The 55,769-nt window shown below is 65.1% G+C and carries 53 protein-coding genes and 1 tRNA gene (2 of these 54 cut by a window edge); 27 read left to right on the top strand and 27 right to left on the bottom strand.

The window, feature by feature from the left end; all coding sequences use genetic code 11:
* Positions 1 to 807: the 3' portion of an SDR family NAD(P)-dependent oxidoreductase gene (locus CO669_RS01520; RefSeq protein ID WP_097657433.1), read on the top strand. The gene continues 39 nt to the left of window position 1, outside the view; 807 of the gene's 846 nt are visible here — the last part of the coding sequence; the start codon falls outside the window, past its left edge; the stop codon is at positions 805 to 807.
* 237 nt (positions 808 to 1,044) lie between these two features.
* On the opposite strand, the gene CO669_RS01515 is transcribed toward CO669_RS01520, so the two are convergent.
* The 3 genes from CO669_RS01515 to CO669_RS01505 all read right to left on the bottom strand — a co-directional run bounded on the left by CO669_RS01515 (position 1,045) and on the right by CO669_RS01505 (position 2,394).
* Complete coding sequence (locus CO669_RS01515) at positions 1,045 to 1,251, bottom strand: hypothetical protein (RefSeq protein WP_097657432.1); 207 nt, start codon at positions 1,249 to 1,251, stop codon at positions 1,045 to 1,047.
* A gap of 131 nt (positions 1,252 to 1,382) precedes the next feature.
* Positions 1,383 to 1,658 carry a YiaA/YiaB family inner membrane protein gene (locus CO669_RS01510; RefSeq protein ID WP_097657431.1) on the bottom strand — a complete coding sequence of 92 codons (276 nt, stop codon included), beginning with the start codon at positions 1,656 to 1,658 and terminating at the stop codon, positions 1,383 to 1,385.
* Positions 1,659 to 1,698: 40 nt separating this feature from the next.
* Complete coding sequence (locus CO669_RS01505; RefSeq protein WP_097657430.1) at positions 1,699 to 2,394, bottom strand: PspA/IM30 family protein; 696 nt, start codon at positions 2,392 to 2,394, stop codon at positions 1,699 to 1,701.
* 102 nt (positions 2,395 to 2,496) lie between these two features.
* Between CO669_RS01505 and CO669_RS01500 the strand changes: the two genes are divergently transcribed.
* The 3 genes from CO669_RS01500 (at position 2,497) to CO669_RS01490 (ending at position 6,307) form a co-directional block, all read left to right on the top strand.
* Positions 2,497 to 3,129, top strand: a complete 633-nt coding sequence (locus CO669_RS01500) for a TetR/AcrR family transcriptional regulator (protein WP_097657429.1) — start codon at positions 2,497 to 2,499, stop codon at positions 3,127 to 3,129.
* 140 nt (positions 3,130 to 3,269) lie between these two features.
* A complete protein-coding gene (locus tag CO669_RS01495; protein WP_097657428.1) occupies positions 3,270 to 4,541 on the top strand; it encodes a DUF892 family protein in 1,272 nt (423 codons plus the stop codon).
* 146 nt (positions 4,542 to 4,687) lie between these two features.
* Positions 4,688 to 6,307: an ABC transporter substrate-binding protein gene (locus CO669_RS01490; protein ID WP_097657427.1), complete on the top strand. Its 1,620-nt coding sequence runs from the start codon at positions 4,688 to 4,690 to the stop codon at positions 6,305 to 6,307.
* On the opposite strand, the gene CO669_RS01485 is transcribed toward CO669_RS01490, so the two are convergent.
* Positions 6,246 to 7,643 (bottom strand): glycoside hydrolase family 3 N-terminal domain-containing protein, encoded by a 1,398-nt coding sequence (locus CO669_RS01485; protein WP_097657426.1) that lies wholly within the window; start codon positions 7,641 to 7,643, stop codon positions 6,246 to 6,248. The genes CO669_RS01490 and CO669_RS01485 overlap by 62 nt on opposite strands.
* Positions 7,644 to 7,834: 191 nt before the next feature.
* Between CO669_RS01485 and CO669_RS01480 the strand changes: the two genes are divergently transcribed.
* From CO669_RS01480 to CO669_RS01470, 3 genes are read left to right on the top strand one after another with little or no spacing between them, the layout of a single operon-like run.
* Positions 7,835 to 9,364 (top strand): DUF4153 domain-containing protein, encoded by a 1,530-nt coding sequence (locus tag CO669_RS01480; RefSeq protein WP_097657425.1) that lies wholly within the window; start codon positions 7,835 to 7,837, stop codon positions 9,362 to 9,364.
* A gap of 12 nt (positions 9,365 to 9,376) precedes the next feature.
* Positions 9,377 to 10,081, top strand: a complete 705-nt coding sequence (locus CO669_RS01475; RefSeq protein ID WP_097657424.1) for a response regulator — start codon at positions 9,377 to 9,379, stop codon at positions 10,079 to 10,081.
* Entirely contained in the window at positions 10,078 to 11,664 is a 1,587-nt protein-coding gene (locus CO669_RS01470; RefSeq protein ID WP_097657423.1) for an ATP-binding protein, read from the top strand. Before CO669_RS01475 ends, CO669_RS01470 begins: the two co-directional genes overlap by 4 nt.
* On the opposite strand, the gene CO669_RS35815 is transcribed toward CO669_RS01470, so the two are convergent.
* Positions 11,661 to 11,801, bottom strand: coding sequence for a hypothetical protein (locus tag CO669_RS35815; protein WP_164718835.1), 141 nt, complete (start codon positions 11,799 to 11,801; stop codon positions 11,661 to 11,663). The genes CO669_RS01470 and CO669_RS35815 overlap by 4 nt on opposite strands.
* Before the next feature lie 79 nt (positions 11,802 to 11,880).
* On the opposite strand from CO669_RS35815, the gene CO669_RS01465 reads away from it, so the two are divergent.
* Both CO669_RS01465 and CO669_RS01460 read left to right on the top strand, forming a co-directional pair.
* The gene (locus tag CO669_RS01465; RefSeq protein WP_097657422.1) at positions 11,881 to 12,450 is read left to right on the top strand and encodes an alpha-ketoglutarate-dependent dioxygenase AlkB; all 570 of its coding nucleotides are present in this window, start codon (positions 11,881 to 11,883) and stop codon (positions 12,448 to 12,450) included.
* Positions 12,451 to 12,751: 301 nt separating this feature from the next.
* Complete coding sequence (locus tag CO669_RS01460) at positions 12,752 to 13,171, top strand: DUF3606 domain-containing protein (RefSeq protein ID WP_097657421.1); 420 nt, start codon at positions 12,752 to 12,754, stop codon at positions 13,169 to 13,171.
* Positions 13,172 to 13,332: 161 nt separating this feature from the next.
* Here the strand turns inward: CO669_RS01460 and CO669_RS34860 are convergent, their stop codons facing one another.
* Positions 13,333 to 13,656, bottom strand: coding sequence for a hypothetical protein (locus CO669_RS34860; RefSeq protein ID WP_143278599.1), 324 nt, complete (start codon positions 13,654 to 13,656; stop codon positions 13,333 to 13,335).
* Between the two features lie 411 nt (positions 13,657 to 14,067).
* On the opposite strand from CO669_RS34860, the gene CO669_RS01450 reads away from it, so the two are divergent.
* Positions 14,068 to 14,997 (top strand): alpha/beta hydrolase, encoded by a 930-nt coding sequence (locus CO669_RS01450; RefSeq protein WP_097657419.1) that lies wholly within the window; start codon positions 14,068 to 14,070, stop codon positions 14,995 to 14,997.
* Positions 14,998 to 15,021: 24 nt separating this feature from the next.
* Here the strand turns inward: CO669_RS01450 and CO669_RS01445 are convergent, their stop codons facing one another.
* Entirely contained in the window at positions 15,022 to 16,170 is a 1,149-nt protein-coding gene (locus CO669_RS01445; protein ID WP_245444131.1) for a DUF3047 domain-containing protein, read from the bottom strand.
* 246 nt (positions 16,171 to 16,416) lie between these two features.
* On the opposite strand from CO669_RS01445, the gene CO669_RS01440 reads away from it, so the two are divergent.
* Both CO669_RS01440 and CO669_RS01435 read left to right on the top strand, forming a co-directional pair.
* Positions 16,417 to 17,385, top strand: a complete 969-nt coding sequence (locus tag CO669_RS01440) for an AraC family transcriptional regulator (protein WP_245444129.1) — start codon at positions 16,417 to 16,419, stop codon at positions 17,383 to 17,385.
* Positions 17,386 to 17,514: 129 nt separating this feature from the next.
* On the top strand, positions 17,515 to 18,738 hold the full coding sequence (locus tag CO669_RS01435; RefSeq protein ID WP_097657911.1) for an ABC transporter substrate-binding protein: 1,224 nt from the start codon (positions 17,515 to 17,517) through the stop codon (positions 18,736 to 18,738).
* 37 nt (positions 18,739 to 18,775) lie between these two features.
* Here CO669_RS01435 and CO669_RS01430 read toward each other — a convergent pair whose 3' ends face one another.
* Complete coding sequence (locus CO669_RS01430) at positions 18,776 to 20,338, bottom strand: adenylate/guanylate cyclase domain-containing protein (protein ID WP_097657416.1); 1,563 nt, start codon at positions 20,336 to 20,338, stop codon at positions 18,776 to 18,778.
* A 189-nt stretch (positions 20,339 to 20,527) separates the two neighbouring features.
* Between CO669_RS01430 and CO669_RS01425 the strand changes: the two genes are divergently transcribed.
* The gene (locus CO669_RS01425) at positions 20,528 to 21,619 is read left to right on the top strand and encodes an enolase C-terminal domain-like protein (protein WP_097657415.1); all 1,092 of its coding nucleotides are present in this window, start codon (positions 20,528 to 20,530) and stop codon (positions 21,617 to 21,619) included.
* Between the two features lie 110 nt (positions 21,620 to 21,729).
* Here the strand turns inward: CO669_RS01425 and CO669_RS01420 are convergent, their stop codons facing one another.
* On the bottom strand, positions 21,730 to 22,152 hold the full coding sequence (locus CO669_RS01420; protein ID WP_097657414.1) for a RidA family protein: 423 nt from the start codon (positions 22,150 to 22,152) through the stop codon (positions 21,730 to 21,732).
* A gap of 200 nt (positions 22,153 to 22,352) precedes the next feature.
* Here CO669_RS01420 and CO669_RS01415 point away from each other — a divergent pair, with 200 nt between their 5' ends.
* On the top strand, positions 22,353 to 22,820 hold the full coding sequence (locus CO669_RS01415) for an NUDIX hydrolase (protein WP_097657413.1): 468 nt from the start codon (positions 22,353 to 22,355) through the stop codon (positions 22,818 to 22,820).
* Positions 22,821 to 22,831: 11 nt separating this feature from the next.
* On the opposite strand, the gene CO669_RS01410 is transcribed toward CO669_RS01415, so the two are convergent.
* The 4 genes from CO669_RS01410 to cpdR all read right to left on the bottom strand — a co-directional run bounded on the left by CO669_RS01410 (position 22,832) and on the right by cpdR (position 24,361).
* Positions 22,832 to 23,077 carry a hypothetical protein gene (locus CO669_RS01410; protein WP_097657909.1) on the bottom strand — a complete coding sequence of 82 codons (246 nt, stop codon included), beginning with the start codon at positions 23,075 to 23,077 and terminating at the stop codon, positions 22,832 to 22,834.
* 5 nt (positions 23,078 to 23,082) lie between these two features.
* Positions 23,083 to 23,568 carry an L-2-amino-thiazoline-4-carboxylic acid hydrolase gene (locus tag CO669_RS01405; RefSeq protein ID WP_097657412.1) on the bottom strand — a complete coding sequence of 162 codons (486 nt, stop codon included), beginning with the start codon at positions 23,566 to 23,568 and terminating at the stop codon, positions 23,083 to 23,085.
* Between the two features lie 283 nt (positions 23,569 to 23,851).
* Positions 23,852 to 23,926: transfer RNA gene (locus CO669_RS01400), tRNA-Val, on the bottom strand.
* A 75-nt stretch (positions 23,927 to 24,001) separates the two neighbouring features.
* Complete coding sequence (gene cpdR / locus CO669_RS01395; protein WP_007597092.1) at positions 24,002 to 24,361, bottom strand: cell cycle two-component system response regulator CpdR; 360 nt, start codon at positions 24,359 to 24,361, stop codon at positions 24,002 to 24,004.
* A 330-nt stretch (positions 24,362 to 24,691) separates the two neighbouring features.
* On the opposite strand from cpdR, the gene CO669_RS01385 reads away from it, so the two are divergent.
* Positions 24,692 to 25,582, top strand: a complete 891-nt coding sequence (locus CO669_RS01385; RefSeq protein ID WP_097657410.1) for an N-formylglutamate amidohydrolase — start codon at positions 24,692 to 24,694, stop codon at positions 25,580 to 25,582.
* A gap of 280 nt (positions 25,583 to 25,862) precedes the next feature.
* Here CO669_RS01385 and CO669_RS34855 read toward each other — a convergent pair whose 3' ends face one another.
* Complete coding sequence (locus CO669_RS34855; protein ID WP_143278598.1) at positions 25,863 to 26,075, bottom strand: hypothetical protein; 213 nt, start codon at positions 26,073 to 26,075, stop codon at positions 25,863 to 25,865.
* A 25-nt stretch (positions 26,076 to 26,100) separates the two neighbouring features.
* On the opposite strand from CO669_RS34855, the gene hisN reads away from it, so the two are divergent.
* Together hisN and CO669_RS01375 are read left to right on the top strand one after the other, a co-directional pair.
* Positions 26,101 to 26,883, top strand: a complete 783-nt coding sequence (gene hisN / locus CO669_RS01380) for a histidinol-phosphatase (RefSeq protein WP_097657409.1) — start codon at positions 26,101 to 26,103, stop codon at positions 26,881 to 26,883.
* A gap of 22 nt (positions 26,884 to 26,905) precedes the next feature.
* Positions 26,906 to 27,883: a Bug family tripartite tricarboxylate transporter substrate binding protein gene (locus tag CO669_RS01375; RefSeq protein WP_097657408.1), complete on the top strand. Its 978-nt coding sequence runs from the start codon at positions 26,906 to 26,908 to the stop codon at positions 27,881 to 27,883.
* Positions 27,884 to 27,915: 32 nt separating this feature from the next.
* On the opposite strand, the gene CO669_RS01370 is transcribed toward CO669_RS01375, so the two are convergent.
* Positions 27,916 to 28,806 carry a LysR substrate-binding domain-containing protein gene (locus CO669_RS01370; RefSeq protein ID WP_097657407.1) on the bottom strand — a complete coding sequence of 297 codons (891 nt, stop codon included), beginning with the start codon at positions 28,804 to 28,806 and terminating at the stop codon, positions 27,916 to 27,918.
* A 95-nt stretch (positions 28,807 to 28,901) separates the two neighbouring features.
* Here CO669_RS01370 and CO669_RS01365 point away from each other — a divergent pair, with 95 nt between their 5' ends.
* A complete protein-coding gene (locus CO669_RS01365) occupies positions 28,902 to 29,654 on the top strand; it encodes a sulfite exporter TauE/SafE family protein (RefSeq protein ID WP_097657406.1) in 753 nt (250 codons plus the stop codon).
* On the opposite strand, the gene CO669_RS01360 is transcribed toward CO669_RS01365, so the two are convergent.
* Both CO669_RS01360 and CO669_RS01355 read right to left on the bottom strand, forming a co-directional pair.
* Complete coding sequence (locus tag CO669_RS01360; RefSeq protein WP_097657405.1) at positions 29,651 to 30,061, bottom strand: GFA family protein; 411 nt, start codon at positions 30,059 to 30,061, stop codon at positions 29,651 to 29,653. The two genes, CO669_RS01365 and CO669_RS01360, sit on opposite strands and share 4 nt — an antisense overlap.
* A gap of 65 nt (positions 30,062 to 30,126) precedes the next feature.
* A complete protein-coding gene (locus CO669_RS01355; RefSeq protein WP_097657404.1) occupies positions 30,127 to 30,759 on the bottom strand; it encodes a LysE family translocator in 633 nt (210 codons plus the stop codon).
* 236 nt (positions 30,760 to 30,995) lie between these two features.
* On the opposite strand from CO669_RS01355, the gene CO669_RS01350 reads away from it, so the two are divergent.
* A complete protein-coding gene (locus tag CO669_RS01350; protein ID WP_198963758.1) occupies positions 30,996 to 32,792 on the top strand; it encodes an adenylate/guanylate cyclase domain-containing protein in 1,797 nt (598 codons plus the stop codon).
* 197 nt (positions 32,793 to 32,989) lie between these two features.
* On the top strand, positions 32,990 to 35,749 hold the full coding sequence (locus CO669_RS01345) for a di-heme-cytochrome C peroxidase (RefSeq protein WP_097657402.1): 2,760 nt from the start codon (positions 32,990 to 32,992) through the stop codon (positions 35,747 to 35,749).
* Positions 35,750 to 35,998: 249 nt separating this feature from the next.
* Here CO669_RS01345 and CO669_RS01340 read toward each other — a convergent pair whose 3' ends face one another.
* A complete protein-coding gene (locus tag CO669_RS01340) occupies positions 35,999 to 36,946 on the bottom strand; it encodes an alpha/beta hydrolase (protein ID WP_097657401.1) in 948 nt (315 codons plus the stop codon).
* A 207-nt stretch (positions 36,947 to 37,153) separates the two neighbouring features.
* Here CO669_RS01340 and CO669_RS01335 point away from each other — a divergent pair, with 207 nt between their 5' ends.
* Positions 37,154 to 37,627, top strand: coding sequence for an Hsp20 family protein (locus tag CO669_RS01335; RefSeq protein WP_198963757.1), 474 nt, complete (start codon positions 37,154 to 37,156; stop codon positions 37,625 to 37,627).
* A gap of 230 nt (positions 37,628 to 37,857) precedes the next feature.
* A complete protein-coding gene (locus tag CO669_RS01330) occupies positions 37,858 to 38,628 on the top strand; it encodes an alpha/beta fold hydrolase (protein WP_097657399.1) in 771 nt (256 codons plus the stop codon).
* Between the two features lie 153 nt (positions 38,629 to 38,781).
* Here CO669_RS01330 and CO669_RS01325 read toward each other — a convergent pair whose 3' ends face one another.
* Positions 38,782 to 39,585 carry a hypothetical protein gene (locus tag CO669_RS01325; protein ID WP_097657398.1) on the bottom strand — a complete coding sequence of 268 codons (804 nt, stop codon included), beginning with the start codon at positions 39,583 to 39,585 and terminating at the stop codon, positions 38,782 to 38,784.
* Positions 39,586 to 40,077: 492 nt separating this feature from the next.
* Between CO669_RS01325 and gltB the strand changes: the two genes are divergently transcribed.
* Entirely contained in the window at positions 40,078 to 44,811 is a 4,734-nt protein-coding gene (gltB, locus tag CO669_RS01320) for a glutamate synthase large subunit (RefSeq protein ID WP_097657397.1), read from the top strand.
* A gap of 143 nt (positions 44,812 to 44,954) precedes the next feature.
* Positions 44,955 to 46,406, top strand: coding sequence for a glutamate synthase subunit beta (locus CO669_RS01315; RefSeq protein ID WP_097657396.1), 1,452 nt, complete (start codon positions 44,955 to 44,957; stop codon positions 46,404 to 46,406).
* Between the two features lie 145 nt (positions 46,407 to 46,551).
* Here the strand turns inward: CO669_RS01315 and CO669_RS01310 are convergent, their stop codons facing one another.
* Positions 46,552 to 48,309 (bottom strand): outer membrane beta-barrel protein, encoded by a 1,758-nt coding sequence (locus tag CO669_RS01310; RefSeq protein ID WP_097657395.1) that lies wholly within the window; start codon positions 48,307 to 48,309, stop codon positions 46,552 to 46,554.
* Positions 48,310 to 48,501: 192 nt separating this feature from the next.
* Between CO669_RS01310 and CO669_RS01305 the strand changes: the two genes are divergently transcribed.
* On the top strand, positions 48,502 to 49,509 hold the full coding sequence (locus CO669_RS01305; RefSeq protein ID WP_097657394.1) for a KpsF/GutQ family sugar-phosphate isomerase: 1,008 nt from the start codon (positions 48,502 to 48,504) through the stop codon (positions 49,507 to 49,509).
* 49 nt (positions 49,510 to 49,558) lie between these two features.
* Here CO669_RS01305 and CO669_RS01300 read toward each other — a convergent pair whose 3' ends face one another.
* Positions 49,559 to 50,116: a carboxymuconolactone decarboxylase family protein gene (locus tag CO669_RS01300; protein ID WP_097657393.1), complete on the bottom strand. Its 558-nt coding sequence runs from the start codon at positions 50,114 to 50,116 to the stop codon at positions 49,559 to 49,561.
* Positions 50,117 to 50,188: 72 nt separating this feature from the next.
* On the opposite strand from CO669_RS01300, the gene CO669_RS01295 reads away from it, so the two are divergent.
* A complete protein-coding gene (locus CO669_RS01295) occupies positions 50,189 to 50,578 on the top strand; it encodes a winged helix-turn-helix transcriptional regulator (RefSeq protein ID WP_097657392.1) in 390 nt (129 codons plus the stop codon).
* A gap of 91 nt (positions 50,579 to 50,669) precedes the next feature.
* Here the strand turns inward: CO669_RS01295 and CO669_RS01290 are convergent, their stop codons facing one another.
* The 5 genes from CO669_RS01290 to hemH form a co-directional block, all read right to left on the bottom strand.
* Positions 50,670 to 51,113, bottom strand: coding sequence for an NfeD family protein (locus CO669_RS01290; protein WP_097657391.1), 444 nt, complete (start codon positions 51,111 to 51,113; stop codon positions 50,670 to 50,672).
* Positions 51,114 to 51,168: 55 nt separating this feature from the next.
* On the bottom strand, positions 51,169 to 52,173 hold the full coding sequence (locus CO669_RS01285; protein ID WP_097657390.1) for an SPFH domain-containing protein: 1,005 nt from the start codon (positions 52,171 to 52,173) through the stop codon (positions 51,169 to 51,171).
* Between the two features lie 236 nt (positions 52,174 to 52,409).
* Complete coding sequence (locus CO669_RS01280; protein ID WP_097657389.1) at positions 52,410 to 53,033, bottom strand: 2-hydroxychromene-2-carboxylate isomerase; 624 nt, start codon at positions 53,031 to 53,033, stop codon at positions 52,410 to 52,412.
* A gap of 83 nt (positions 53,034 to 53,116) precedes the next feature.
* Complete coding sequence (locus tag CO669_RS01275; RefSeq protein ID WP_198963756.1) at positions 53,117 to 54,085, bottom strand: ABC transporter substrate-binding protein; 969 nt, start codon at positions 54,083 to 54,085, stop codon at positions 53,117 to 53,119.
* Positions 54,086 to 54,089: 4 nt separating this feature from the next.
* Entirely contained in the window at positions 54,090 to 55,127 is a 1,038-nt protein-coding gene (gene hemH / locus CO669_RS01270; RefSeq protein WP_097657387.1) for a ferrochelatase, read from the bottom strand.
* A gap of 82 nt (positions 55,128 to 55,209) precedes the next feature.
* On the opposite strand from hemH, the gene CO669_RS01265 reads away from it, so the two are divergent.
* Positions 55,210 to 55,608, top strand: coding sequence for an MAPEG family protein (locus tag CO669_RS01265; RefSeq protein WP_097657386.1), 399 nt, complete (start codon positions 55,210 to 55,212; stop codon positions 55,606 to 55,608).
* A gap of 106 nt (positions 55,609 to 55,714) precedes the next feature.
* Here CO669_RS01265 and CO669_RS01260 read toward each other — a convergent pair whose 3' ends face one another.
* Positions 55,715 to 55,769 carry the end of a nickel/cobalt transporter gene (locus CO669_RS01260; protein ID WP_097657385.1) on the bottom strand. 1,076 nt of this gene lie beyond the right edge of the window, so the window shows 55 of its 1,131 coding nt (coding positions 1,077-1,131); its start codon lies off the right edge, out of view; its stop codon occupies positions 55,715 to 55,717.

Raw genomic sequence — 55,769 nt, 5'->3', positions numbered from 1 at the left:
ATCACCGGCGGTGCATCCGGCATCGGACTGGCGGCTGCCGCGTCCTTCGCGCGCGCCGGCATGAAGGTGTGCATCGCTGACGTGGATCAGGCTCGCCTTGCCGAAGCTGCGACAAAACTGTCATCCGTCACGTCTGCCGCAAATGTGATGACCTCATTCGCAGATGTCGGCAAGGTCGAGGATGTCACGGAACTGGAGCGCGCCGTGCGCGAGCGGTTCGGCGGCACCGACGTCCTCATGAACAATGCCGGCATCCAGCCCGGCAGTTCGCTGTTCGGCGAGCCCGATCATTGGCAGCGAATCATCGGCGTCAATATGTGGGGCATCATCAACGGCTCGCGAATCTTCGCACCCAACATGATCGCGCGCGGCAGGTCCGGCCTCATCATCAATACCGGATCGAAACAGGGTATCACCACGCCGCCCGGCGACCCCGCCTACAATGTCTCCAAGGCCGGCGTGAAAGCCTTCACCGAGGCGCTCCAGCACGAGCTGCGCAACACGAAGGATTGTCGCATCACCGCGCATCTCTTGATCCCCGGCTTCGTCTTCACCGGTCTCACCGCGAAGGGCCGCACCGAGAAGCCGGCCGGCGCATGGACGCCGGAGCAGACGGTGGATTTCATGCTGGCGCGGTTGGAGGCCGGCGATTTCTACATCCTGTGCCCCGACAACGACGTGCCGCGGGCGCTCGACGAGAAGCGCATGCTGTGGGCGGCGGGTGATATCGTCGAGAACCGTCCGCCGCTGTCACGCTGGCATCCGGACTATGCCGATGCGTTCAGGAGATTTGTGGAGGGGAAGTAGGCTTGCACCGCCCTATCACATGGAATCGATTTCAGCTGTAGCCATCCTTCGAGACGCCCGCCATGGGCGGGCCCTCAGGATGAGGACCGAGTGCGTTGCGCCAGCTTCACGAGGCGCCGATGCGGCTAAGCCTCATCCTGAGGAGACCGCCACCGGGTCCGCGCAAAGCGCGGACCGATGACAGGCTCCGCGGTCGCCTCGAAGGACGTGGCGTGCGCTCAGTTCGCGCAAAGCGCGCTACAGCGTTTCCTGCTTGTGCCCGCAATTCTTGCAGGCGAATTTGACGCGGGTCTGGCCTTTCTCCGCCTGAACCCGGTTCGGCGCGCCGCACTTGCCGCAGACGGCCTCGATGCGGGTCGAGCCCTGCTTGACGACGATGGACTTCTTTTCCATCGATTCGCGGATCAGGCGCTCGGCCTCCTCACGCAGCGATTGTTTCGACAAAGCTCGTCTCCGCCTCTGGAAAGCGCGCGAGCCATATCGCACCTGGGGTCGAAGCACAATGCGGGATGCGCGAGAGCCGCGGCGCACTGCACCGCGGCTCTCTTGCCCAAGGACCGGATCGGGCGCGTTTCTCACGCGGCCTTGGACACCTCCATCAGCAGGCGCTCGGCCTTGGCGTCCTCGATGCGGTTCACCAGCCGGCTGCTCTCGTGATTGTCGCGCACCGTCTTGGTCAGGGTGATGCAGGTCTGGACCAGCATGACGATACCCATGGTGAGATAGCCCTTCATCCAGACGTCGATGGGCAGGAAGAAAACGCCGATGGCGACGAGGAAGGCGGAGGCTGCGAAGGAGGCGTAAGTGAAGGTCACCCAGGCGCTGCTGTGGGGCTGGCCGTTCTGGTTCATGATGGTCTCCTGTTGGTGCGAATGATGTTTGGATCTGGAATCAAATCGTGGACGTGCGCTTGGACTTCAGCCGCGCGAGCACGTCGTCCGCGGTTGTCTTCAGCCGCGGGCCAAAGCCCTGCTCGGCCAGCCTCTCGGCGGTGGCGAGGGGACCGGTCGCGACATCGAGCTCGACCAGCGCATCGTCGGCCGCCTGGGCTTCCATCTGCCGGTCGCGCAGACGCCTCAGGGTGCTCTCCGCCTCCGGCAGGGTGGATTCGTAAGGACGCGCGGCCTCGATGCCGCTGCGGCGGAGCGAGCGCACCGCTTCGGAAGCGCGGGCCAGACGGCGGCCCCGATCGAGCTCGTTGATGCGGGCCTGTGCGCTCGCCACGTGTCTCTTCAACCGGGCGATCTCGGTCGCGAACAGCGCGCGTGCGGTCATCGCGGCATCGCGATCGGCCTCCAGGCCCGCAATGGCTTCGGCGGCCTCCCTGGCGAGATCCTCACGGCCGCCCTCGAGCGCCGCAACCGCGCGGGTCTCGAGATCGGCGATGCGGGCGATGGTCGCCTCGAGCTTGCGTCCCTCCTGCTGGTCCTGCGCGATCGCCAGCGCCAGCGTTCGCTTGCTGCGCTCGACGGCAGCGGCCGCATCGCGCATCTGCTGGTCGAGAATGAGGAGGGCGGTTCGATCCTCCAGCTCCTCGCCGGCGGCGGCCACGCTGCCCCGGAAAAGTGTCACGACGGTCTTGAACATCTGCAGCTCCCTGTTATGAGCGTTGCTCACAAATTCTTTGTAGCAACAACCATGAACATTGTTCAAGAGAAATTTGAGCAACGCTCAAAAATTTGGCCAGATATGCCTAAGGCATTGGAACGACGACAGAAACTTCGATCCGACCTGATTTTCGCGGCGGAGCGGATGATCGCTGACCGTGGATTGTCGGGACTGAAGACCCGCGATCTCGCCCGCGAGATCGGCTGCGCCAATGGCGCGGTCTATAATCTCGTGGAGGATATGGACGAACTGATCCTGCGCGTAGGCTCGCGCACGCTGCACCGCCTCGACGAGGCGCTGAGCGCGGCAGAACGCGCGGGTGAGCCATCGCCGCAGGAGACGCTGGTCCGGATCGCCCTCGCCTATTGCGACTTCGCGGCCAAAAATCTCCAGCTCTGGCGCGCGTTGTTCGAGCACCGCATGGAGGCCGACAAGACCGTCCCCGACTGGTCGATCGACGACCAGATGCAATTGTTCCGGCACATCTACGTACCGCTGGCCACGCTGTTTCCGAAGCGAGGTGCGGACGAGCTCGGCATCACCGCGCGCAGCCTGTTCTCCGCGGTGCATGGCATGGTGGCGCTGGGGTTGGAGCAGAAGCTGGTCGCGGTGCCGCTGCCGGCATTGCGCGAGGAAATCGCAGGCCTCGTGCGCGCGATGATCGACGGGCTTATCGCGCGGGCCGAGCGGAGCCACGCAGCGGCGGCACCGTAGAGGCCTCGCCGGCATTCACGAACGTGCAGATGCGCTCCGCTTTTTCTTCGCAGCACCGGATCTGAATCTCGACGAAGTAGGAACGAACGTTCCGAGGGCCGGTTGACGCGCATAGTCTCCCCAACAGCGCGAGCCCTCCCATGTATCACCACGTCAAAAAACTGATGTTCACCGTGCGTGTCGACGAACCCGATCCCCGCTTTGGCAATATGCTTCTCGAGCAGTTCGGCGGCGCCAATGGGGAACTCGCGGCTGCCATGCAATATTCGATTCAAGGTTTGAATTGCGAGGATCCCGACCGCAAGGATCTCCTGATGGATATCGGCACCGAAGAGCTCAGCCATCTCGAAGTCGTCGGTTGTCTTGCGCGCATGCATCTTGCGCCTTCAAAGAACGACCGCCAGGCGGCAGAGGCCGATCCGCTGATTGCGATCGCCGGTGGCGGCGGCGTCAATCTGTTCAATTCACAAGGCAATCCCTGGACCGCCGACTATCTGAAGATCACCGGCGAGCTCGACGTCGACCTCCGCAGCAACATCGCCGCCGAGGCGCGCGCGAAGATCGTCTATGAACGGCTGATCAATTTCTGCGACGATTCGGGCAGCAAGGACGCGCTCCAGTTCCTGATGACGCGGGAGATCACTCATATGAAGGCTTTTGCGCGGGCGCTCGAAAGCCTGGAGAAGCCGGCCTTCAGCATCGGCAGGCTCGCGCCGACGCCCGGCCTCGTGAACCAGTACTTCAACGACTCCACCGGCAGCGGCGACCACGGCGAAATCGACACCCGCGGTCCCTGGAACGAGGGTGAGGACTGGGTGTTCACGGAATCGCCTGCCCTCCAGTCTTCGGATCCAGGCTCAGCCCCGTCGATCGTCGCGGAGAGTTCGTCGCCCGTCGACGAGTCCGGCCTGACCGAGCTTCTGCTTCACGAGCTGCGCGACATTCTCCATGCCGAGAAGCAGTTGACCAAGGCGCTTCCCAAGATGGCGCAGGCTGCCCGCTTCGACCAGCTGCGCGAATTGTTCGAGCAGCATCTGGCCGAGACCGAGAACCAGGTCGAGCGCATCAACGAATGCTTTGAGCTGCTCGGCGAGAACGCACGCGCCAAGCCCTGCAAGGGCATGATGGGCCTCATCGAGGAAGGCCAGGAGGTCATGAAGGAAGCCGAGGACAAGGAAGACGCGGCCGCCGACCTCTCGCTGATTTCTGCGGCTCAACGCGTCGAACATTACGAGATGTCCGGCTACACCACCGCGCGCAACCTGGCGCAGCAGCTCCGGCATAGCGCGGTGGTCGCCCTGCTCTCCAAATCCCTCGCCGAGGAAGAGAACGCCGATCTGTTGCTCAATCAGGTCGCGCGATCGCTGATGTCGGTTGCAAAGATGCCTGCCGCAGTGGAGCAGGCCGAATAAAAACAGCCGGCGAACGCACAGACGAACCGAACGAAGCCGCCTCGCGCCATCGCGCGGGGCGGCCGGCCATGGATATCGCACGATCGGTCGTGCCATTGGCACACACCTTGCCTCTCGATACCGGATAATGCCGGACAGGAGGCCCGATGAGCAGTTCACCGTTCCATATGAGCCGCCGCAGCCTGCTCGGCGGCGTGGGTGCCGCCGGCATCAGTGCCGTTGCTCCGCCGCTTGCTTGGGCGCAGGGACGTAGCGAGACTCTGCTGGTGGTGCAGGAGCTGGGTCCGAACTCGCTGGACATGCAAGGCGTCGGCTCCAACCAGACCGTGAACGGGCTCTCGTGGAATTGCTATGACCGCCTGCTTTCCTACGCCTCCAGGACGCTGCCGGACGGGACGCTGTCGTATGATCGCGAGAAGCTCGCGCCCGAACTGGCCGAGAGCTGGGAGGTTGCGGCCGACGGCATGTCCTGCACCTTCAGGCTTCGCAAGGACGCGAAATTCCATGACGGCACGCCTGTCACGGCCAAGGACGTCAAATGGTCGTTCGACCGCGCGGTGAAGGTCGGCGGCTTCCCGACATTCCAGATGTCCGCGGGATCGCTGGAAAAGCCCGAACAGTTCGTGGTCGTCGACGATCACACCTTCCGCATCGACTATGTCCGCAAGGACAAGATGCTGCTGTTCAACGTCGCCGTGGTCGTGCCCTTCATCATCAACTCGGAACTGGCGAAGAAGAATGCTAATCCTGACGACCCCTGGGCATTGACGTGGCTCAGGAACAACGAGGCTGGCGGCGGCGCCTACAGGATCGAGAGCTGGAAGCCCGGCAGCGAGACCGTGCTGGCGCGTTTCGATGACTGGAAGAGCGGACCCTTGCCGAAAATCAGGCGCGTGATCGCACGCGACGTTCCCTCCGGCGGGACCCGCCGCGCCATGCTGGAGCGAGGCGACGCCGACTTGTCGAGCGGCTTTGCGCCGCGCGATTTCGACCAGCTCATCAGGGAAGGCAAGGTCAAGGTGTCGGGCGTCCCGATCCCCAATGCGCTCTGGTACGTCGCTCTGAACACCGCAAAGCCGCCGTTCGACAATGTGAAGCTGCGCCAGGCCGTTGCCTGGGCGATGCCATATGAGCAGATCCAGAGCAGCGCGTTCTTCGGCCGTGCCGTTCCGATGTACGGAGGAGCGGCAGAAGTCTCAAAGCCGGTCTGGCCACAGCCGTTTCCCTATGCCACCGACCTGGACAAGGCCAAGGCCTTGATGAAGGAAGCAGGCTTCGAGTCAGGCCTGGAGACGACCTTGTCGCTCGACACGGGCACGGCGACCGTCGGCGAACCGACCGCGATCCTGATCCAGGAGAATCTTGCCAAGATCGGCATCAAGGCCGCTATCGAGAAGATTCCCGGCGCCAATTGGCGCACGACGTTGAACAAGAAGGAGCTGCCGCTCGCGCTCAACCGTTTCAGCGGCTGGCTCGACTATCCCGAATACTACTTCTACTGGAATTTCCACGGCAACAATTCGATCTTCAACATCTCCTCCTACCAGAACAAGGAGATGGACGCGCTGATCGACAAAGCCCGCTTCACCGCTGATACGGCCGAGTACGACAGGTGCGTGAAGGATTCCATCGCGCTCTGCATCCGCGACGTACCTGTCGTTCCGCTCAACCAGCCGATCCACGACGTCGCCATGCAGAAGAGCATCACCGGCTACGAGTTCTGGTTCCACCGCGAGCCGGACTACCGTCAATTTGCGAAGGGCTAGTGGCGACGAGGTGGACCGGGCCTGAGGCGGCCCGCACCTGTTCGATCGAAAAGCCTCGCGCGAGCCGCGCCTCGCTCGCATGCAGCATCGCCGCGTCCAGCATGCCTTTCCGCGAGCCTTCCAGGGCGCAGGCGAAGACGCGGTAGAACTGCGCGCCGTCATAGGCGACCAGCAGCATGTCGACACCGGCATTGATGGCCTCGACCACGGCCTTGCAGACGTCGTTCTGGTAGATCGCACCCATCACGAGATCGTCGGTCATCACCATGCCCTGATAGCCCCATTTCTCGCGGATGATCCCGTCGACGACGCGTTTCGAATGGGACGCGGCGCGATCCGGATCGACGGCAGTGAGCGTGACGTGCCCCACCATGAGCGCGCTGCGCGAATGCGACAGCACCTCGCGGAACGGGAGCCAGTCGGTCACCTCCAGCTCCCTCACCGGCGTGTCGAGATTGGCGCTGAAATGATGCGTGTCGGTGCGGACGCGGCCGATACCTGGAAAATGCTTGAGCGTCGCGCCGACGCCCGACTCCTCCAGACCGCGTACATAGGCGCTCGCGATCGTGCTGACGACGGCGGGATCGGTGGCGATCGCGCGCCGGCCGATCAGCGTGTGGAAATCGAGGCGGTTGCGCCGCGCCGGCGGCTTGAGGTCGAGCACCGGAGCGAGGTTGAGATTGACGCCGAGCCCCGCGAGCTCGCTTCCGTGGATGCGGCCGTACTCCTCCGCCTTCGCCCGCTGGTCGTCGGGCGCAAGCCCGGCAAGCGTCGCCAAGGCCGGCACTTTCGTCAGAGGTGGTGCGAGATGGCCGACGATGCCGCCCTCCTGGTCGGCGGCGACGACCAGCGGCGGCAGGCCGGCGGCGCGCCTGACGTCCTGGAGTGCTGCAAGCTCCGCGCGCAGCGCCTCGACGCCTCGGCCCCGAATGTTGTGCCGGGTCACGTAGACGCCGCCGATCAAGCCCTGCCCGGCGAGGCGCGCGACCTCGGAATAGGAGGAATAGCCGACCATGAAATGAGGCCCGAGCTGGCGCGCCTCGGCGGCACTGGCGGCCAGGACCTCTTGCTTGCGGAGCTCGAACTTGAGATGCGCGGCCGACATCAGGACCGGCGGCAGGCACCAGAGCACGATGAGCATCTTGCCGGCGATGCTGCGCCAGCGCCCGTGCCACAGCAGGACCGCGACGACCGCAAGGCTTGCGACGACAAGCGCGATGTTTCCGGCGCCGCGCAACGGGACCAGATAGGGATCGTTCTTGTTTGCGGCCGCGAAAGCGACGAGCGGCGCGGCCAGCCAGAGCAGGATGAGACCGATACGACGAAGGAATTGCATGATGTGCCAGATGCGATGAGGGACGAATGCTTCGCACCTATCAAAGCGATTTGCGCTCCGCGAGAGGCAAACGCGCGCCTGCACGAAATCTGCAAAAGACTCCTGAAGCCCTGCAGACGACGATCCCGCCTTCTGCACAAGCAGCGTTCAGACTTCGTGATGCCACCCCATCACGAAAGGTCTTTTCGGATATGACAAGCCTGGCTTCGACGATCGCAAGGGAAATAAAGCCGATCGGTCACGCCTCGATCCCCGCCAAGATCGGCCTCGCGCTGGTGCTGGCCGCACTCGCGGACTGGCTGTTCTACGGACAGCGGATCGGGCTGTCGCTGACGCTGTTTGCGATCGCGCTGGCCGCCGTGTCGGCGCTCTTCAATCGCGCGGCTCTCGACTTGCGCCGCGCCATGATCGGCTCGGCCATCCTCGTCGCCGGTCTCGTGCCTGCTATCGAGGAGCTCGACACGCTGTCGTTCCTGATCCTGATAGCGTCGCTGGCGATTGCGCTGCTGCTCGTGACCAATGCGGAGGCGACCGGGCTCGCCGACCGCGTCCGCGCGCTGCGCAATTTCGTCCTGCTCGGACCCTTCAGGTTCTTCCTCGATGCGCCCCAGGCGTTCAGCGCGTCGGCGCTGACCCGCGGCATCGCACAATGGCTGCTCCCAGCTGCACTCAGCGCTGTCTTCGTCGCGCTGTTCGCCGCGGCGAATCCGGTGATCGAGCAATGGGTATCCCTGCTCAATCCGAAGCTCGTCCTCCAATATGTCAGCGTCCCGCGCGTGCTGTTCTGGGCCTTGATGCTGGCGCTGGTCTGGCCCTTCATCCATGTGCGCTGGCGGCGCAGGACGATCGTCACGACAGCCATCGCGGAGGGACCTTTGCCGCCGCCGCTTCCGCCGCTCGTTTCGGCGGAGTTTCTTGGTCCCTCCACCATCCTGCGCTCGCTGATCCTGTTCAACCTGCTGTTTGCGGCGCAGTCCGTTCTCGACGGCATCTATCTCTGGGGCCATGTGGCGCTGCCCGACGATCTGACCTATGCGGGCTACGCCCATCGCGGCGCCTATCCGCTGATCGTGACCGCCCTGCTCGCCGCGGCCTTCGTGCTGGTGGCGATGCGCCCGGGCGGGCCGGCGGAGAGGTCGTCGGTGATCCGGCCGCTGGTCTATCTCTGGGTGGGGCAGAACGTGCTGCTCGTCGCCTCCTCGATCCTGCGCCTCGATCTCTATGTGGACGTCTACATGCTGACCTACTGGCGCATCGCGGCCTTCATCTGGATGGGGCTGGTCGCGCTCGGACTGGTCCTGATCGTGACCCGCATCGCCCTCAGCCGGTCCAACCAATGGCTCGTGGGCGTCAATCTGACCGTGCTTGCGATCGTGCTCTATGGCTGCTCGCTGGTGAACTTCGATGCCTTCATTGCCGACTATAATGTGGCTCACAGCAAGGAGGCTTCGGGCAAAGGCGTGCAGCTCGACACCAATTATCTCCTCTCGCTCGGACCGCAGGCACTACCGGCGATCGACAAGGCGATCGAACTCCTGGCCAACGCCAAAGGGAGCGATCTTTCGGCGCGAGGCTACTGCCTTGTGTCGCGCCGCGACCGCCTTGTAGAACAGCAGCATCAGGATCTGGCCTGGCGGAGCTGGAGTTTTCGGAGCTGGCGGCTCCAGCGCAGGCTGGACGCGCAGGCAAGAGATCCGTCCGGCAGCCGGCCGGCAGGGTGAGCGGAGAGTTCCTTGGCGCATCGCATTCTCATCGTCGACGACGAGGGCCACATCCGCGAGGTCATCCGCGTCGCCCTGAAGAAGGCCGGCATGGACGTGATCGAAGCGCGCGACGGCAAGGAGGCGCTTCTCCGCGTTGCCGCCGACAAGCCCGACCTGATCGTGCTCGACATCGGCATGCCGGAATTCGACGGTCTCGACGTCTGCCGCGAGGTCCGCAAGACGTCCGACGTGCCGATCCTGTTCCTGTCCGCCCGCGACGAGGAGATCGACCGCATCCTCGGCCTCGAGATCGGCGGCGACGATTACGTGACGAAGCCGTTCAGCCCGCGCGAGCTGGTCGCGCGGGTCAACGTCATCCTGCGCCGGCTCAGCCCGCGCAATGGCGAGATCAAGGCCGGCCCGGCAACGCTCGCGCAAGGCGGCCTGCTGATCGATCCCGAGCAGCACGTCGCGTCCTTTGCCGGCACGCCGCTGAAACTGACCGCGATCGAGTTCGGCATCCTGCGCGCGTTCCTGACCCGGCCGACCTCGGTGTTCAATCGCGAGCAGCTGATGCGAGCGGCCTATCAGCTCAACATCCAGGTCTCCGACCGCACCATCGACAGCCACATCCGCAACATCCGCGCCAAGCTCGCGGCACAAGCTTGCGAGAACGTGATCGAGACCATCCACGGCGTCGGCTTCAAGCTCGGCCGCTGCGAGAAAGAGGCATGAGCGCGGCGCCCGACAAATGGCGGCCCTCGCTCGCCCTCGTGATCTTCACGGTGCTGGCGACGGTCGCGATCCTGCCGCTGGTCGGCCTGTTCTTCTTCCGCCTCTACGACAACCAGCTGATCCGCCAGACCCAGGCCGAGCTGATCGCGCAGAGCCGCGTGCTGGCGACAATCTATGCGCAGGAAGTCACCGCGCGGCTCGACAGCGGGCTGACGCTCGGGGCCGAGGTGCCGCCGAACGTGCTGCCCGATCCCGGCGACCAGGTCACGCCGATCCGCCCGGCGCTCGATCTCACCGCCAACGATCTCTTGCGGCGGCGGCCCGATGCGCAGGCCGCGGCCCAGCCGGCGCAGGCGACCTATGTCGAGATCGGCGCAAGGCTGACGCCGATCATCCGCGAGACCCAGAAGGTGACTCTGGCGGGCTTTCGCATCCTCGACCCGCAGGGCGTCGTCATTGCCGGACGGCAGGAGGTCGGGCAGTCGCTCGCCCATATCGATGAGGTCGCGGACGCGCTGCACGGGCAGTACCGCGCCACCTTGCGCAACCGCGTGCCGGACAAGCCGCCGCCGCCGATCTATTCCTTTAGCCGCGGCCTCGGCGTGCACGTGTTCTCGGCCATGCCCGTCATCGTCAACAACCGCGTGGCCGGCGTGATCTACACGACGCGGACGCCGAGCAACATCTTCGACCATCTCTACCAGGAGCGGGCCAAGTTCGTGCTGGCCGGGCTCGCCGTGATCCTCGGCACCGTCGCCATCGGCCTCGTGTTCTCCCGCACCATCACCCTGCCGATGCGCGAGCTGATCGATCGTGCCGCCAGAATCGGCCGCGGCGACCGCGAGGCGTTCCAGCCGCTCCGGCATTACGGCACGCGCGAATTCGCCCAGCTCTCGCACAGCTTCCTCGGCATGGCCGAGCAACTGGCGCGGCGCTCGGACTATATCGCGACGTTCTCGGCCCACCTCACCCACGAGCTCAAGTCGCCGCTGACCTCGATCATGGGCGCCGCCGAGCTGCTGCAGGATTCCTATCAGGGCAAGGCCGAAGGCCTGACGCCGGCGGAACAGAAGACGTTCATCGCCAACATCCTGTCCGACACCAGGCGGCTGGAAGCGATGGCGCAGCGGCTGCGCGAGCTGGCACGCGCCGAAAGCCTGCCGCAGAACGAGCGCACGGAGCTGGCCCCCGTGATCACCGAGCTCAGGAGCCGGTTTCCCGCAAGCGATATCGCGGCCAGCGGCAGCCTGGATCGACCGATCGGCATGTCCGGCGAGAAAGCGCTGATCGTGCTGTCGCATCTCGCCGACAACGCGGTGCGGCACAAGGCTGGGACGATCAGGCTTGAGGCGACCTTCGAACGCACGACCTTGCGTCTGACGGTGAGCAATGACGGCGAGCCGATCTCGGCGCCGAACCGCGACAGGATCTTCGATGCGTTCTTCACCACGCGCCGCGACCAGGGCGGCACCGGGATGGGACTGGCGATCGCGCGCGCGGTGATGGCAAGCCATGGCGGCTCGATCATGCTCAAGCCGACCGACGCGGGCGCGGCCTTCGAGCTTCGGTTTCCCGCAGCCTAGATGGCAAATACCCAGGCGGCGACGATGGTGCCGATGGTGACCAGGCCGGCAATGGTCCAGCCGGCGGCGTATTCCAGCTCAGGATGACCGGTCGCCCGCATGATCTCTGCCGGATCGGCGGTATGCTTCTGTGCCATGACAGCCTCGCACGTTACTCCCCGCGTCATATGTAAGTCGCATCAGCCGCCAATAGGTTCCATCACGGAAATGCGAGCAATGACGCAGCTTGGCTTGTTCGCCGAACCGGAGGCCGGTCCGACCGGCCTTCGCTACACGGATAATTTCATCGAGCCTGCCACCGAGCAGGCGCTGATCGGCCGCATCGCAGCATTGCCGCTGCAGCGTTTCCAGTTCGGGGCGTTCGAGGGCAACCGCCGGGTGGCCTCCTTCGGCTACCGCTATGACTACACACTGCAGCGGCTGACCGATGCCGAGCCGATGCCGGACTGGCTCGCGCCGATCGCGCGTCGGGCCGAGGCATGGGCCGGCCTGCCGGAGGGAAGCGTCCGGCAGGTGCTCTGCACCGAATATGAGGTTGGCGTCGGCATCGGCTGGCACCGCGACAAGCCGCATTTCCGGGAGATCCTCGGCCTGTCGCTCGGCTCGGCCTGCAAGTTCCGCTTCCGCCGCCGCAGCGGCGACAAATGGCAGCGCCACACGCTCGAGGCACAGCCTCGCTCGCTCTACATGATGGAGGGCGAGGCACGCTCGCAATGGGAGCACAGCATCCCGCCGGTCGAGTCACGCCGTTACTCCATCACGTTCCGGACGATGAAGCCGGTGTGACAGCCCTCCAAACCAAAACTGCGAAAACAACCCCATGCACAGTAGAAGCCGCCCTCCGGCATGAGACGAGGCCGCGACACGCAACGGTTTGACTCATCGGTGCAAAACGGCCGTCCGGCGCAGCCGGCGCACGGCTCGCGCCTTGCCTTCCGAATCCGGTTGCATGCTAAAGCGCGATGAGATCTGGATGAACCATCATCGCGCTTTAGGTTGTTGTTTGCGCATGATCTTTCCGGAAAACCGCTTCGCACTTTTCCGGATCATGCTTTAGAGTGGACCCATTCCACGGCAGGAGGAAAGCATGGCCGACAGCAAGGCAAAGCGGGGCGGAGCCGATCGGGCGCTGATCGCGCTCACCGAAAAATACGAAGTCGCCTACTGGTCGAAGAAGTTCAAGGTGACGCCGGCCAAGCTGAAATACGCCGTCAAGAAGGTCGGCCGTTCCGCCAGGAAGGTCGGGGAATATATTCAGCTCCAGAAGCACCGCGCCGCCGACAAGAGCCGGATCGCGCTGAGCGAACCCTACGAGGTCCGCTACTGGTCAAAGAAGTTCAAGATCACCCCGGCAAGGCTGAAGCTGGTGGTCGGGGTGGCCGGCCATTCCTCCAAGAAGGTCGAAGCCTATCTCGCCGCCCAGAAGGCCGCGAAGAAGAAGACCGTCAAGAAGAAGACCGCCAAGAAGACGGTGAAGAAGGCCGCCAAGCGCAAGAAGGCCGCCTGAGGAGCTCGCTCCCGGCGGCTTCCCTCTGGCACACGCAGCGGCCGCGGCGATATGCGCGCCGCAGCCCCTCGCCATTCACGCCGCGCGGATATTCGAAAGGACCTTGCCGACTTCCGTCCTGGGCCGATTGCTCTCGGGCGACTGCGCCGAGGCTCGCATCGTCATCTCTCGGGCGAAGACGGTCGTCGACCATGATCGGCAGGCGAACCGAACTTGAGAAGCAGCAATTTCAGCTGCGCGATGTCCAGAAGGCGCTGGGTGAGTTCGATCCGCTCGGCGAACAGCTGGCGCATCTTGGGATCGTCAATTCGCGGTTCGATGACGCGCGCGTGCTGGATGGCGAGTTCAAACTGACCGGTCAGCAGATTGAGCGCGTCCCGCGCGCTCGCGCATAGTGCGGCGGTGAGATGGGTGGAGGACTGGCCGGCTTCTTTCCGAGATTCCGTGGCGCCAGGCCCCGCGTCAAACTCAAGGACATTCGTCATGCTGCATTCCCGTAGCGGAAGATCCGCCGACAGGGACGCTATTATCCGAGTCGCGTTATCAGTGTGTTTGACCGATCCACGACACTCTGGCCGGATTCTGTCACGCGGATTAAGCGGACACTGACGTTTGACGGTAACGCGGGGCGCTTCTCTAAAGCAGCGCTAAGATCACTATCGAAAATCGGCAATCGCCTGGACGTTGGCGGGCGTGCCCGCCGCTGAACGGCACGATCGATTGAGCCCAGGCGCAAGAGCGCCGCAGCCGCGTTACATGTCGGGCGGGCGTCCGGACCACGTGGTAAGGTGGAGGGGACGCCGCGAAATTGCCTCAAGCCGACCCAACTATGAAGGCGAATTGGAAAGACACGCCAAACGTGCCAGCCAATATGAGGGCGCAAGGCTAGCAGCAAGATGAAGAATTACCTCGCAATTCTCCTGGTCCTCACCGTGACGGCCGCCTCCGCTCGCGGACCCTTGCCGGCCCGGCTGTCGATGCCGTCCGATGTCCTGCGAGTGGGCCTCACCGATTCCGACACCACCGCCGGCGGCACCGCTCGGCTGTGCGAGCAGGTCACCTTCTCGCGCGGCCTTCGCTACGGCGACAGCGAGGCAAATGTGCTCGACGTCGCCACCAGCGAGACCAAGGCGGATACGCCGCGGCCGGTGCTGCTGTTCGTGACCGGCGACACCTTCACCGGCGACCGCGCCGCGCCCGAGCTGTCGCGCCAGATCCAGGATCAGGCGATGTGCTTTGCGGCGCGCAACGAAATGATCGGCGTACGCATCAATTATCGCCTGGCTCCCGCGGCGACCTGGCCGATGGGGGCAACCGACGTGGCGGCGGCACTATCCTGGGTTCACGGCAATATCGACCTGTTCAACGGCGATGCCCGCGAGATCGTCGCGGTCGGCTACGGTGCCGGCGCCTTCCATGTCGCGACCCTGCTGGCGCATCCCGAGCTGCAGACCGATCGCGCCGATGTCGCCGCTGTCGTGCTGGTGTCCGGCATCTACCGCGCCGGCAAGGACGCGAGCGACAGCGAAAAGGCCTATCTCGGCAGCGACGCCGGCCAGTACAACAAGCGCTCGGTCTTCCCTGGCATCCTCAACGTCGATGTGCCGATCGTGCTGGCCTGGGCTGCAGACGATTCCGCCGGCATCGTCGCGCAGGGCGAAACCTTGAAGAAGACGCTCTGCGGCGCCGGCCACTGTCCGCGCAGCACCCTGCTGCGCAGCCGCGACGGCCTTGCCAACGCCTTCGGCCTCGACGGTTCCGGCGACAGCCTCGCCGAACCGACCCTGCTGCTGGTGCATCAGCTCGAGGCACGGGGGTTGCCGTAGCGGGGCGTTGGCCCGTGCGGCGCGCTAGACCTTGTGCACGGCATTGTCGGCGGTGGTGACCGTGATGTCGGCGTAGCGACAGGCACCGTGGCGGCGCTGGAACGGGGCCACGGCAAGCAGCCAGATTTTCGAGATCGCCGTCGCCGATCCGCCGATATGGGCCGCGTAGTCCGCGGCGACGTCGCGCAGCCCGGCCTGCCAGCTGCCGAGGCCGGCCTTACCCGAACGGACGATCATATGTGTCTCGATCGCATTCCAGCCGGGCAGCGGGCACCGGAAGACTTTGCCTTCCGGCAAATATTCGCTCCAGACATAGGTCAGATCCTGCCCGTCGTCGAACTTCACGCCGATCGAGAGATAGTCGTGGGTCGCCGCCTGATCCTCCGCGACGACGGACGGCAATTGATCGATCTTCCAGCGCCATGCGAGGCGCGGACGGGAGGCCAAGGCAAGCGGCAGCGGCCGCTCGATGATGCTGACACGGCCCGTGATGTCGCAGACGATCTCGCCGCCGGTCCCCTGGCTGAAGACCTCCTGCCCGCCGCCAAAGCCGAGCAGGTTCGACCAGCCCGCCGGCAGCTTGCCGCCGCGCGCGAGACGCGCGAGCTCGGATTTGAGCAGACCGCCGACGTCGCCATGCGCCAGCAGACTCGTGACGCCCGCCGCGGCATCCCCGCGCCACAGCAGCGCAATCCCCGAGATCTTCACATCCGCCTTCTTGTAGATGTCTTCGGGCGTAGCGAGCGCCCCATCCTCGTTGGCCCATTCCGCCGCCGAACGCGCGACCTCGATGCGTCCGTCGTGCGAGGCAATCATGGTTCCCGTATCGAGCATCGGATTGTAGATCGGCCGCTGCCCGCGCGTGCGCGCATGGAAGACAAGACCGGGTCCGAACCAGAGATCGTGATCGCGCGACAGCCACATCCGACCGCCCAACAGGAAGGTCACCTGCTGCCCTCGCGTCGCATCGAGACCGAGATCGGTCCAGGGCAGATCGGCGCCGTTGATCTCGAACGTCTTGGTGGCAACCAGCTCCGGTGAATTCGCCTTCGCGATGATGTCCTTGATGCCGCCCACCGGATCCGCCGGCGCGCTCTGCTCCGCCGCGTGCGCCGTCTGCAATGCAGGCGCGGCAAGCGGCAGCACCAGGCCGAGCGCCGATGCGCGCAGCATGACATCGCGCCGGGAAATCTTCCCGGCCGGAGACGAGAAGCCAAGACAAGCAAAGCACATGCATTCCTCCCTGCCCCGGCGCGATTCGGGCGTTCGGCCGTATTCCCCGGGAATTGGGATGCTATGCTTTCGTGCCGAATTCAGCCTGCCATGACGTGCCGACGTGGCCGCCGGTTTGGCGCGCGAGGGCAGATGCAGCAGACCGGATACACACGCGCGAGCACGCTCGGTCCGATCGCGGGGGTCGTGACCGCGGCCGGCGGATCGATCGAGCGGGTGTTTCGCCGCGCCGATCTTCCGCTCGCCTTGCTGGAATCGCCGGACACGCTGCTGCCGCTGCGCGATCACTTCCGGCTGTTGATGGTGACCTCGCGGGAATTGCACGACGACATCTTCGCGGCCCGGCTCGGCCGCCAGACGTCGATGGCAGGCCTCGGTGTCTTTGGCCGATGGGTGACCCAGGCCCCGACCTTGCTCGAAGCGATCCAGCGCGCCGGGGCGAGCCTGCCGCACATGCTGCAGAACGCCACGCAGCTGGTGGTGCGGCGTGACGGCAGCGACATTCACTGGTCCTACGAACTGGCCGACCCTGCGCGCGACGGGCGGCAGCAGAGCGAGATGCTCGCGATCTGGTACATGATCGCCGTCGTCAGGCATTTTGCCGGCGCCCGCTGGCTGCCGAACCGGATCATCCTGGCGAACCTCCCAAACCGGCTGCGATGTCCGGTGGGCGAATTGATGGGCACGGACGCGGCGATCGGCAACGGCGCCAGTGCGATCGTGTTCGACCGCCGCCTGCTGACATCGGTCAATCCGGACCTCGAACAAGACGACGGGCTGAGCGCGAGCGAGCTCGGGCGCATTTTCGACCTGCCGGATCCGGAGGACCTGCCGGGCCGTCTGTCCGTCCTGATCGAGTTGGAGCTGCTCGATCGGCGTCCGACCCTTTCACGCATCGGAGGCCGGGCGGGGCTCGCAAGACGAACATTGCAGCGCAGGCTCGGCGACGCCGGCCTCAGCTACAGCGACCTGTTGCGAAACGCGCTGCAGCGCCGGGCGGTGCGGCTGTTGTGCCAGACGGACCGGTCGATCGGCGACATTGCCTCCACGCTCGGCTATGACGACCCCGCTCATTTCAGCCGGGCCTTCGAACGCTGGAGCGGCATTGCTCCCACACGCTGGCGGCGGCTGCGCGAAGCGCACAGGCGGCCGTAAGCGAAGCGTCAGCACACCTTCCGTTTCACGCGCAGCCGGCCACAGCTTTGCCAAACGCTTGACCTAGATCAACTCGCCTTGGAGTGGACTGAGCCGACCTCGTTGGGGGCCAACGACAGGGTGTCGCGCATGCACGTCACCGGCAGATTGCTATTCGTCCTGATCGCAGCACTGGCCTCGCTTGGGGCGATGTCCCAGCAACACGCCGAACAACCGGCAGGCGACAAGGAAATCCGCATCGGCAATGTCATGCCGTATTCGGGACCGCTGTCGGAATTCGGCGCGATCGGTCAGGCGGAGGCGGCCTATTTCGACATGATCAACGCGCGCGGCGGCATCAACGGCCGCAAGATCCGCTTCATCACGCGCGACGACAATTCCGATCCGGCGACGGCGCTGGAGCTGACGCGCAATCTGGTCGAGAAGGACGACGTGCACCTGATGTTCGGGTCGTTCGGCACGCCCGGCAATCTCGCCACGCGCTGGTACCTGAACGAGAAGAGGATCCCGCAGCTGTTCGTTGCCTCCGGCGACGAGGAACTGAGCCGGGCCGAGAAGTTTCCCTGGACCATGGGATGGCAGCCGTCGTTCCGATCGGAGGGGCGTATCTACGCCAACTACATCCAGGCCTACTATCCCCGGAAGAAAATCGTCGTGCTCTGGCAGAACGACCAGTTCGGCCGCATGCTCTACAAGGGCATCCAGGAAGGGTTGGGCGATCTGAACCGTCATGTCCTCGTCGACATCGCCTTCGACATCAACGACGCCCATCTCGACGGGCACGTCTCGATCCTCAAGCGCACCGGCGCCGACATCTTCGTCTTCCTCGGGGTGCCGTCAACGGCGTCCCAGGTGATCAAGCTGGCCGCGTCGCTCAACTGGCATCCGGTGTTCATCGTCAACGATGCCTCCGCCTCGATCGCCAATGCGATGGCGCCCGCGGGCCTGGAGAACTCGGCCGGCGTGATCTCGGCGGCCTTTCTGAAGGATCCGAGCGATCCGGCATGGAAGGACGATTCCGCCATGAAGGAGTGGTTCACTTTCATGGACAAGTACCATCAGGTCGAAAGCACCAACAACAGCGCCGCGGTCTACGGCTACGCCGCGGCCGAGGCGCTGACGCAAGTGCTGAAGCAATGCGGCGACGATGTCTCGCGCGAGAACATCATGCGACAGGCGGCTTCGCTAAAGAGCTTCAATCCTTCCGTCGCGTTGCCCGACATCAGGATGAGCACCTCGCCCGGCAATTATCTGCCGATCAGGCAGATGCGGCTGGTGCAGTTCGACGGGCGGTCGTGGCAGCCTTTTGGCGAGGTGATCGAGACGGCATTCACGGAAGGGATGGCGCGGTGAGGTGACGCTGCCCCTCCCCTGGAGGGTAAGAAAAGCCTCACACCGGCTTCAGTGAAGCCAGGGCGCTCTCCAGCAGCGCGCGCACATGGGCGGCGTCGCCGGATTTCACCACGGCGGGATCGAGGTAGAGCTCGAGGCCGGGTGCGCGCTCGGTGATGACCCCGCTGCTCTCCGTCGCCGCGTCGTTCAGCGCGTCGACGGAATAGGGAATGACCTCGCGGCTGATGCCCTTCATCGTGATCCCAGGCAGGGCATGGGCGCGGACGATGTCGCTGACGAGCGCGAAGGTCTCGTAGCTCAGCACGATGCCGCCCGGCTCGGCGATCGACTGCAAGCGCGCGGCGAGGTTCGCTTCCGCACCGATGATGGTGTAGTCCATGCGATCGGTGCTGCCGAAATTGCCGACATTGCAATAGCCGGAATTGATGCCCATGCGCGAGCGGAACGGCTGCTCGATGCCGGCGGCACGCCATTTCGCGTTGAGCTCGGCTAGCCGCTGCTGCATGCGCCAGGCCATCTGCAGACAGGCCTGCGCATCGGCGCGATCGCCCTTGGTCTCGGGATCGCCGAAGAAGATCAGCATGGCATCGCCGATGAACTTGTCGATGGTGCCGCCATAGTCGTGGGCGATCGCCGACATCTCCGTGAAATATTCGTTGAGGAGCTGGGTCAACTGCTCCGGCTGCAGCCGTTCGGCGGTCGCCGTGAAGTTCTGGATGTCGGAGAAAAAGATCGTGAGCTTCTTGCGCTCGGTGTGGATGGTGACGTCCTTCTGGCCGGAGAAGATGCTCTTGTAGACCTGCGGCGGAATGTAGCGCGAGATCTTCATCGAGAGCGACGCGAGGAAGTCGTTGGCCGATTCCAGCTCTCGGTTCATCGACTTGATGCGGCCGGCCTGCCGGCGCTGCAACGACAGAAACGCCAATCCGCTGCCGGCAGCGACCAGGAAATAGGCCAGCAGGAACTTGAACGAGAAGATGTTGGCAGCAATCGGCTGCGCGATGATCACCTCCTGGATGCCTCTGACGTCGCCGACCTTCCAGTCCTTCTTGGGGCTCTCGGGGTGGCTGTTGTGGCAGCTCACGCAGGCGGGCCCCATCGTGACGGGCGCGACCAGACGGACCTTGTCGTTGAACAGCGATGTCTCGGTCTCCACGATCTTCTGCTCGGGATCCCTGCGCAGCGCATCGAGCGCGTCCTTCTCGAACTTGTCGAGCTGGTGCGGGGCGCGGTTCTGGAACGGGAAGTCGGAGACGAAGCGGTAGGTGATGTTCTCCTGCTGGGCGCCGATCACCCGGCCGAGCTCCAGCGACAACGTCGCGGGAATCGGGATCGCGCCGGGAACCGATTCGTAATTGTGCACGACCTTCGTGGTCCCGTCAGGGTTGGCCAGCACGCGCCCGACCACGTTGGAGGCGTAGTAGCTGCGCACGCTCGAGATCACCGAATTGAGATCGATCGCCTGCCGGCGCAACGCCGTCTTGCTGAGATCTGTCAGGTCCAGCCATACCGCGACCGGCAGGGCGAGCAGGAGGAAGGCGATCACGGCGCCGATGAGGATGCCGTTCTTGCGCTGCTCTTCGGAGATCTCTGGTTTCACACTGTGGCTCCGTCGTGTGCGATTTTGTCGCAAACGCCTGCAATTTGCGGGGGAATGCGGCGGCACAGAACCCAGAAAACGCCGGTTCGCGCAACCCCATTTTATGGTGGTCGGACCAGCCGCCTTTCCGTTTCATCACGAATGTCTAAGATCGACATCAACCACCGTTGATCATCCGGAGCCTGCGCCATGACCGAAACCATCCGCATCAAACGCCTCAACGCGCGGCCCGTGATCGTGCCGATGAACCTGCCGCTCAAGACCTCGACCGGGACCGTGGCGACGGCGCCGCTGGTGCTGATCGACTGCGAAACCGACCAGGGCGCAATCGGGCACGCCTATCTGTTCTCGATCACGCCGTCGGCCTTGAAGCCGCTGGCGGCGATGGTCACGGAAATGTCAGAGCTCATTGCCGGCGACGAGCTGCTGCCGTTCGAGATCGAGCGCAAGCTGAGCCAGCGCTTCACGCTGCTGGGCCTCGCCGGCCTGCAGCGGCTGGCGCAATCCGGCATCGACATGGCGGCATGGGACGCGCTGGCCCGGGCCAGGGGCCTGCCGCTGGCGCGGCTGCTCGGCGGCGCGCCGAAGCCGGTCAGGGCCTACAATTCGAAGGGGCTCGGCATCATGCCGGCCGGTGCAGCGGTCGACGAGGCGCACAAGCTGCTGGCCGAGGGATTCGGCGCCGCCAAGATCCGCGTCGGCCGCCCCGATGCGCGGGAGGATCTCGCCGTCGTCCGCGCGGTGCGCAGGGCCGTCGGCGACCAGGTCACGCTGATGTGCGACTACAACCAGGCGCTGACGGTGACCGACGCCATCCGCCGCGGCGAGATGCTCGATGACGAGGGCCTCACCTGGGTCGAGGAGCCGATCCGGCACGACGACTATGCCGGGAATGCGCGCATCGCGGACGCGCTGCGCACGCCGGTCCAGATCGGCGAGAATTTCGACAGCGCCTTCGCGATGCAGGCGGCGCTCTCCGCGGAAGCCTGCGACTATGTCATGCCCGACGTGCAACGGATCGGCGGCGTCACCGGCTGGCTGCGGGCGGCCGCCCTCGCTCATGCCGCCGGCATCGAGATGTCCACGCATCTGTTCTCGGAGGTCAGCGCGCACCTGCTCTGCGTGACGCCGACGGCGCACTGGCTGGAATATGTCGACTGGGCGGATGCCGTGCTGGCAACGCGGCTCGAGATCAAGGACGGCTTCGCGCTGCCGAGCGAGGAGCCCGGCAACGGCATCGCGTGGGACGAGGCGGCGGTTGCCAAATATCTCGTCGGATAAAGCTGCCGGCTAAAGCATGATCCGGAAAAGTGCGAAGCGGTTTTCCGGAAGGATCATGCACAAACAACAACCTAAAGCGCGATGACGATTCGTCCAAATCTCATCGCGATTTAGGACCGCACAGCAGCGATCATGCTCAGCTCGACCGGCGCCCCGCGCGGCAGCTCGGCGACGCCGACGGACGTGCGGGTATGACGGCCGCGCTCACCGAGACGTTCGATCAGCCGGTCGGAGGCACCGTTCATGACTTGCGACTGCTGGGTAAATCCAGCCGCCGAAGCGACATATCCCACGACCTGCAGGACCTGGACGATCCTGTCCTCTCCGCCGGTTGCGTGATTGATGGCGGCAATGCAGAGGTCGGCACAAAGGGCAGCGGCTTCCTGTGCGGCCGCGATATCGACACCTGCCCCGACCTTGCCTGCATACAGCAGGTCTTCGCCGCGACGCGGCAGCTGGCCGCTGACATAGGCGAGTCCGTCATGGATGATCACCGGCAAGTAATTGCCGCCGGGCTTGTTCACGCTGCTCATTTCAATAGCCTTCTCTTCACGTCCGGCGAAGCGACGCATATCGGCGAACCCGATGACACGATCGCACCAAGCTCACTGGGGTGGATGGCCGGACAATGGCAGGCCGCGAATCGTCGATCAAGGCTGCGACGCCTGGTCCGGCCTGACAGAGCACGCCTCCGCGCATTGCACGGCGGCGGTGCGCGCGATAACGATCCTCCATGACTACATGGCGCCCTCATCCGCACATCCGCGTCGTCGCAATCGGCCTGAACTGGCGGGACGGGCGGCTGCTGGCGGCCGAGGTTCGAGACGATGCCGGGCGCATCAAGGGCGTACGCCCGCTCGGCGGCGAGATCGAGTTCGGCGAGAGCTGGCGGACCGCGCTGGTCCGCGAGTTCAACGAGGAGCTCGGCATCCACGTCACCATCACAAGCGAGCCGCTGGTGCTGGAGAACATCTTCGAGCACGAGGGATCGACCGGGCACGAGGTGATGTTCGTCTGCGAGGTGACGTTTCCTGACGGCGCCTTCGACGGGCAGGACCGCATCGACTTCCGCGAGGACAATGGAGAGCAGATCGTCGCGCGCTGGTTCGACCTTGCCGGGCTCGACGTGGATGGCGGACCAAGCCTGTACCCGACCGGATTGAAGGACGTGCTGCGCAGTCGGAAGGGCGGATCCAACTGATCGCCGTCCCGCTACCACGTCTCCGCGCCGGGGATTTTCTTCCGTACCGCCATGCGCTGGATCCAGATGCAGCGACGGACGGATCGGTTGGAGCGGCCGACGGCGGATATCCCCTCGCCGGCCTGAAGCAGCGGCGCCACGCTCGCGCGCAGCTCGCGGCAGCGCTGCAACTCGGCCTGCCAGTCGATGATCGCAGCGTCGGCACGCGAGGCGATCAGCGATAGCGCCGCCGCGGCAAGACAGCTCGCCCGGGTCAGTCCCCTCACTGTGATGCGCCTCCGCCGCGCCGGTAGCGGAAGTCGCAATGCGGCGCGCCCTGCATGATGGTCTGTGTGCGCGTGAGCTTGACGTCGGGACCAAAACCTTCCGCGGTCGCGAAATCTGCGGTGCAGACCAGGAGGAAGCCGAGCTCAGGTTCGCCGAGCGCCTGGTAGAATTCGGCGTAGGCGCAGCGCTTGACGTCGAAGGCAAAAGCATCAGGCGACTGCTCGATGACGTCGTAGGCGAGCGCGTCGTCGCGGGCGTAGGTCCTGAAGGCGGAGGATACGGACTTGCCGAGATCGGCTTGGCTATCGCGGGGGTTCTTGGCCTTCCAGAACTCCTCGCCGAAGCCGCGATAGAAATCGCCGAGCGCCTTGCGCACCAGCGCATTGGCGCGCGCCGCGCCGAGCTCGGCCTGCAGCGCCTTGACCAGCGGCACCAGCACCTGCGCCTGGATCTTCGCTTGCGCGATGACGGATATGCTCATGGGCGGCCTCGCGAGAGAGGTACGACCGTAACACATCGGAACTGCAGGGTAAGATTTTGGCTTGCCGAGCCGAAGCTCGCCGCGGCAGCCCGCCTGCGCCCTTTGGGCTTCGGCGCCGAGCGAGAAACGCCAGTCCGTCTTCGCTCTTCGAGCTTCGCCGGACACGCTTGGCGTTGAGTTGATATGAGTATGCGGCTTGCCGAGCCGAAGCTCGCCGCGGCAGCCCGCCTGCGCCCTTTGGGCTTCGGCGCGGCATCCTTCTCTCGCTATCGCGAGCGAAGGATGGTGGGCACGACAGGGATCGAACCTGTGACCCCTACCATGTCAAGGTAGTGCTCTCCCGCTGAGCTACGTGCCCTAATCGTCCACTTGGGTCGGGTGGGGTCCCTATAACGGCTCAAGGGAGCCGGCGCAAGGACGGAACAAGGCCGATTTAGGCGGCCAGCATCTTGTTCACTTCGCTGACCAATTCGCGCAGATGCACGGGCTTGGACAGCACCTTGGCGTTCTTGGGGGCGTCCGAATCCGAGTTCAGGGCGACTGCGGCGAAGCCGGTGATGAACATGATCTTGATGTCAGGGTCGAGTTCCGAGGCCCGGCGGGCGAGCTCGATGCCGTCCATCTCCGGCATCACGATGTCGGTGAGCAGCATTTCGAACGGCTCTTCCCGCAGCCGCTGATAGGCCGCCATGCCGTTATCATGGGACGAGACCTGAAAACCGGCGTTTTCCAGCGCCTTGACCAGGAAACGGCGCATGTCGTTGTCGTCTTCGGCGAGCAGGATCTTTGGCATGGCAGGAATCGTCGCATCCCCAGAGGATATCAGCAGAGATCACTAAGCCCGACAGAGGGTAAATTTGGGGTGAAAATCTTTACCCTGGGCCGGCTGCGCTGCCGCCCTCTTGTGAACCGGATAGCGGCTCGAATCAATCGAGCCGCGCGGGCCAATCCCCGCCTCCCTGCCCACACGGTTAAGACCTGTTCCAATCAATGTCGCATCTTTTCGCTTGGCAGAATGGTTGCGATTCCGGACAATGACGACACATAAGAGCCGTTCGATCGGCCGAATCGATGCGGTCTGGCCCCTGCCAGATCCCGGCGCGAAGGGACGAAGCCTGAGAAGATGACCCGGTTTGACGGCGAGACGTCGCCAGCCTTCGAGATCGTGGAGCCCGCGCAATGGCGCGCGCCGGTCATCTTCAACTCGCCCCATTCCGGCTCGACCTATCCGGACGAATTCCTGGCGGCGTCCAGGATCGACCTGCCGACGCTGCGGCGGTCTGAAGATTCCTTCATGGACGAACTGATCGGCCATTTGAGCGAGCGCGGCTTTCCGACCGTGCGGGTCAACTTTCCCCGCTCCTATGTCGACGTCAATCGCGAGCCCTATGAGCTCGACCCCCGCATGTTCAGCGGACGGCTGCCGAGCTTTGCCAATACCCGCTCGATGCGGGTCGCCGGCGGCCTCGGCACCATTCCGCGCGTGGTCGGCGACGGTCAGGAGATCTATCGCGAGCGCATCCTTGTCGACGATGCGCTGGGGCGGATCGAGACGCTGTACAAGCCCTACCACCGCGCGCTTCGCCGGCTGATCAACAAGGTGCACCAGATGTTCGGCACCGTCGTGCTGGTGGATTGCCACTCGATGCCCTCGGTCGGCGTCAGCCGGGACGAGCCGCGCCGGCCCGACGTCGTGATCGGCGACCGCTACGGCACCAGCTGCACGCCGCTGCTGCCCGACAGGGTCGAGGAGACCATGACCGGCCTCGGCTATTCGATCGGCCGCAACAAGCCCTATGCCGGCGGCTTCATCACCGAGCATTACGGCAATCCCGCGAGCGGGCTGCACGCAGTGCAGCTCGAGCTCAACCGCGCGATCTATATGGACGAGCGGCGGCGCGAGCGCGGTCCCCGCTTTGCGCAAGTGGCGACCGATTTCGGCGTTCTCGCCGATGTGCTGGCGACCACGATTCCCTTCGGCGATCTCGGCCCATTCCAGGCTGCGGCGGAATAGAGCTTCTTCTTCGAACGACGATGGTCTCCGCGCGAGCGCGCTTTCGCTTCGCAAGCTTGCGCGCCTCAAAATGAAAGCGGCGGCGGCAAGAAAAAAGGGCCGCTCGCGAATGACGCAAGCGGCCCAAGTCTAGGGAGGAAACGCCCAAGGAGGGCAGCGGTAACGCCAAGCGCTACCGCACCGCAACAATATGCGACCGCGCCGCACAAAGTGCAAGGGCTTTTGAGCCGTTTCCCATGCAATAAGCACATGGCTCAGTTGCTTTCATGGAAACCCAGATTCAGTTTCTTTGATAAGGAAATTCAATGGGTTGATTGTCATTTGCATACGAACAAGGCATCCCCGGAACTAAGTTTTCAACGCTATGATCGATATTTGGCCAGCGGATGACTTGGATGAGGCAGCGGGCGGCGGTATCCAAAATACCAGGGTGCAAATCAACACAGCGCTGCACGCGGCTGGCGAATTGAGCTAGGCAGGAGACGAGCTTCATCCACCTTTCGCTTTGAGGATACGCCGTGACGGTGATCGACTTCTCCGCCTTCATCGGACGGCTCGCCACCGCCTCCGGCGAAACCATCCTGCCGTTCTTCCGCACCTCGTTGTCGATCGACGACAAGAGCAAGACCGGGGAATTCGACCCCGTCACCGAGGCCGACCGCGCCGCGGAGGCGGTGATGCGCCGGCTGATCAAGGCGAGCTTCCCCCAGCACGGCATCGTCGGCGAGGAATTCGGCAATGAGGGCGAGGACGCCGATTATGTCTGGGTGCTCGACCCCATCGACGGCACCAAATCCTTCATCGGCGGCTTTCCGATCTGGGGAACGCTGATCGCGCTGCTGCACAAGGGCGCGCCGGTGTTCGGCATGATGCACCAACCCTTCATCGGCGAGCGCTTCTCCGGCGACAACGGCTCGGCCAATTACAAAGGCCCTTCCGGCGAACGCCGGCTCCAGGTCCGCCGCTGCGCCTCGCTTGCCGAAGCCACGACCTACACGACCAGCCCCCTGCTCATGAACGAGCGCGACCGCGCCATTTTCGGCCGCATCGAGCAGGGCGCGCGGCTGTCGCGCTATGGCGGCGACTGCTACTCCTATTGCATGCTGGCGGCCGGCCACGTCGATCTCGTGGTCGAGACCGAGCTGAAGCCTTACGATATCGCCGCGCTGATCCCGATCGTGACCGGCGCCGGCGGCGTCGTCACCACCTGGGAAGGCAAGCCAGCCCAGGGCGGCGGCCGCATCGTTGCAGCCGGCGACGCCAGGGTGCACGAAGAAGCGCTGAAGCTGCTGAATCAATAACAATCGCGAGCGGGAGGCTTGCATGACGATCTCACGCAGGCTGCTCGTTGGACTGTTCCTGGCATCGTTCCCGCTGCTGCCGTCAGCGGCGGTGGCGCAGAATTTCCCTGCCAAGCCGATCAAGCTGATCGTGCCGTTCCCGGCCGGTGGCCCCAACGACATCATCGCGCGGGTGATCGGCCAGCGCATGTCGGAGCTGTCGGGGCAGCCGGTCGTGATCGACAATCGCGGCGGCCAGGGCGGCGTGCTCGGCACCGACGCGGTCTCCAAGGCCCCGCCCGACGGCTACACCATCGCGATCTCCTCGGCCGGAGCCCTCGCCATCAGCCCGAGCATGGAGAAGGTCGCCTACGACACGCTGGCCGACCTCACGCCGGTGACGCTGGTTGCGACCGTGCCGGAAATGCTGGTGGTCGCCACCAACGTGCCGGCCAAAGACATTCGCGAACTGATCGCGCTCGCCAAGGCGCAGCCGGGAAAGCTCAACTTCGCCTCCTCGGGACCCGGCAGCCTGCCGCACCTCGCCGGTGAATTGTTCAAGCTGACGGCCAAGATCGACATCGTGCACGTGCCTTATCGCGGCGCCGCGCCGGCCGTGAACGACCTGCTGGGCCAGCAGGTGCAGATGACCTTCCTCGATCTCCCCGTGCTGCTGCCGCAGGTCAAGGCCGGCGTGTTGCGGCCGATCGCGATCGGCTCGGCCGAGCGCGCCCCGACCGCGCCCGACGTGCCGACCACGCAGGAGGCCGGCTTTCCCGATCTGCGCATCGAGAACTGGTACGGCATGGTGGCGCCGAAGGGCACGCCGAAGGAGATCGTCACCGCGCTGCATGCGCTCGCGACCAAGGCGATGGCGGATCCGGCGGTGAAGGAGAAGCTCGCGGCGCAAGGCGCGACGCTGGTCGGCGACGAGCCGGAGCATTTTCGGAGCTTCATCGCCGACGAGACCAAGAAGTGGGCCAAGGTGATCAAGGACGCCGGGGTCGAGACGGCGAAGTAGGTCTCTTCCCCTCCCCTGGAGGGTAAGAAGCCTCACACCGCCGCCGCCCGCAAATGCTCCACCAGCATCTTGGCCGGCCGCGGCAGCGTCTTGAAGCTGCGCGCGCAGATCACGAGCTTCCTGTTCGCCCAGGCGTCGCGCAGGCGGACCATGGCGAGCGGCATCAGCCTGGCGCAGCGGCGGGCGGCGGAGATCGGCACCAGGGCGACGCCGACATCGGCGGCAACCATCTGGCAGATCGCGTCGAAATCGCGCATCCGCGCACGGTAATGCGGCCGCATGCCCAGCCGCGCGGCGTGCTTCGAGATGTGCATCTGCAACGCGGTGGCGCTGGTGAGCCCAACGAAATCGCACGCGCCCGCCTCCTGAAAATCGATCTGGCGGCGGCCCGCGAACGGGCCGCGCCTGGACGTCACCAGCGTCAAATGGTCCTCGCTGAAGACGAAGCGCTCGATATGGTCGGGCAGCGCGTGCTCGGCGGCGAAGCCGAGATCGGCGGCGCCTGCGGTGATCGCGGCCGCGATGTCGGTGCTCTCGCGCTCCTCGATATCGACGGCGATATCGCGATGCTCGTGCAGGAAGCCCGCCAGCGCCTTCGGCAGGTGCTCCGACAGCCCCGACGTGTTGACGAGGAAGTGCACGCTGGCGCGCACGCCGCTGGCAAAGCCGGCAAGATCGCCGCGCATGGCGTCGATCTGGTGGATGACCACCCTGGCATGATCGAGCAGGCTCTCGCCCGCCGCGGTCAGCTCGACGCCGCGGCGTCCGCGCTTGAGCAGGGCGACGCCGAGCGCGTCCTCGAGCCCCTTGATGCGCGCGCTGGCCGAGGCAAGCGCCAGATGCGACCGCTCCGCCCCGCGCGTGATGCTGCGTTGATCGGCGACCGCGATGAAGAGTTGGAGGTCGACAAGGTCGAAACGCATGGCAGGTCGGGTCTCCTTAGGCTTCGCAGAGAACGAAGGCTATCTCCGGAACCTCCAGATTGTGCCGGGGCGCCGCTTCGGTCAATGTGCGCGGCATGATCGACCCGCTCCTCATTCTCATCGCCGCCGTCTTCCTGATCGCCGGATTCGTCAAGGGCGTGGTCGGCCTCGGCCTGCCGACGGTCTCCATGGGCCTGCTCGCGGTGAGCATGGCGCCCAGCCGCGCCATCGCCATCGTGATCGTGCCGGCCATCGTCACCAACATCTGGCAGACCTTCGCCGGGCCCTATTTGCGCGACATCCTGCGGCGGCTATGGCCGCTGATGATCGGCACCGTGATCGGCTGCTGGCTCAATGCCGGCGCGCTGACCGGCCCGCATGCGCGCTACGGCACGATCGTGCTCGGCGTCCTGCTCGTCATCTACGCCGTGATCGGCCTCAACAAGTTCAAGTTCCACGTCGCGCCCGCGAACGAGAGATGGGTCGGCGGCGTGGTCGGCGTCGTCACCGGCGTGATCTCGGCCTCGACCGGGGTGCAGGTGATCCCTTCGATGCCGTTCATGCAGGCGATCGGCATGGAGAAGGACGAGCTGGTGCAGGCGCTCGGCGTGTTCTTCACGACGGCAACGCTGGCCCTCGCCTTCAACCTCACCGTCGGCGGATTATTGACGCCGGCCAATGCCGTGCCGGGCGCCGTGGGCATGGCGATGGCCTTTGCCGGCATGTTCGTCGGCCAATCGGTGCGGGCGCGGATGCCGGCGGAGGCGTTCCGCCGCTGGTTCCTGATCGCGATGATTTTGCTCGGCCTTTATCTGGCCGGCAGTGCGCTGCTCAAGGAATTCGCCTAGGATTTCGGCTCGTAACCCGGCACAAACTTTTCGTATTGAGGCAGGTCGTCCTCGATGGTCCACCACGGCGCGCGCGACGAGGTGAAGACGTGCAGGCGGGGCCGGACTTGCGGATCATCGTCGAGCAGGCCGGCGGGAATGCTGACGGTCGGCAGGTAGCTTGCCTTGCCCGGCGTCAGGCAACCGCAAATCTTGCAGCGATGGCGGAAACTGCCCGGCGCGGATTCGTAAGCCACGGTCGCGTCCTCGCCGGTCACGAAGCGAAACTTGTCGGCATCGACATGGGCGTAGGTTGCGAAGGCCGCGCCGGTCAGCTTGCGGCAATTGGTGCAGTGGCAGTGCGTCAGTACGCGCACCTGATCGATCTCGAAACGCACGGCGCCGCACAGACAGCTTCCACGAACCATCAAGACCTCCCCGCGCGGCCTCTCTTGGGCCGATTGCGCACCGAACCTCGTTCGTTCGAATGAGGTTACCGCGTCTCCAGCATGGCGACGCGGATGCCGAGATAGATGAAGAGACCGCCGAGCGCGCGATTGACCCAGGCGATCGCGCCTTCGGACTTGCGCAGCCGGTGAGCGGCCTTCGCCGCGAACGCCGCCAGCACCAGGCACCACAGCGTTCCCGTGAAGATGAAGATCAGGCCGAGCGTCAGGAAGGCGAGCGGCTTGTGCGGCGAATCGACTGCGACGAATTGCGGCAGGAAGGCCAGGAAGAACAGCGCGACCTTGGGATTGAGCGCGTTGGTGAAGACACCCTGGAGGAAGACCCGCCGCAGCGAGCTCCGCTCGGCCTCGTCTTTCACCGCCGTGAGCACCGGCCGCGACCACAGCATCTGCAATCCCGTGACGACCAGATAGGCCGCGCCGACCAGCTTCAGGATCGAGAAGGCCGTGGATGAGGCCATCAGCAGGGCGGAAAGCCCGATCGCTGCGCCCGCAACATGGACAAAGCAGCCGCAACTGATGCCCAATGCGGCGGCGGCTCCGCCCCGCCAGCCCATCTGCATGCTGCGGCCGATGACGTAGACCGAGTCCGGCCCCGGCGTGATGTTGAGCAGCACGCCCGACAGGATGAACAGCCAGATTTCGTGAATGCCCAGCATGTGTGACGTGCCCTCACCGTCGGCCCCGGCCCAAGGCACGAGGCAGGGTATGGGCTTAGTTGGTTCGCCACGTCTCGTCCACCGCCGGAATTGCGTGGGATTTACCTCGAATTTGCAATGCGGATCATACTATCGCTCGGCCGCATCTGCTCTATAAAGGCAGAGTTCTTGAAATGCGGGATTCGAGGCGACTGCCACGTCGTGGCCGGTCTGTCCTCCCTTGGAGCTCCGGGAATATGGAAAGACGTCTGGCCGCCATCGTCTGCGCCGATGTCGCCGGCTATTCGCGCATGATGGGCAGCGACGAGGCCGGCACCCATGCCGCCTTCAAGGCCCATCGCGCCGCGATCCACCCGATCATCCTCAATCACGGCGGCCGCGTCGTGAAGAACACCGGCGACGGATTCCTGCTGGAGTTCCCCTCCATCGTCGGTGCCACCGAGGCCGCGATCGCGATGCAGACGCTGATGGCGGAGCGCAATCACCATCTTCCCGCCGACCGCGCCATGCAGTTCCGCCTCGGCATCCACATGGGCGATGTCATCGCCGACGAGGACGAGGTGTTCGGTGACGACGTCAACATTGCCGTCCGCCTGGAATCGGTGGCGAGCCCCGGCGGCTTCGCGATCTCGGCCAAGGCCTATCGCGAAGCCGGCAAGCATCTCGCCGTGCCGCTGGTCGATGCCGGCAACCATCGCTTCAAGAACATCAAGGATCCGCTCGGGGTCTTTACCTGGACGCCCGAGGGCGCACCGGCGCTCGCGCCAGAGCTCCGGGAGGCATCCGCCCTCTCGCAACAGTACCGCACCGCGATCGTCGGCGTGCTGCCCTTCGCCAATCTCAGCGACGCCCAGGACGAATATTTCTCCGACGGCCTCACCGAGGATCTGATCCACGCGCTGTCGCTGCAATCCTTCTATCGCGTGCTGAGCCGCAACTCGACCTTCGCCTTCAAGGGCAAGAACACCAGCACGCGCCTGATCGCACGCGAGATCGACGCCACCTATCTGATCCAGGGCTCGGTGCGGCGCGCCGGCGCCAAGATCCGCGTCACCGCCGAGCTGATCGCGCCGGAGACGGGCGAGCAGCTCTGGACCGGCCGCTACGACCGCGATATCGGCGATCTCTTCGCGATGCAGGACGAGATCACCACCAACCTGTCCGCCGCCATCGCCACCGAGATCGTCCGTGCGGAAGCCTCGGCGCCGGCGCGGCTCTCGACCGACGTGACCGCCTGGGACCGCTTCCTCAAGGGCCTGTCGCACTACTACCGGCAGACCAAGGAAGACCTGGCCGCCGCCGTCGAGCTGTTCCGGGAGGCCATCCGGCTCGATCCCAAACTGTCGATTGCGCACGCCTATCTCGCCACGATCCAGATCCAGAGCATCCAGTTCGGCTGGGTCAAGGGCACGCGCGAGATGTGGGCCGAGGCGATGAACCTCGCCGAAACCAGCGTCCGGCTCGACCCGCGCTCCTCCTTCGCGTTCTCGATCCTGTCCTGGGCGCATGCGATGGAGGGCCATTACGAGGCCGCGATGGATGCGGCCAAGCGCGCCGTCGCGCTCAACCCCTACGACAATGGCGCACGCGGCGTGCTCGGCATCTGCCATTTCGTCATCGGCGAGCACCGCGAGGCGATCGAGCTGTTCTCGATGGCCGCGCAGCGCGACAACAGCGACCCGCGCTATCAATGGGCGGCCCTGAACGCCTTCAGCCACTATCTGTTGCGCCAATATGACGCGACCCTGTCATGGGCGCGCGAGCAGCTTTACGTCAACCCCAACCACCTGCAGGCGCTGGCGATCCGCGCCGCGGCCCTGGCGGAATTGGGACGCAGCGCCGAGGCGAGCGAAGCAACCTCCGTGCTGATGCGCAATTATCCGACTCTCAACGTCGATCGTCACTTGCGCAACTTCCATTGGAAGAAGCCCGAGAATCTCGCCCATTATCGCGAGGGGCTGCTGAAGGCCGGCGTGCCGCTCGGCAAGCTGACCCTGGTGCAGAGCGACGTCAAACGCGCCGCCGAGTCCTGACAAGCGGGCCGCGCGTCTCCCGGCGGTCGTTGACGCAGTTTCCTTGCCAGAACACCCCTGCTTTTGTTGACAGGACAGTGAAATCGGCCACACTTCGCTACACGCTCAAGTAGTATAGCTTGCTGTCGGTTTGTTAGGACTTTCCGCGCTTGATCGGCGCGCCATTTCACAATTCTCCGTTTTCAGGATTTTGGGCCATGCATGACCCCGCTTCGAAACCGCCATTCAACCCTTCGATCCAGGTCTCGCCGAACAATCCCTGCCCCTTCCTGCGCGGCCTCGTCGGCGAAGGCTTCGTCGAGGGCGGCACCGTTCCGCTCGGCAAGCTGTCGGAGACGATTGCGAACGCGACCGGCGAGACCGGGCTGAAAAAGGCCTCTGCGCGCGTCCAGGTTCGCGGGGTGGCGCTCATTGCCAACGGTCTCGGCCACATCCTGAAAAGCATCGTCTCGGGCGCGCAGCTCGACGCGCTGCGCGGCGGTCCGCTGGACAAGCGCGGCGCCGGCTCGCGCATCCTCGGCGTCGACGGCAAGGTCAACGAGGACGAGATCGCGCGGTTTGCGAGTTTCGGCCGGACCTACACTGACCCGAACGGCGGCTCCGAGCCGGGCCTCAACGCCTCAGAAATCGACGTCTTCATGCGCGACAACCTCAAGCGCGCCGGCAGCGCCGCGCGCTGGTACTATCCGCTGCTGATGAAGTTCGAATGGCCGATCCTACTGAAGATCATCGGCAAGGGCACGGGCGAGGATCGCTATCTCAGCGTTGCCGACGTGCGCACGCTGTTCAACGAGCGCCAATTCCCCGCGCGTATCAACCAGCTTCTGGTCCCGCCGGTGCTGTCGACCTGCCAGCGCGTGGTGCGGGGCGCCCTCAAGCTTGCCGCCCTGCTGGTTGCCATTGGCCTCGTTGCGCTTGTCGCAGTGGCCGAATTCCCCAACCAGATCCGCGCCATGCTGCCGCAGAAGGGCATCCTGGTGAACCTTCTGCCGCCGCCGCTGCCCGCGGCGCCCGCGGCAAAGGCCGCTTACTGGCTCGATCAGAACTGGTCGCTGAAGGACCGGCACTGGTTCCACCATGCCAGCCAGGGCACCGCGACCTTCCCGGTGCCCTATGAATGGTTCATGGCGCTGGAGCAGCCGCGCCTGCATCTGCTCTCGAAGCCGGGCATGATGAAGGACAGCGGCTATCTCGAACGCTTCGGCTTCATCCCGAGCCCGCAGTCGATCCAGACCGACACGACGACGTTGCGCCGCTTCGGTTACGCCAATGTCTATGAGACGACGCAGGTGCCGGACTGGTCGACCAGGTGGACGCCGGCGGAGAACGTCGACGGCCTGCCGGTCGGTTTCGCGCGGATGACCGGCGTCGTCGATCCCGCGACCGGCCGTCGCGAGGAAGACAAGATCGGGCTGACCTGCGCGGCCTGCCACACCGGCCAGATCCATTACCAGGGCGTGGACGTCCGCTTCGACGGCGGCCCGGCGATGACCGACCTGAAGAAGCTGGAACTCTCCACCGGCCTGTCGATCGCCTACACCCTGTACGTTCCGTTCCGCTTCAACCGCTTTGCCGACCGCGTGCTCGGTCCCGATTCCAGCAAGGCGGACCGCGCCGCGCTCAAGCAGAAGCTGAGCGCGATCGGCACATTCCTGATCGACTGGGCGAAAACCCAGCAGAAGACGGTTGAAGGCAAGAAGACCTGGAACGGCAGGCAGCAGCAGGACACTGAGGAAGGGTTCGGCCGCCTCGACGCCCTCAATCGCATCGGCAACCAGGTCTTCTCGCAGGACCTCGCGCTGAGCGGGATCAAGGGATTCGAGAAGAACCTGCACGCCCAGGACGCGCCGGTCAGCTACCCCGCGATCTGGACCGTGCCCTGGTTCAAGTTCGCCCAATATGACGCCTCGATCGAGCAGCCGCTGATCCGCAATGCCGGCGAAGCGCTCGGCGTCACTGCGCTGCTCAATCTGTCCGACGCCTATCCGGAAGACAGGATCTGGCGATCCTCGGTCAATATCAGGACGCTCGGCTGGATCGAGGACATGCTGCGAGGCCCCGATCCGTTCAAGTCGGCCGATCCCAAGAAGACGTTCGGCGGTCTGCGCTCGCCCCAATGGCCGTCACAGATCCTCGGCGACGCCTGGAGGATCGATCAGAAGAAGGCCGACAATGGCCGCAAGATCTACGATGAGATGTGCTCGGGATGTCACCTGCCGGCCGTCAATACCGATGCGTTCTGGTCCTCGTCGCATTGGGAGCCGAGCGGCGACAGCAAGGTGCTGAACGCCGTCACGATCCCGCTCAAGGAGATCAGCACCGATCCCGAGCAGTCGCTCGTGCTCAGCAACAGGATCGTCGATGTGCCTGGTTTTCTGAAGGTGAACACCGCCGACCTCCAGACCTGGTGGCAATGCGACATCCCGACCGCGAGCAAGTCCCCCAATGAGATGGTCTATGCACTCGGCCTCATGACGGTGGTCGATCTCGTCGCCCGCAAATGGATGGACGACGAGAAGGTGCCGGAGGCCGAACGCGCGAAAATATGGAATCTGGCGCGCAAGAACTGTCTCAATCCGGCGCCCGATCCGCGCTATCGCGCGCGGCCGTTGAACGGCATCTGGGCCACCGCGCCTTACCTGCACAATGGCTCGGTGCCCTCGCTGTATTGGCTGCTGAAGCCGGCGAGCGAGCGCCCGACCAAATTCTGCATGGGCCGCCGCGATTATGATCCCGTGACTGTCGGCTTTGCCGTGACCGCAAACGAGAAGTGCAAGACGGGTGAGACCGAGTTCTCAGCAATGAGATCTGATGGCCAGCCGGTCCAGGGCAACAGCGTGCTCGGCCATTCCTTCGAACGAAAGCCGGGCGAGCCGAAGCGTGACGGCGTCATCGGCCGCGAGTTCAAGGACGATGCCGAGCGCTACGACCTGATCGAGTATTTGAAGACGCTGTAGCGGTCTTTTGCCTCTCCTCACTCCCGCTTGCCAAAGCATCGGCCAAGGCGAATGCGGGAAGGGCTGGTATCTCTCCTCGCCGTCATTGCGAGGAGCCCTTGCGACGAAGCAATCCAGACTCTCTCCTCGGAGCGACTTCTGGATTGCTTCGCTGCGCTCGCAATGACGGAGAACGAGGACGCTCCGTAAGGCCGACGACCACTGCCCCGAGGCGACCCCTCCCCTCAAGCGGGGCGAGGGAGCGCCCCGTCACTTGAACAGCGGCGTGCCCGGCACGAAGGCGTCGAAGGCGGCCCAGAACTGGGATCGGTAGCGGTCCTGCTCCTGGAGGATCTCGTGCTTGGCACCGGCGATCACCAGATGGGAGCCGGCGCGCAAATGATAGGCGAACTCCTCGATCGCCGCGGTCGAGACCACGGTGTCGTTGGAGGCCGCCAGCATCAGGATCGGCTGGCGGATCTGGGAGGGGTAGTGCATGCCCTTGAAGGTGTGCATCGCCCGGAAGGCGGTATCGGCCCAGGCCACGGTCGGCGATGCCAGTCCGAGCGTCGGATCCTCCTCCAGGATCGCGGCATTGCGGGCATAGCGGACGGGATCACTGGTCACGGGATTGTTGATGAAGGGATCGAGCCCGGTGATGCGGTCGCTGCCGCCAGGGACGTAACGGCCGCCCTGCCCGAGCAGGCGCATCGTCTTCAGCAATGCACGCACCGGAAACGAGGTGGTGCGGCCGGGGAGGTCGATCATCGGCGCCGACAGCACCATGCGGTCGAACCAGCGCTTACCCGCATGCGCCACCCGCAGCATGACCGTGCCGCCCATGGAATGGGCCAGCGCGAAGAACGGCGGCGGGCAATCCGGCAGCACCACCTGCTGCACGAAGGTCTCGACGTCGATCTCGAAATCGGAGAAATCGCGCACATAGCCCTTGCGCGGGTCGCGCAGGCGGCGCGAGGAGTGGCCCTGCCCGCGCCAGTCGATCATCGCCACCGCAAAGCCGCGGTCGCGCAGGTCGCGCACGGTCTCGAAATATTTCTCGATCTGCTCGCTGCGGCCGGTGAAGACGCAGACCGTGCCCTTGCGGTTCGCCGGAGGCGCCCAGCGCGCAAAGCGCAGTTCGACGCCATCGGGGGTCTTGATGGTGCCGCTGACGACGTTTTCGGGGACGGGGTTGGACGGGATCGAGACCAGCGTCATAGGCGGCAAGTACTGCAAATCAAGGGGCTAAAGCGCCGAAAAGGCGCCAATGCCGCCCTCTTGAACGCCGTCTCGTTCCACCCATATCACCTTCGTGCAGGCCGCTACCAGTGTTTCGGAACCGGAACATCAGGCTGCACACAGACGAAAGCCCGGCCCGATTGGCGGGCGGGTTACTTGAACAGTCGCTCAATGGAGGACTTGACCATGCGTAGCTACGATCTCACCCCCTTCTATCGTTCCACCGTCGGCTTCGACCGCCTCTTCAACCTGCTCGACCAGGCCGGTTCGGACGGCGCCAGCCCCGGCTACCCCCCTTACAATATCGAGCGCACCGGCGAGAACGCCTACCGCATCACCGTTGCGGTGTCGGGCTTCGCCAAGGACGAGCTCTCCATCGTCGCGAAGGAAAATACGCTGACGATCAAGGGCGAGAAGGTCGCCAACGAGAACAGCAAGAACGAAGTGCTGTACCGCGGCATCGCCGCGCGCGCCTTCGAGCGTGCTTTCCAGCTCGCCGACTTCGTGCAGGTGAAGGACGCTTCGCTCGAGAACGGCCTGCTTCACGTCGACCTCGTCCGCGAGATTCCCGAGGCGAAGAAGCCGCGCCAGATCGCGATCAACACCGGCGCGCCGAAAGCGCAGGTGATCGAGAACTCGGCCGCGCAAGCCGCCGCGTAAATCCCGCCCCACTCCAGGTTTGAGAAAACGCCCCGGTGCCCCGGGGCGTTTTTTTTCGTGCGCCGAAGGAATACCGAACGACGGACATTCCATACCTTGCCAGAAGGCAACGATTGCGAACGACGTAGCCGAACTCTTGCGCCGCATCACAGAGCGGTGAGCCGGCGTAACCACACCGCCCTGCGCCTCGTCATTTGGATATCGAACCCAAAACAAGACGGAGAACGACCATGACTTTCTGGCGCAGCCTTTTCGTCGCCGCGAGCCTTCTGGCGGCCCACCTCAGCCTTGCTCACGCCCAGACGCCGCAGACGGTGAAGGCCAGGAACGTCGTCCTGGTGCACGGCGCCTGGGCCGACGGCTCGAGCTGGTCGGAGGTGATTCCGATCCTCCAGGCCGCGGGCCTGCACGTCACCGCCGTTCAGAATCCGCTGTCGTCGCTTGCAGATTCAGTCGAGGCGACGAAGCGCGTGCTGGCCGAGCAGGACGGGCCGACCGTGCTGGTCGCGCATTCCTGGGGCGGCACCGTGATCAGCCAGGTCGGCACCGATCCGAAGGTCAGCGGGCTCGTTTACATCGCCGCACGCGCACCGGACGCGAACGAGGATTTCATCGCGCTGTCGAAGCAATTCCCGACGGCGCCCGCGCGCGCCGGAATCGTCGAGCGCGACGGCTATACCAAGCTGTCGGAAGAGGCTTTCCTGAAGTACTTTGCCAACGGCGTGAAGCCGGAGCAGGCCAGGACGCTCTACGCCGTGCAATGGCCGACCGCGGCCTCGATCTTCGCCGGGCGCACCACGGAGGCGGCATGGCACTCCAGGCCGAGCTGGTACGCCGTGTCGAAGAAGGACGACACCATCAATCCCGATTTCGAGCGCTTCCTCGCCAAGCGCATGAACGCCACAACGATCGAGCTCGACGCCGGCCACCTCTCTCTGGTGTCGCATCCGAAGGAAGTCGCGAATCTGATCCTGGAGGCCGCGGGGTATCCGCGGAGCTGAGGCAGTCGCCGTGATGCAGAAGACGCCTGATTTTTTCAGGCGTCTTTTTGCTTTGCTCGTCTCCCTCCGATGTCGTCCCCGCGAACGCGCGAGGGCGTTCGCAGCGACGACAGGGCCGGGTTTGGCTGGCGCTATCGTCTCAAATCGGCAGGACTAATCCAGCCCCTGCGCCGCCGGCATCTCTTGCGTCGGCAGGATTGTCGGAGCGGGCTTGGCCTGGCCGACGGTCGGCGCGGAGGCTTGAGGCGCGGCCTCCGCCGGCTTCGCCTGCGCAGCAGCGGTCTGCTGCGGAGCTTGGGCCTGAGGCGCTTGAGCCTGCGGGGCTTGCACCTGCTGCGGTGCGGCTTCAGCCGGCTTGGCGGCGGCAACCGGCGTCTCGCCCCGTCGCGGGGCCGCCTTGGGCAGCGGCACGCGGCTCGCCACATGCGGGATCGAAGCCGGCGGGCGCGGCGGACCGCTGCGGATCACGGTCGGCGGCGGCAGCGCGGTCTGCGGCCCATACGGCGCGACCGCACGCTCCTCGTAGGGCGGCGCCATGCCGTAGGCGTCGGCGGCCGGCATGAAACGCAAGATCCGCCCGTCACGGGCATCGATCACCAGCCGGCCGTCGTCGCCGCGGCGGTCGATCGCTGCGATGGTGTAGACATTGCCGCGCAGGCGCGGGATGCCGAGCGGCGAGAAGCCGTTATCGCGCAGCACGGCATAGACCTCGGTGGCCGGCAGCAGCGCCGGAGCCGGGCCGCGCTCCTCGTAGCCGTAATCGTAGCCTTGGCCGTAACGCGGCGGCGGGGGCGGCGCGGCTTCGCCCGGCGCGTAGGGTCCGTCGAAATCCGACACCGTGATCACCGCCCCTCTCGCGATACCGCTTGCGGGAACTTGCGCCAAAACCTGCTGCTGTCCGGCGCTCATGGCGAGCACCAGCGTGGCAGCGGCCACACATCCTGTGAAAAACTTCATCGGTCGACACGCTCCTGTCAGGCCCCCGAAGCCTCGCGCTCTTTCGCTTCTTGCGGCGTGGCGCGCCTTCCGAAGGGTTGATCCGAAGCTTCATCCGGGATTCCGGCGTCCACAGGGCCGGATCGGGGCGCGTTTGCCTCAAAACCGGGGCCGCGCAACTTTCGGAAAGCGATTGATTGACTTATCGGGAATCGGGACTTCCGCGCGCTTGTGTGATAGACAAAAATTTGGCAAGGTGATGGTTAGGACAGGAAGACTGTCTCAATTTTGCTTGCGGTTCCGGCATAGGGATTGCAGCGAAAGTCGGTGCTCTCGAGCACAATAAGGCAGCGGGCAAAGCCGTTCTCGGGGACGAAGAACGCCTTGGCCTGAATTTAAGAAAATGCGGCTCGCTAGCGGACGAGCGGTGACCCAGAGGCGGGTGCCGCGGAACGCCCAAGGTGCGCCGAAGATGGCGGTGAGGCAGCTTGCCGCACGGAGAGGACAGGAACAATGAGCAGGTCGCAAGTCGAGCGCGCAAACATCGTGGCAGAACAGCTGTCGGCGACGGTCGCCTCGAAAACGACCGATCCGATTCAGGAGCATAATTCGCGCCCCACAGCCGAAGGCCTGTACGATCCGAGCCTGGAAAAGGACTCCTGCGGCGTCGGCTTCATCGCCAACATCAAGGGCCAGAAGTCGCACGAGATCGTCTCGGACGCGCTGAACATCCTCTGCAATCTCGAGCATCGCGGCGCTGTCGGCGCCGACCCGCGCGCCGGTGACGGCGCCGGCATCCTGGTGCAGATCCCGCACGCCTTCTTCAGCCGCAAGGCGAAGGAACTCGGCTTCGCGCTGCCCGCGCCCGGCGAATACGCCATCGGCGCGCTGTTCATGCCGCGCGACACCGCCTGGCGCAACGTCATCAAGAGCATCATCGCCGACCAGATCAAGGAAGAGGGCCTGACCCTGCTCGGCTGGCGCGACGTGCCGACCGACAATTCCTCGCTCGGCGTCACCGTGAAGCCGACCGAGCCCGCCTGCATGCAGGTGTTCATCGGCCGCAACGGCACCGCCAAGACCGAGGACGAGTTCGAGCGCCGGCTCTACATCCTGCGCAAGTCGATCTCGCAGGCGATCTACCAGCGCCGCGACCGCGGACTTGCGGGCTATTACCCCTGCTCGATGTCCTGCCGCACCGTGATCTACAAGGGCATGTTCCTCGCCGACCAGCTCGGCAAGTACTATCCCGACCTGCACGAGAAGGACTTCGAGAGCGCGCTGGCGCTGGTGCATCAGCGCTTCTCGACCAACACCTTCCCGGCCTGGTCGCTGGCGCATCCCTATCGCATGATCGCCCATAACGGCGAGATCAACACGCTGCGCGGCAACACCAACTGGATGGCGGCGCGCCAGGCTTCGGTGAGCTCCGAGCTGTACGGCAAGGACATCAACCGGCTCTGGCCGATCTCCTACGAGGGACAGTCGGACACCGCCTGCTTCGACAACGCGCTCGAATTCCTGGTGCAGGGCGGCTACTCGCTGCCGCACGCCGTCATGATGATGATTCCGGAGGCGTGGGCCGGCAATCCCCTGATGGATGAGAAGCGCCGCGCCTTCTACGAATATCATGCCGCGCTGATGGAGCCGTGGGACGGCCCCGCCGCGATCGCCTTCACCGACGGCCGCCAGATCGGCGCCACGCTCGACCGCAACGGCCTCAGGCCCGCGCGCTATCTCGTCACCAAGGACGACCGCATCGTGATGGCGTCCGAGATGGGCGTGCTGACGATCCCCGAGGACCAGATCATCACCAAGTGGCGCCTGCAGCCCGGCAAGATGCTGCTGGTCGACCTCGAACAGGGCCGTCTCATTCCCGACGACGAGATCAAGGCCGAGCTCGCCAGGAGCCATCCCTACAAGGAGTGGCTGGAGCGGACCCAGATCGTGCTGGAAGAGCTGCCGAAGGTCCCGACCACCGGCGTGCGCTCGAACCTGTCGCTGCTCGATCGCCAGCAGGCGTTCGGCTACAGCCAGGAAGACATCGCCATCCTGATGACGCCGATGGCCGCCACCGGCGAGGAAGCCGCGGGCTCGATGGGCAACGACACGCCGATCTCGGCGCTGTCGGACAAGGCCAAGCCGCTGTTCACCTACTTCAAGCAGAACTTCGCGCAGGTCACCAACCCGCCGATCGACCCGATCCGCGAGGAGCTGGTGATGAGCCTCGTCTCCATCATCGGACCGCGCCCGAACCTGTTCGACCTGCAGGGCATGGCCACGACCAAGCGCCTCGAAGTGCGCCAGCCGATCCTGACCGACGCGGACCTGGAAAAGATCCGCTCGATCTCGGAAGTGGCCGAGTCGCACTTCAAGTCGCGCACGCTGGACACCACCTTCCACGCCGGTCTCGGCGCGGCCGGCATGGACCAGGTGCTCGACGAGCTTTGCGCACGCGCCGAGAGCGCGGTGCGCGAAGGCGTCAACATCATCATCCTGTCCGACCGCATGGTCGGCACCGACCGGGTTCCGATCCCGTCGCTGCTGGCCTGCGCCGCCGTGCATCATCATCTGATCCGCACCGGCTTGCGCACGTCGGTCGGCCTCGTCGTCGAATCCGGTGAGCCGCGCGAAGTGCATCACTTCGCCTGCCTCGCCGGCTACGGCGCCGAAGCGATCAACCCCTACCTCGCGTTCGAGACCATCATCGCGATGAAGGACCGCCTGCCCGGCTCGCTCGACGACTACGAGATCGTCAAGCGCTACATCAAGTCGATCGGCAAGGGCCTTCTGAAGGTGATGTCCAAGATGGGCATCTCGACCTACCAGTCCTATTGCGGTGCGCAGATCTTCGACGCGGTCGGCCTCAAGGCGGACTTCGTCGCAAAGTTCTTCGCGGGAACGCATAGCCGCGTCGAGGGCGTCGGCCTTGGCGAGATCGCCGAGGAAGCCGTGCGCCGTCATGCCGACGCGTTCGGCGAGGCTCAGGTCTACAAGACCTCGCTCGACGTCGGCGGCGAATATGCCTATCGCAGCCGCGGCGAGGACCATGCCTGGACCGCGGAGTCGGTGTCGCTGCTGCAGCACGCCGCGCGCGGCAACTCGCAGGAGCGCTATCGCGCCTTTGCGAAGATCCTCAATGAGCAGTCCGAGCGCCTGTTGACGCTGCGCGGCCTGTTCCGGATCAAGAACGCGGACGAGGACAAGCGCAAGCCGATCCCGATCGACCAGGTCGAGCCGGCCAAGGACATCGTCAAGCGTTTCGCCACGGGCGCGATGAGCTTCGGCTCGATCTCGCGCGAGGCCCACACCACGCTCGCGATCGCCATGAACCGGATCGGCGGCAAGTCGAACACCGGTGAAGGCGGCGAGGAAGCCGACCGCTTCAAGCCGATGCCGAACGGCGATTCCATGCGCTCGGCGATCAAGCAGGTGGCCTCGGGCCGCTTCGGCGTCACCACGGAGTATCTCGTCAACTCCGACATGATGCAGATCAAGATGGCGCAGGGCGCCAAGCCCGGCGAAGGCGGCCAGCTGCCCGGCCACAAGGTCGACGCCACCATCGCCAAGGTGCGTCACTCGACCCCGGGCGTCGGCCTGATCTCGCCGCCGCCGCACCACGACATCTACTCGATCGAGGATCTGGCGCAGCTCATCTACGACCTCAAGAACGTCAACCCGACGGGTGACGTCTCGGTCAAGCTCGTCTCCGAGATCGGCGTCGGCACGGTCGCCGCGGGCGTTGCCAAGGCGCGCGCCGACCATGTGACCATCGCGGGCTTCGAGGGCGGCACCGGTGCATCGCCCCTGACCTCGATCAAGCATGCCGGCTCGCCGTGGGAGATCGGCCTTGCCGAAACCCACCAGACGCTGGTGCGCGAGCGGCTGCGCAGCCGCATCGTGGTTCAGGTCGACGGCGGCTTCCGCACCGGCCGTGACGTCGTGATCGGCGCGCTGCTGGGCGCCGACGAGTTCGGCTTCGCCACCGCGCCGCTGATCGCGGCCGGCTGCATCATGATGCGCAAGTGCCATCTCAACACCTGCCCGGTCGGCGTCGCGACCCAGGATCCCGTCCTGCGCAAGCGCTTCACCGGCCAGCCCGAGCACGTCATCAACTACTTCTTCTTCGTCGCCGAGGAAGTCCGCGAGATCATGGCCTCGCTCGGCTTCCGCACCTTCAACGAGATGGTCGGCCAGGTGCAACTGCTCGACCAGACCCGGCTGGTCGCGCACTGGAAGGCCAAGGGCCTCGACTTCTCCAAGCTGTTCGTCAAGCAGAAGGAGGAGAAGGGCCAGAAGATCTATCATTCCGAGCGCCAGAACCATCATCTGGAAGCCGTGCTCGACCGCACGCTAATCGAGCAGGCCAAGCCTGCGCTCGACCGCGGCGCGCCGGTGAAGATCGAGGCCAGGATCAACAGCACCAACCGCTCCGCGGGCGCGATGCTGTCCGGTGCGGTCGCCAAGATCTACGGCCATGCCGGCCTGCCCCACGACACCATCCATGTCGGCCTCAAGGGCACCGCCGGCCAGGCCTTCGGCGCCTGGCTCGCCCACGGCGTCACCTTCGAGCTCGAAGGTGAAGGCAACGATTATGTCGGCAAGGGCCTCTCGGGCGGCAAGATCATCGTCAAGCCGCCGAAGAACTCCGGCATCGTGCCGGAAGAGAGCATCATCGTCGGCAACACCGTGATGTACGGCGCGATCGAGGGCGAGTGCTACTTCCGCGGCATCGCCGGCGAACGTTTCGCCGTGCGCAATTCGGGCGCGGTCGCCGTCGTCGAGGGCGCGGGCGATCATTGCTGCGAATACATGACCGGCGGCATCGTGGTCGTGCTCGGCAAGACCGGGCGCAACTTCGCGGCCGGCATGTCCGGCGGCATCGCCTACGTGCTCGACGAGACCGGCGACTTCGACCGTCTGTGCAACATGGCCATGGTCGAGCTCGAGCCGGTGCTGTCGGAGGAGATGATCAACGCCGACACCTATCACGCCTCCGGCGACCTCGAAGCGCACGGCCGGGTCGACGTGTTCAAGAACCTGCTCGCCTCCGACGTCGAGCGGCTGCACGTCCTGATCTCGCGCCACGCGAAAGCCACCGGCTCCAAGCGCGCCGCCGACATCCTCGCCAATTGGAAGGAATGGCTGCCCAAATTCCGCAAGGTGATGCCGGTCGAGTACCGGCGCGCGCTGCGCGAAATGGCCGCCAACGCGGACGCCGAGCCGAAAATCGCGATCGGGGCGTAATTCTCACAACGCGTCATTCCGGGGCGCGCAAAGCGCGAACCCGGAATCTCGCAAGGACAACCTCCAGGTTCCGGGTCTGCGCGCCGAGCGCGCATCCCGGAACGACGGATAAAGAAACCTAAGCGGCAGGGACTTCGGGTTTAATGGGCAAGATCACGGGTTTTCTCGAAATCGAACGGCGCGACCGCAAGTACACCCCGGTCGCCGAGCGCGTGAAGCATTACAACGAGTTCGTCGTTCCCCTCTCCGAGAAAGAGGTGCGCGACCAGGCTGCGCGCTGCATGAATTGCGGCATTCCCTACTGCCACGGCACCGGCTCGGTCGCGCCGGGCACGCCCGGCTGCCCGGTCAACAACCAGATCCCCGATTGGAACGACCTCGTCTACCAGGGCAACTGGGAAGAGGCCTCGCGCAATCTGCACTCGACCAACAATTTCCCGGAGTTCACGGGCCGCATCTGTCCGGCGCCATGTGAGGCCTCCTGCACGCTCAACATCGACGACAACCCCGTCACCATCAAGACCATCGAATGCGCGATCGTCGACCGCGCCTGGGACAATGGCTGGCTGAAGCCGGAAGTGGCCGCGGTGAAGACCGGCAAGAAGGTCGCCGTGATCGGCTCGGGTCCGGCCGGCATGGCCTGCGCGCAGCAGCTCGCGCGCGCCGGCCACGACGTGCACCTGTTCGAGAAGTACGCCAAGGCCGGCGGCCTGCTGCGCTACGGCATCCCCGACTTCAAGATGGAGAAGGGCGTCATCGACCGCCGCGTCAAGCAGATGGAAGGCGAAGGCGTCACCTTCCACTACAACAGCCATGTCGGCGCTGACGGCAATGTCGATCCGCGCGAGATGCTCAACGATTACGACGCCGTGGCGCTGACCGGCGGCGCGGAAGCCCCGCGCGACCTGCCGATCCCCGGCCGCGACCTCCAGGGCATTCACTACGCCATGGACTTCCTGCCGCAGCAGAACCGCCGCGTCTCGAGCGAGCCGTTGAACGGCGTCCAGGAAATCCTGGCCGCCGGCAAGCACGTCGTCGTCATCGGCGGCGGCGATACCGGCTCGGACTGCATCGGCACGTCACTGCGCCAGGGCGCGCTGTCGGTGACCCAGCTCGAGATCATGCCCGCTCCCCCCGAGCGCGAGAACAAGGGCCTGACCTGGCCGAACTGGCCGCTGAAGATGCGGACGTCCTCGAGCCAGGCCGAAGGCGCGGTGCGCGAGTTCGCCGTGCTGACGCAGAAGTTTTCCGGCGAGAACGGCCAAGTCAAGAAGCTGCACTGCGTCCACGTCGACGACAAGTTCAAGCCGATTGCCGGCACCGAGTTCGAGCTCGATGCCGAGCTCGTCCTGCTCGCCATGGGCTTCGTCCACCCCGTGCACGAGGGCCTGCTCAAGCTGCTCTCGGTCGAGCTCGACCCGCGCGGCAACGTCAAGGCCAACACGCTGGACTACCAGACCTCGCGCCCGAACGTGTTCACCGCCGGCGACATGCGCCGTGGCCAGTCGCTGGTGGTCTGGGCGATCCGTGAGGGCCGGCTGTGCGCACGGTCGATCGATACGTTCCTGATGGGGAAGACGGACCTGCCAAGGTAGGTTCCGTCATTCCGGGGCGCGCCACTTGGCGCGAGCCCGGAATCCATCGGGCCTCAGCGCTCGTGGATAAATGGATTCCGGGCTCGCGCGACGCGCGCCCCGGAATGACGGCGGAAGAGTAGTGCCTCGTACTGCGACGGGCGCACTAATTCTGCAGCCTGACCCCCAGCATCACCACCGTCCCCTGCGAGCTTGACCCCGGCTGGTTCGAATCCAGGATGTCGTGGCGCAGCGTGCCCTTGACCCAGATGTTGCGGTTGAGCTTGTAGATCAGGTTGCCTTCGAGCGAGTAGGTCTTGTCGTTGCGGTTCTGGCCCTGGTAGTCGAGCGTGCCGTAGGTGAACTTGCCGACCGCGGTGAGCCAGCGGCGGAAGTCGTGGTCGACCTCGGCGGAGTACGTGCGCACCAGCACGCCGGACGAACCGGGGACGGTGGTCTCGGCGATCTGCGTGTCGGTGAAGAATTTCACCGTGGTGAGGCCGCTCGCATTCCAGATCAGCGAGCCCGAGGTGAGAAACCCTGCGAGCTGGCTGAGGCGCGGATCGGTGTAGTTGCGCGCGGAATAGCCCACCGAGACCTCGCCGGTGAGGATGCGCGAGAATTCAAAGGACGAGCCGACCTTGGCGTAGCCACCGTTCGAATCGCGGAAATAGCCGTTGCGGTCGGCGGCCTGATCGTGGACGCGGGTGTCGCCCTGGATCTCGACGAACGGCTTCAGGCCCGGCTTGAGGTCGTAGGAGAAGCGCCCCACGCCGCCATACTGGTTGAAGTCGCGGTCGTTGTTGCTGAAGGTCGAGCCGTCCGTGAGCTTTGAATCGGTGTAGGCGGTGCGATCCACGGTGGCGCCGGCGGCGACCTGGAAACGATTGAAGGTCTGGTCGAAGCCGACCGTGGTGCCGTAGGAGGCGTACACCGGATATTTCTGCAGGCCGGCCTGCACGTTCGGGCTGCCGGGATTGTCGGTGGCGAGCCGCAGGCGCAGCTGCGAGGTCAGCTTGAGATCGCGGTCGACGTCGAGGCGGCCGTCGACATGGCCGGTGAAATCGGGACGATTGATCTCGACCGGCGAGGGCGAGGCAAAACCGTCGATCGTCGCCGGCATGTTGTTGGTGTAGCCGGAGAACGAGCCGCGCAGATCGGCGACCAGCGCGTGGCGCTCCCAGTCGGACTGAACAAGAAGGTCGGGCGCAACGACATAGACCGGCGATCCCACCGGCTTGTTGAGGCGCGCCGGATTGGTGTCGTAGCCGGTGGAGAGCTCGAGCCCGCCCTTGATCAGGAAGCTGCCGGCATAATCGCCGACGGCGCCGAACGGATCGTCATCCGCCTTGAGGCGGCGACGCAGCGGCTGGCCGGGCACGGTGCCCGCCATCGCAGCCGGCACCGGCGCCTTGTTGGCGGACGCCGACGGCGGCGGCGCGATCTTGGGCAGGCCGAGCGTGGATGGCGGCGGCGCCGTGGTCGGCGCCGGCGAGCCGGGACCGGCTGCGCGCTTCGGCTTCGGCTGGCCCGGATAGAGCTTGGGTTGCTGTCGCTTGCGGTTGAGCGAGTCGTAGCCGGAGCTGCTCGCGCCGGTGGCGGCCGGAAGGCCGTAAGTCGGGACCTGACCGATGCGCGAGGTTGCCGGTGTCTGCTGCCGCTTGCGCGGATCGGCGCTGGGATCGGGCAGCGCCGGCAACGTATCCGCCGGCGCCTGCGGCACGCCCGCCGTACGGCGCGTCGGCAGCGTCTCGGGCGAGGCGAAGCCGCCGCGGTTGGGATTGAACAGGTCGGGCGTGAGGCTCTGGGCGGCCGCGGGAGCGCTTCCGAGGGCCGTCAGCGCCAGACCCGGCACAAGGCACGGCAAAGCAGCGCGCAGAACTTGCGCGCGTTTGCTCCGGCCGGTGCCTGGAGGCGACCCCACGATGTAATAACTCCAACGAAATCAAACACTTTCGCGATCATCCCCGCCGAACGGCGGGAGCCATCGTTAATGGAGTTAAAACAATTATGGTTAATGACCCGTTGAGGGCCTTGGCGCGCGCGTCGCCTCCCGGGCCCGGGCGTGCTAATGAAGCGCCGACTGGGGCAACGCCCCTCCTCCCTGGATCACATTATGCCGAGTTCGAAACCGCTGATGACCGCATCATCCGGCCCCATCCCCGACAGCGTCGAATCCGCGCTCCGCACCCTGGAGACGGAGAGCGGCGGCATCAACGCGCTCGCAGCCGCCTTGCGCGGCCCGCTCGGCGAGACCTTTGCCAGGGCGGTCGACCTGATCCGCAACGCCAAGGGCCGCGTCATCGTCACCGGGCTCGGCAAATCAGGCCATATGGGGCGCAAGATCGCCGCGACGCTGGCCTCGACCGGCACGCCCGCCTTCTTCGTGCACGCCGCCGAGGCCGGCCATGGCGATCTCGGCATGATCACCACCGACGACGTCATCGTGGCGCTGTCCTGGTCCGGCGAGCAGCCGGAGATGAAGAACGTCGTGAACTATTCCGCGCGATTCGCCATTCCCATGATCGCGGTGACGTCGAACGCGGCGTCCTCGCTGGGACAAGCCGCCGACATCGTGATCGAGCTGCCGAAGGCCCGCGAGGCCTGCCCGCACAATCTGGCGCCGACCACCTCGACGTTGATGCAGGCTGCGATTGGCGATGCGCTCGCGATCGCGCTGCTCGAAGGCCGCGGCTTCACCGCGCTCGAGTTCGCGCATTTCCATCCCGGCGGCAAGCTGGGCGCGATGCTGAAATTCGTCCGCGACTACATGCGCACGGGCGCCGAGATCCCGGTCAAGCCGCTCGGCACCATGATGTCGGAGGCCGTGGTCGAGATGTCGGCCAAGGGTCTCGGCTGCGTCTGCATCGTCAACGAAGCGGGCGAGGTCGCGGGCATCATCACCGACGGCGATCTGCGCCGCCACATGCGTCCCGACCTGCTGACGGCATCGGTCGACGAGATCATGACGAAGCAGCCGAAGACGGTGCCGCCCTCGATGCTCGCCACCGAGATGATCGAGGTGCTGAACACCCGCAAGATCACCACGCTGGTCGTGACCGAAGCGGGCAAGGTCGTGGGCATCGTGCATCTGCACGATCTGCTGCGGGCGGGCGTGGCGTAGATCCTCCCACCTCATTGCGGGGAGCGAAGCGACGAAGCAATGACGGCGGTTAGAGGGGTGCCGGAAATCGCGCCGCCTTCTCCTCCAGCGGCAGCCGCAGCCCGTTCGCCAGATACGACACCGTGCGGTAGAAGCCGCACAGCAGGATGATCTCCAGGATCTGCGCCTCGTCGTAGTGCGCCGACAGCGCGGCAAACTCCTCGTCGCTCAATGTCGCACGGCTGTGCAACGCATCGACAGCTGCGATCATCGCCTGCTCGGCCGGCGACCAACACGGTGACGCCGCATCACCCTGCACGGTGGCACGGACCTCTTCCTCAGTCAGTTTCGCCGGCGCGGCAAAGATCGCGACATGCACGCCCCATTCATACTCGCATCGGTTCAGCGCGCAGGTGCGGTCGATGACGATCTCGCGCTGGCGCAGCGAGAGTGGGCCAGGATCGAGCAGCCCGCCGGCACGAAACTTGTCCCAGGCGCGATTGTGGCCCGCCATCACCCGGAACAGCATCAGCGGCGGCGCGCCGCGCATGATGCGATCGAACTGCGCCTGGATCTCCGGGGGATAAGGCGGCGCGAGCGGGGCAATGCGCGGTATGGCTTCGGACATGGGCCAATTCCTTTGCTACATTTATCGTAGCACTACGCTACACTATCTGTAGCGACACGCAAGGGACCGCCGATGGCGAAACAGGCCGACTCCAAGACACGTAGCGTCCGCGGCTCCCGCACGGGCCGCCCGATCATGGTGCTGCTCGACCTGCTCGGCCGGCGCTGGAGCCTGCGAATACTCTGGGAGCTACGCGACGAGCCCCTCACCTCCCGGGCCTTGCGCACTGCCTGCGACGACGCCTCGCCCACGGTGCTGCAGGCGCGGCTGACGGAGTTGCGCGAGGCGGGCTTCGTGGAGCTTGAAGAGGGCGGAGGTTATGGGCTCACGCCGCTCGGGCGGGATTTGTGCGAGATGGTCATGCCACTGCACCGCTTTGCGGAGCGGTGGCAGGGCTCTTCCCCCTCTCCCCGCTTGCAGGGAGAGGGTCGGGGTAAGGGGGAGCCTCCGCGCAGACGGTGAAAGATGGACTCGCGAAACGGTCCCTCTCACCCGGATTGCATCTGCGATGCAATCCGGCCCCTCCTCGCGAGCGGGGAGCGGCGAAGAAGACTCACGCCGCGGCCACGGTCAAATTGGCACCGTCCACCTGCACCACCTTCACCCGCGTCCCCGCCGGCGTATCGGGCCCGGCCACGCGCCACACGGTGTCACCGATGCGCATGGTGCCGCTGCCGTCGACGATCGGCTTCTCCAGGGTGAACTCGCGCCCGAGCAGCGCATCGGCGCGCTTGTTGAGGAACGGACTGGCGCTCGCATCCGGCTTCGGCCGGGCCAGGCGGCGCCACACCGGAACGGCGGCGGCGGCGAACAGCGCGAACATCACGAGCTGGATCTGCCAGGATATGACGACCGCGAACGAGATCAGGCCGACGAACAGCGCAGCGAGCCCGAGCCAGAACAGGAAGACACCCGGCGCCAGCACCTCCAGCGCCATCAGGATGAAGCCGAAGATCAGCCAGTTCCAGGTGCCGAGCGATACGAACATGTCGGTCATGACACGACCTTCTATCATGGTGCATGCCCCTGCCTGAAGGGACATGCGCCGGTGACTATCCCTGTCGCGGCGGCACCGCCGGCGGCGTGCCGCCGGTCGGCGGCACCGAGCCCGGGCGGCGCGCGGCGGCCGCTGCGGAGGCCGCGCTTTCGCCGAACGTCGCCTTGGCGATCTCGCCGATGCCGGCGAGCGAGCCCAGCATGCTGGTCGCCTCGATCGGCAGCATGATGATCTTCTGGTTCGGCGCGTCGGCGAACTGGCCGAACGCCTTGATGTACTTGTCGGCGATGAAATAATTCAACGCCGCGACGTCGCCCTTGGAAATCGCATCGCTGACCATCTGGGTTGCCTTGGCCTCGGCTTCCGCGGAACGTTCGCGGGCCTCGGCGTCGCGGAACGCGGCTTCCTTACGGCCTTCGGCCTGGAGGATCTGGCCCTGCTTGGCGCCTTCGGCGCGCAGGATCTCGGACTGGCGCTGGCCCTCGGCGGCGAGAATGTCGGCGCGCTTGACCCGCTCGGCCTTCATCTGCCGGCCCATGGCCTCGACGAGGTCGGCGGGCGGCACGATGTCCTTGATCTCTATGCGGTTGACCTTCAGGCCCCAGGGGGAGACCGCGGCATCGACCACGCGCAAGAGGCGCTCGTTGATCTCGTCGCGATGCGACAGCACCTGGTCGAGATCCATGGCACCCATCACCGAGCGGATGTTGGTCATGGTCAGGACCGTGATGGCTTGCGTCAGGTTGGAGACCTCGTAGCTCGCCTTCGCCGCGTCGAACACCTGGTAGAACGCAACACCGTCCACGGTGACGGTGGCGTTGTCCTTGGTGATGACCTCCTGCTCGGGAATGTCGATCACCTGCTCCATCATGTTGATCTTGCGTCCGACGCGATCGAAATAGGGCACGATCAGGTTGAGCCCGGGGCTCAGCGTCTGCGTGTACTTGCCGAACCGCTCGATGGTCCAGTCATAGCCCTGCGGCACCGTCTTCACGCCGGCAACCAGCGTGACGATGACGAGCAGGACCAGAACAATCGCGAAAATGTCGAAACCGCTCATAGCTCCTCCAAGCCGGAAAAAGATGCCGGGAAAAGGCCCTTTCCGGCGCTGTCATTGGTCGGGATCACGACCCTACCGGTTCAGCGGTCGCAATTCACGTCGGTATCGGCACAATTCCGCACAAGGCGTCCGGACGGGGGAATGGCCACGATATGTATTTGCGACCGGCTCTTGAAAGCGTGCAAGCGCAGACCTAGCGGCAAACGTTAAGAACTTCGCGCCCTGCTTCCTGAACGCTATCGTTCGGCCGCGCGGTTCACGCTCCAGGCCAGGACGTCCAGTCGATCCGCGCCGAAGAAGATCTCGCCATTCCACACGAAGGTGGGCGTTCCGAACACCCCGTTCGCATACGCCTCCGCCGTTCGCCTCGTTAGGGCATCGCGAACAGCGGGATCGCCGGCCCGCTCCACGATGGCAGCATCGCCGCCGGCGCGGGCGACGGCCTCGCTCAACACCAGGGGATCGGAGATGTCGCGCTGCTCGTGCCACAGACCATCGAAGATGGCGCTGCGGAAGACCTGCTCAACCCGGCCCGACAGCAAGGACGCAACGCACAATGCAGGAATTTGATTGGGCCTGTTGGGCCACTTCCACGACGGCTTCAACGGCGCCCCATAGAACCTCGCCATACGGCGGATGTCCGCCATGAGATAGGCGCGCTTGGGTGGGATGAGGGTATCGACATAAGGCGCCCACGGCTCGCGGCCGGATTGCAGATTGAGGATCACGTCGATGAAGATCGGGCGGCCGACCCATTCAACCCCGGCCGGAAAGCCGAGGCCGGCTTTGCGGATCCTGTAATCGGCGAAATAGGCGTAGGGTGATCTGAAGTCGTAATAGGTTTCGATTTGCGCGGTCATGGCTCACGATTTCCAGGATCGGGACATTGCGACAGTCCACATCGAAATCCCGCATCCTTCAAGATTTCCGATCACCGCCCGCTCTATTCAATGACGTCGTCGGCGATTGCCAGCAGGGCGGGCGACAGCGTGACGCCGAGCACCCGGGCGGTCTTCAGGTTGACCGCAAGCTCGAACTTGGTGGGATTCTGGACCGGCAGCTCGGCCGGCGGCGCGCCCTTCAGGATGCGATCGATGTAACCTGCGGCGCGCCGAAGCTGCTCGGCGCTGTCGGTGCTGTAGGACATCAGCCCGCCCTCCTTGACGAAGGTGTGGCTCCAGAACACCGCCGGCACGCGTGCTTCGTTGATTGCGGCGAGCAGATGCACGCGGCTGGCCATGGTGAAGAAGTCCGGCAGGATCAGGAAGCCGCCATCCCTCCGCGAAGCCAGTGCCGCGATGGAAGCGGCGTCGTTCACCGGCGCCGGCTCGACCGTCACGTGCAGGGTCCGCGCCGCGTCCTCGATCGTGCGCAGCATCAGGGGCGCGAACGGCGCGGTGGCGGGATTGTAGACGACAAAGGCGCGGGAAATTTTCGGCGTGACCTGCGTCAGCATCTCCAGCCATTTGCCGGCCAAGGGGCCGTCATAATCGGTGAAGCCGGTGATGTTGCCGCCGGGATGGGCGAGGTTCTCGACAAATCCCTGGCTGACGGGATCCGTCACCACGGCGAACACGATCGGGATCGTCATGGTGCGCCGGCGCAGCTCCTCCACCGAGGGGGTGCCGACCGCAAGCAGGATATCGGGCTTGAGCGCGATCAGTTCGTCGGCAAGCTGCGCGATCCGGGCGCGGTCGCCGCCGCCGGCGCGCCAATGGATCTTGAGATTGTCGCGCTCCTTCCAGCCAAGGACGGCGAGCGCCTCGACCAGGACCATGCTGCGCGTCTGCCCGATCGCGTCATCGGCCGCCGTGACCGAGAGCACGCCGAGCCGGCGCGCGGGCTGTTGCGCCAGCACCGGGGCGGGCAATGCCGCGATCATCCCAAGCGCCAGGAGCTCACGGCGGTTCACGGAGCTATATCCAGCCCTGAAGTTCGCGCAGCACCAGGGCGCGGATCACCTCCATGCCGGGCTCGCTGTCATTGAGGCAGGGGATCGCGGAAAACGCTTCACCGCCATTGTGCTTGAAGATCTCGGCATTCTCCTGCGCGATCTCCTCCAGCGTCTCCAGGCAGTCGGCGGAGAAGCCCGGCGTCACCACCGCGATGCGGCGCACGCCCTCCTTGGCGAGCCGCTCCATGGTCTTGTCGGTATAAGGCTGCAGCCACTCGGCATTGCCGAAGCGCGACTGGAAGGTCAGCAGCAGCTTGGTCTCGTCCATGCCGAGCCGGCGACGCAGCGCCTCGGTGGTGGCGATGCAGTGCTGCTGATAGGGATCGCCCTTCTCGACATAGGATTTCGGCATGCCGTGGAAGGACGCCACGATCAGCTCCGGCACGAACGGCAGGCTCGCCAGATGGGTCTCGATCGAGGTCGCGAGCGCCTCGATATAGGCGGTGTCCTCGTAGTAAGGCGGCGTCACCCGCAGCGTCGGCTGGTTGCGCAGGCGGGCGAGCACGCGGAACACTTCGTCGCAGACGGTTGCCGAGGTCGAGGCGGAATATTGCGGATAAAGCGGGACGGTGAGGATGCGCTCGCAGCCTTTCGCGATCAGCGCATCGATGCGCGACTTGATCGAGGGATTGCCATAGCGCATCGCCCAGTCCACGGTGACGTGGGCGTGGTCCGACAGCGCAGCGGCGAGCTTGTCGGCTTGCGACCGCGTGATGGTCTTCAGCGGCGACTCGTTCCTCTCTGTGTTCCAGATCTTCTGGTAATCGAGCGCCTTGGTGCGGGGGCGGCTGCGCAGGATGATCCCGTTCAGCACAGCCTTCCAGATCAGGCCCTGGTCCTCGATGACGCGGGCGTCGCTGAGGAACTCCTTCAGATAGACCCGCACGCCCGGCGCATCGGCGGTGTCGGGTGTTCCGAGATTGATCAGGAGCACGCCAACACGCGGCAAGGCGGGTTGGGCGGCCGGTCTCGCGGTCTCGATGGGGATGACGCTGGTCATGGCTCTGTGGGTCGCGCGTTGGTCCGAACTTGTCAAGATGAGGCCGGTTTCGCTAGGGTCGCACCCAGGCCGGGGAAGAACGATGACACTCGCCGAATGGTGCGTCTTCGGAGCGCTGCTGCTCTATCTGTCAACGATCGCCGCGATCAAATGGATCAGGCTCGGCCGCTTCGACAATTCCCGGCCGCGCGACCCCGCCTTCTATGAGGATGCCCTCTCGCAGCGCGCGCTCGGCGCGCACCAGAACGGCATCGAGACCTTCCCGTTCTTCGCCTTCGCGGTGCTGCTCGCCGAATACCGGGATTCGCCGCAGCGGCTGATCGACGAACTCGCGGCACTGTTCCTGATCGTGCGGATCGCCTATGTGCTGACCTATCTCGGCAACCGCCCGACGCTGCGCTCGATCCTCTGGAGCATCGGCTTTGCGATCAATCTCGGGATCTTCTTCATGCCGGCGTTGAAGCAGTTTCTGCCGCTGTGAGGTTTGTGACCGTAGCCCGGATGGAGCAAAGCGTAATCCGGGGGTCTTTTCACGGCGACTCTGTCCCGGATTGCGCTTCGCTCCATCCGGGCTACGAGACCTTCGCCTAGAAACACGTCGTCCGCTCGGCCGCGATGTAGCCGAGCAACAGGCCCGCGCCG

It is taken from the genome of Bradyrhizobium sp. Y36, assembly GCF_002531575.1.
GTDB lineage: Bacteria > Pseudomonadota > Alphaproteobacteria > Rhizobiales > Xanthobacteraceae > Bradyrhizobium.
The sequence above is the reverse complement of the archived record's forward strand: the minus strand, read 5'-3'. Positions and strand labels throughout refer to the sequence as shown.

What these genes read in the sequence shown, in the direction of transcription:
- CO669_RS01510 (WP_097657431.1), bottom strand. Translation starts at nt 1,658, where the DNA reads ATGAACCAGAACGGCCAGCCCCACAGCAGCGCCTGGGTGACCTTCACT.
- CO669_RS01505 (WP_097657430.1), bottom strand. Translation starts at nt 2,394, where the DNA reads ATGTTCAAGACCGTCGTGACACTTTTCCGGGGCAGCGTGGCCGCCGCC.
- CO669_RS01500 (WP_097657429.1), top strand. Translation starts at nt 2,497, where the DNA reads ATGCCTAAGGCATTGGAACGACGACAGAAACTTCGATCCGACCTGATT.
- CO669_RS01495 (WP_097657428.1), top strand. Translation starts at nt 3,270, where the DNA reads ATGTATCACCACGTCAAAAAACTGATGTTCACCGTGCGTGTCGACGAA.
- CO669_RS01490 (WP_097657427.1), top strand. Translation starts at nt 4,688, where the DNA reads ATGAGCAGTTCACCGTTCCATATGAGCCGCCGCAGCCTGCTCGGCGGC.
- CO669_RS01485 (WP_097657426.1), bottom strand. Translation starts at nt 7,643, where the DNA reads ATGCAATTCCTTCGTCGTATCGGTCTCATCCTGCTCTGGCTGGCCGCG.
- CO669_RS01480 (WP_097657425.1), top strand. Translation starts at nt 7,835, where the DNA reads ATGACAAGCCTGGCTTCGACGATCGCAAGGGAAATAAAGCCGATCGGT.
- CO669_RS01470 (WP_097657423.1), top strand. Translation starts at nt 10,078, where the DNA reads ATGAGCGCGGCGCCCGACAAATGGCGGCCCTCGCTCGCCCTCGTGATC.
- CO669_RS35815 (WP_164718835.1), bottom strand. Translation starts at nt 11,801, where the DNA reads ATGGCACAGAAGCATACCGCCGATCCGGCAGAGATCATGCGGGCGACC.
- CO669_RS01465 (WP_097657422.1), top strand. Translation starts at nt 11,881, where the DNA reads ATGACGCAGCTTGGCTTGTTCGCCGAACCGGAGGCCGGTCCGACCGGC.
- CO669_RS01460 (WP_097657421.1), top strand. Translation starts at nt 12,752, where the DNA reads ATGGCCGACAGCAAGGCAAAGCGGGGCGGAGCCGATCGGGCGCTGATC.
- CO669_RS34860 (WP_143278599.1), bottom strand. Translation starts at nt 13,656, where the DNA reads ATGACGAATGTCCTTGAGTTTGACGCGGGGCCTGGCGCCACGGAATCT.
- CO669_RS01450 (WP_097657419.1), top strand. Translation starts at nt 14,068, where the DNA reads ATGAAGAATTACCTCGCAATTCTCCTGGTCCTCACCGTGACGGCCGCC.
- CO669_RS01445 (WP_245444131.1), bottom strand. Translation starts at nt 16,170, where the DNA reads ATGCTGCGCGCATCGGCGCTCGGCCTGGTGCTGCCGCTTGCCGCGCCT.
- CO669_RS01435 (WP_097657911.1), top strand. Translation starts at nt 17,515, where the DNA reads ATGCACGTCACCGGCAGATTGCTATTCGTCCTGATCGCAGCACTGGCC.
- CO669_RS01425 (WP_097657415.1), top strand. Translation starts at nt 20,528, where the DNA reads ATGACCGAAACCATCCGCATCAAACGCCTCAACGCGCGGCCCGTGATC.
- CO669_RS01420 (WP_097657414.1), bottom strand. Translation starts at nt 22,152, where the DNA reads ATGAGCAGCGTGAACAAGCCCGGCGGCAATTACTTGCCGGTGATCATC.
- CO669_RS01415 (WP_097657413.1), top strand. Translation starts at nt 22,353, where the DNA reads ATGACTACATGGCGCCCTCATCCGCACATCCGCGTCGTCGCAATCGGC.
- CO669_RS01405 (WP_097657412.1), bottom strand. Translation starts at nt 23,568, where the DNA reads ATGAGCATATCCGTCATCGCGCAAGCGAAGATCCAGGCGCAGGTGCTG.
- cpdR (WP_007597092.1), bottom strand. Translation starts at nt 24,361, where the DNA reads ATGCCAAAGATCCTGCTCGCCGAAGACGACAACGACATGCGCCGTTTC.
- CO669_RS01385 (WP_097657410.1), top strand. Translation starts at nt 24,692, where the DNA reads ATGACCCGGTTTGACGGCGAGACGTCGCCAGCCTTCGAGATCGTGGAG.
- CO669_RS34855 (WP_143278598.1), bottom strand. Translation starts at nt 26,075, where the DNA reads ATGAAGCTCGTCTCCTGCCTAGCTCAATTCGCCAGCCGCGTGCAGCGC.
- CO669_RS01375 (WP_097657408.1), top strand. Translation starts at nt 26,906, where the DNA reads ATGACGATCTCACGCAGGCTGCTCGTTGGACTGTTCCTGGCATCGTTC.
- CO669_RS01370 (WP_097657407.1), bottom strand. Translation starts at nt 28,806, where the DNA reads ATGCGTTTCGACCTTGTCGACCTCCAACTCTTCATCGCGGTCGCCGAT.
- CO669_RS01365 (WP_097657406.1), top strand. Translation starts at nt 28,902, where the DNA reads ATGATCGACCCGCTCCTCATTCTCATCGCCGCCGTCTTCCTGATCGCC.
- CO669_RS01360 (WP_097657405.1), bottom strand. Translation starts at nt 30,061, where the DNA reads ATGGTTCGTGGAAGCTGTCTGTGCGGCGCCGTGCGTTTCGAGATCGAT.
- CO669_RS01355 (WP_097657404.1), bottom strand. Translation starts at nt 30,759, where the DNA reads ATGCTGGGCATTCACGAAATCTGGCTGTTCATCCTGTCGGGCGTGCTG.
- CO669_RS01350 (WP_198963758.1), top strand. Translation starts at nt 30,996, where the DNA reads ATGGAAAGACGTCTGGCCGCCATCGTCTGCGCCGATGTCGCCGGCTAT.
- CO669_RS01345 (WP_097657402.1), top strand. Translation starts at nt 32,990, where the DNA reads ATGCATGACCCCGCTTCGAAACCGCCATTCAACCCTTCGATCCAGGTC.
- CO669_RS01340 (WP_097657401.1), bottom strand. Translation starts at nt 36,946, where the DNA reads ATGACGCTGGTCTCGATCCCGTCCAACCCCGTCCCCGAAAACGTCGTC.
- CO669_RS01335 (WP_198963757.1), top strand. Translation starts at nt 37,154, where the DNA reads ATGCGTAGCTACGATCTCACCCCCTTCTATCGTTCCACCGTCGGCTTC.
- CO669_RS01330 (WP_097657399.1), top strand. Translation starts at nt 37,858, where the DNA reads ATGACTTTCTGGCGCAGCCTTTTCGTCGCCGCGAGCCTTCTGGCGGCC.
- CO669_RS01325 (WP_097657398.1), bottom strand. Translation starts at nt 39,585, where the DNA reads ATGAAGTTTTTCACAGGATGTGTGGCCGCTGCCACGCTGGTGCTCGCC.
- gltB (WP_097657397.1), top strand. Translation starts at nt 40,078, where the DNA reads ATGAGCAGGTCGCAAGTCGAGCGCGCAAACATCGTGGCAGAACAGCTG.
- CO669_RS01315 (WP_097657396.1), top strand. Translation starts at nt 44,955, where the DNA reads ATGGGCAAGATCACGGGTTTTCTCGAAATCGAACGGCGCGACCGCAAG.
- CO669_RS01305 (WP_097657394.1), top strand. Translation starts at nt 48,502, where the DNA reads ATGCCGAGTTCGAAACCGCTGATGACCGCATCATCCGGCCCCATCCCC.
- CO669_RS01300 (WP_097657393.1), bottom strand. Translation starts at nt 50,116, where the DNA reads ATGTCCGAAGCCATACCGCGCATTGCCCCGCTCGCGCCGCCTTATCCC.
- CO669_RS01295 (WP_097657392.1), top strand. Translation starts at nt 50,189, where the DNA reads ATGGCGAAACAGGCCGACTCCAAGACACGTAGCGTCCGCGGCTCCCGC.
- CO669_RS01290 (WP_097657391.1), bottom strand. Translation starts at nt 51,113, where the DNA reads ATGACCGACATGTTCGTATCGCTCGGCACCTGGAACTGGCTGATCTTC.
- CO669_RS01285 (WP_097657390.1), bottom strand. Translation starts at nt 52,173, where the DNA reads ATGAGCGGTTTCGACATTTTCGCGATTGTTCTGGTCCTGCTCGTCATC.
- CO669_RS01280 (WP_097657389.1), bottom strand. Translation starts at nt 53,033, where the DNA reads ATGACCGCGCAAATCGAAACCTATTACGACTTCAGATCACCCTACGCC.
- hemH (WP_097657387.1), bottom strand. Translation starts at nt 55,127, where the DNA reads ATGACCAGCGTCATCCCCATCGAGACCGCGAGACCGGCCGCCCAACCC.
- CO669_RS01265 (WP_097657386.1), top strand. Translation starts at nt 55,210, where the DNA reads ATGACACTCGCCGAATGGTGCGTCTTCGGAGCGCTGCTGCTCTATCTG.